The 55,926-nt window shown below is 38.5% G+C and carries 73 protein-coding genes (2 of these 73 running past the window's edge); 13 read left to right on the top strand and 60 right to left on the bottom strand.

Features of this window, described 5'->3' with window-relative positions; genetic code table 11:
• Nucleotides 1-173, bottom strand: partial view of an IS30 family transposase gene (locus tag H5S41_RS06405; protein ID WP_085720378.1) — the 5' portion only. Its footprint begins 796 nt before the window's first position; the window shows 173 of its 969 coding nt (coding positions 1-173); the start codon lies at nt 171-173; its stop codon lies off the left edge, out of view.
• A gap of 154 nt (nt 174-327) precedes the next feature.
• Complete coding sequence (gene aspS / locus H5S41_RS06400; protein ID WP_182602734.1) at nt 328-2,130, bottom strand: aspartate--tRNA ligase; 1,803 nt, start codon at nt 2,128-2,130, stop codon at nt 328-330.
• A 383-nt stretch (nt 2,131-2,513) separates the two neighbouring features.
• Here aspS and H5S41_RS06395 point away from each other — a divergent pair, with 383 nt between their 5' ends.
• Nucleotides 2,514-3,362, top strand: a complete 849-nt coding sequence (locus tag H5S41_RS06395) for a fructosamine kinase family protein (protein WP_182602733.1) — start codon at nt 2,514-2,516, stop codon at nt 3,360-3,362.
• 115 nt (nt 3,363-3,477) lie between these two features.
• On the opposite strand, the gene dtd is transcribed toward H5S41_RS06395, so the two are convergent.
• The 6 genes from dtd to H5S41_RS06365 all read right to left on the bottom strand — a co-directional run bounded on the left by dtd (nt 3,478) and on the right by H5S41_RS06365 (nt 8,733).
• Nucleotides 3,478-3,915: a D-aminoacyl-tRNA deacylase gene (dtd, locus tag H5S41_RS06390; RefSeq protein WP_182602732.1), complete on the bottom strand. Its 438-nt coding sequence runs from the start codon at nt 3,913-3,915 to the stop codon at nt 3,478-3,480.
• An 11-nt stretch (nt 3,916-3,926) separates the two neighbouring features.
• Nucleotides 3,927-6,164, bottom strand: coding sequence for a RelA/SpoT family protein (locus tag H5S41_RS06385; protein ID WP_182602731.1), 2,238 nt, complete (start codon nt 6,162-6,164; stop codon nt 3,927-3,929).
• Nucleotides 6,165-6,182: 18 nt separating this feature from the next.
• On the bottom strand, nt 6,183-6,518 hold the full coding sequence (locus H5S41_RS06380) for a hypothetical protein (RefSeq protein ID WP_182602730.1): 336 nt from the start codon (nt 6,516-6,518) through the stop codon (nt 6,183-6,185).
• 79 nt (nt 6,519-6,597) lie between these two features.
• Complete coding sequence (locus H5S41_RS06375; protein ID WP_182602729.1) at nt 6,598-7,338, bottom strand: 16S rRNA (uracil(1498)-N(3))-methyltransferase; 741 nt, start codon at nt 7,336-7,338, stop codon at nt 6,598-6,600.
• A complete protein-coding gene (gene prmA, locus H5S41_RS06370) occupies nt 7,339-8,298 on the bottom strand; it encodes a 50S ribosomal protein L11 methyltransferase (protein WP_182602728.1) in 960 nt (319 codons plus the stop codon).
• Nucleotides 8,299-8,427: 129 nt separating this feature from the next.
• Entirely contained in the window at nt 8,428-8,733 is a 306-nt protein-coding gene (locus H5S41_RS06365; protein WP_182599184.1) for a hypothetical protein, read from the bottom strand.
• 195 nt (nt 8,734-8,928) lie between these two features.
• On the opposite strand from H5S41_RS06365, the gene H5S41_RS06360 reads away from it, so the two are divergent.
• Entirely contained in the window at nt 8,929-9,108 is a 180-nt protein-coding gene (locus tag H5S41_RS06360; protein WP_182602727.1) for a hypothetical protein, read from the top strand.
• 116 nt (nt 9,109-9,224) lie between these two features.
• The gene (locus tag H5S41_RS06355; RefSeq protein WP_182602726.1) at nt 9,225-10,184 is read left to right on the top strand and encodes an L-lactate dehydrogenase; all 960 of its coding nucleotides are present in this window, start codon (nt 9,225-9,227) and stop codon (nt 10,182-10,184) included.
• A 76-nt stretch (nt 10,185-10,260) separates the two neighbouring features.
• On the opposite strand, the gene H5S41_RS06350 is transcribed toward H5S41_RS06355, so the two are convergent.
• The 46 genes from H5S41_RS06350 to H5S41_RS06130 form a co-directional block, all read right to left on the bottom strand.
• Nucleotides 10,261-10,434: a hypothetical protein gene (locus H5S41_RS06350; protein ID WP_182599158.1), complete on the bottom strand. Its 174-nt coding sequence runs from the start codon at nt 10,432-10,434 to the stop codon at nt 10,261-10,263.
• A gap of 52 nt (nt 10,435-10,486) precedes the next feature.
• Nucleotides 10,487-11,566, bottom strand: a complete 1,080-nt coding sequence (locus H5S41_RS06345; protein WP_182602725.1) for an Ldh family oxidoreductase — start codon at nt 11,564-11,566, stop codon at nt 10,487-10,489.
• Nucleotides 11,567-11,639: 73 nt separating this feature from the next.
• Nucleotides 11,640-13,055, bottom strand: coding sequence for a C69 family dipeptidase (locus H5S41_RS06340; protein ID WP_182602724.1), 1,416 nt, complete (start codon nt 13,053-13,055; stop codon nt 11,640-11,642).
• A gap of 524 nt (nt 13,056-13,579) precedes the next feature.
• Nucleotides 13,580-14,023 (bottom strand): hypothetical protein, encoded by a 444-nt coding sequence (locus tag H5S41_RS06335; RefSeq protein WP_035152729.1) that lies wholly within the window; start codon nt 14,021-14,023, stop codon nt 13,580-13,582.
• Between the two features lie 116 nt (nt 14,024-14,139).
• Complete coding sequence (locus tag H5S41_RS06330) at nt 14,140-15,246, bottom strand: LysM peptidoglycan-binding domain-containing protein (RefSeq protein ID WP_035152731.1); 1,107 nt, start codon at nt 15,244-15,246, stop codon at nt 14,140-14,142.
• 1 nt (nt 15,247) lies between these two features.
• On the bottom strand, nt 15,248-15,682 hold the full coding sequence (locus tag H5S41_RS06325; protein ID WP_182602723.1) for a phage holin, LLH family: 435 nt from the start codon (nt 15,680-15,682) through the stop codon (nt 15,248-15,250).
• Entirely contained in the window at nt 15,679-15,981 is a 303-nt protein-coding gene (locus H5S41_RS06320) for a hypothetical protein (protein ID WP_003663688.1), read from the bottom strand. The genes H5S41_RS06325 and H5S41_RS06320 overlap by 4 nt, the downstream gene beginning before the upstream one ends.
• Nucleotides 15,982-16,015: 34 nt before the next feature.
• Complete coding sequence (locus H5S41_RS06315) at nt 16,016-19,570, bottom strand: CotH kinase family protein (protein ID WP_182602722.1); 3,555 nt, start codon at nt 19,568-19,570, stop codon at nt 16,016-16,018.
• Nucleotides 19,571-19,580: 10 nt separating this feature from the next.
• A complete protein-coding gene (locus H5S41_RS06310; RefSeq protein ID WP_182602721.1) occupies nt 19,581-20,702 on the bottom strand; it encodes a BppU family phage baseplate upper protein in 1,122 nt (373 codons plus the stop codon).
• Nucleotides 20,702-20,902: a hypothetical protein gene (locus tag H5S41_RS06305; protein WP_182602720.1), complete on the bottom strand. Its 201-nt coding sequence runs from the start codon at nt 20,900-20,902 to the stop codon at nt 20,702-20,704. Before H5S41_RS06305 ends, H5S41_RS06310 begins: the two co-directional genes overlap by 1 nt.
• Nucleotides 20,903-20,932: 30 nt before the next feature.
• Nucleotides 20,933-23,452, bottom strand: coding sequence for a phage tail protein (locus H5S41_RS06300; RefSeq protein WP_182602736.1), 2,520 nt, complete (start codon nt 23,450-23,452; stop codon nt 20,933-20,935).
• Nucleotides 23,453-23,479: 27 nt separating this feature from the next.
• Nucleotides 23,480-24,268 (bottom strand): phage tail domain-containing protein, encoded by a 789-nt coding sequence (locus tag H5S41_RS06295; RefSeq protein WP_231833125.1) that lies wholly within the window; start codon nt 24,266-24,268, stop codon nt 23,480-23,482.
• Nucleotides 24,269-24,325: 57 nt separating this feature from the next.
• Nucleotides 24,326-28,825: a phage tail tape measure protein gene (locus H5S41_RS06290; protein WP_182602718.1), complete on the bottom strand. Its 4,500-nt coding sequence runs from the start codon at nt 28,823-28,825 to the stop codon at nt 24,326-24,328.
• Between the two features lie 195 nt (nt 28,826-29,020).
• Nucleotides 29,021-29,377: a phage tail assembly chaperone G gene (gene gpG / locus H5S41_RS06285; protein WP_182602717.1), complete on the bottom strand. Its 357-nt coding sequence runs from the start codon at nt 29,375-29,377 to the stop codon at nt 29,021-29,023.
• Nucleotides 29,378-29,429: 52 nt separating this feature from the next.
• On the bottom strand, nt 29,430-30,059 hold the full coding sequence (locus tag H5S41_RS06280; RefSeq protein ID WP_142499311.1) for a major tail protein: 630 nt from the start codon (nt 30,057-30,059) through the stop codon (nt 29,430-29,432).
• The gene (locus H5S41_RS06275) at nt 30,059-30,478 is read right to left on the bottom strand and encodes a hypothetical protein (RefSeq protein WP_094528911.1); all 420 of its coding nucleotides are present in this window, start codon (nt 30,476-30,478) and stop codon (nt 30,059-30,061) included. Before H5S41_RS06275 ends, H5S41_RS06280 begins: the two co-directional genes overlap by 1 nt.
• Nucleotides 30,475-30,849, bottom strand: coding sequence for an HK97-gp10 family putative phage morphogenesis protein (locus H5S41_RS06270; protein WP_102816552.1), 375 nt, complete (start codon nt 30,847-30,849; stop codon nt 30,475-30,477). Before H5S41_RS06270 ends, H5S41_RS06275 begins: the two co-directional genes overlap by 4 nt.
• Nucleotides 30,833-31,138, bottom strand: a complete 306-nt coding sequence (locus H5S41_RS06265) for a head-tail adaptor protein (RefSeq protein ID WP_310740913.1) — start codon at nt 31,136-31,138, stop codon at nt 30,833-30,835. Before H5S41_RS06265 ends, H5S41_RS06270 begins: the two co-directional genes overlap by 17 nt.
• Nucleotides 31,089-31,502: a head-tail connector protein gene (locus H5S41_RS06260; protein ID WP_085680628.1), complete on the bottom strand. Its 414-nt coding sequence runs from the start codon at nt 31,500-31,502 to the stop codon at nt 31,089-31,091. Before H5S41_RS06260 ends, H5S41_RS06265 begins: the two co-directional genes overlap by 50 nt.
• Nucleotides 31,503-31,643: 141 nt before the next feature.
• A complete protein-coding gene (locus H5S41_RS06255) occupies nt 31,644-32,786 on the bottom strand; it encodes a phage major capsid protein (protein ID WP_182602716.1) in 1,143 nt (380 codons plus the stop codon).
• Entirely contained in the window at nt 32,787-33,440 is a 654-nt protein-coding gene (locus H5S41_RS06250) for an HK97 family phage prohead protease (protein WP_063164139.1), read from the bottom strand. It abuts the gene before it with no gap.
• Complete coding sequence (locus tag H5S41_RS06245; RefSeq protein ID WP_182602715.1) at nt 33,379-34,638, bottom strand: phage portal protein; 1,260 nt, start codon at nt 34,636-34,638, stop codon at nt 33,379-33,381. The genes H5S41_RS06250 and H5S41_RS06245 overlap by 62 nt, the downstream gene beginning before the upstream one ends.
• 6 nt (nt 34,639-34,644) lie before the next feature.
• Nucleotides 34,645-34,800, bottom strand: coding sequence for a DUF1056 family protein (locus tag H5S41_RS12160; protein ID WP_152697323.1), 156 nt, complete (start codon nt 34,798-34,800; stop codon nt 34,645-34,647).
• A complete protein-coding gene (locus H5S41_RS06235) occupies nt 34,797-34,964 on the bottom strand; it encodes a hypothetical protein (protein ID WP_153703883.1) in 168 nt (55 codons plus the stop codon). The genes H5S41_RS12160 and H5S41_RS06235 overlap by 4 nt, the downstream gene beginning before the upstream one ends.
• A 2-nt stretch (nt 34,965-34,966) precedes the next feature.
• A complete protein-coding gene (locus H5S41_RS06230; protein ID WP_152697322.1) occupies nt 34,967-35,188 on the bottom strand; it encodes a hypothetical protein in 222 nt (73 codons plus the stop codon).
• Complete coding sequence (locus tag H5S41_RS06225) at nt 35,169-36,878, bottom strand: terminase large subunit (protein ID WP_375139020.1); 1,710 nt, start codon at nt 36,876-36,878, stop codon at nt 35,169-35,171. The genes H5S41_RS06230 and H5S41_RS06225 overlap by 20 nt, the downstream gene beginning before the upstream one ends.
• Nucleotides 36,875-37,342 carry a phage terminase small subunit P27 family gene (locus H5S41_RS06220; RefSeq protein ID WP_013924020.1) on the bottom strand — a complete coding sequence of 156 codons (468 nt, stop codon included), beginning with the start codon at nt 37,340-37,342 and terminating at the stop codon, nt 36,875-36,877. The genes H5S41_RS06225 and H5S41_RS06220 overlap by 4 nt, the downstream gene beginning before the upstream one ends.
• 183 nt (nt 37,343-37,525) lie before the next feature.
• Entirely contained in the window at nt 37,526-38,320 is a 795-nt protein-coding gene (locus tag H5S41_RS06215; RefSeq protein WP_035170397.1) for an HNH endonuclease, read from the bottom strand.
• A gap of 56 nt (nt 38,321-38,376) precedes the next feature.
• Nucleotides 38,377-38,547: a hypothetical protein gene (locus H5S41_RS06210; protein WP_172397134.1), complete on the bottom strand. Its 171-nt coding sequence runs from the start codon at nt 38,545-38,547 to the stop codon at nt 38,377-38,379.
• Between the two features lie 367 nt (nt 38,548-38,914).
• Complete coding sequence (locus tag H5S41_RS06205) at nt 38,915-39,532, bottom strand: hypothetical protein (RefSeq protein WP_152726965.1); 618 nt, start codon at nt 39,530-39,532, stop codon at nt 38,915-38,917.
• An 818-nt stretch (nt 39,533-40,350) separates the two neighbouring features.
• The gene (locus H5S41_RS06200; protein WP_003663724.1) at nt 40,351-40,824 is read right to left on the bottom strand and encodes an ArpU family phage packaging/lysis transcriptional regulator; all 474 of its coding nucleotides are present in this window, start codon (nt 40,822-40,824) and stop codon (nt 40,351-40,353) included.
• A gap of 80 nt (nt 40,825-40,904) precedes the next feature.
• Complete coding sequence (locus H5S41_RS06195) at nt 40,905-41,048, bottom strand: hypothetical protein (protein ID WP_182602713.1); 144 nt, start codon at nt 41,046-41,048, stop codon at nt 40,905-40,907.
• A gap of 68 nt (nt 41,049-41,116) precedes the next feature.
• The gene (locus tag H5S41_RS06190) at nt 41,117-41,422 is read right to left on the bottom strand and encodes a hypothetical protein (protein ID WP_231833126.1); all 306 of its coding nucleotides are present in this window, start codon (nt 41,420-41,422) and stop codon (nt 41,117-41,119) included.
• Nucleotides 41,415-41,633: a crAss001_48 related protein gene (locus H5S41_RS06185; RefSeq protein WP_182602711.1), complete on the bottom strand. Its 219-nt coding sequence runs from the start codon at nt 41,631-41,633 to the stop codon at nt 41,415-41,417. Before H5S41_RS06185 ends, H5S41_RS06190 begins: the two co-directional genes overlap by 8 nt.
• A complete protein-coding gene (locus H5S41_RS11960) occupies nt 41,623-41,757 on the bottom strand; it encodes a hypothetical protein (RefSeq protein WP_003663731.1) in 135 nt (44 codons plus the stop codon). Before H5S41_RS11960 ends, H5S41_RS06185 begins: the two co-directional genes overlap by 11 nt.
• A 5-nt stretch (nt 41,758-41,762) precedes the next feature.
• On the bottom strand, nt 41,763-41,999 hold the full coding sequence (locus H5S41_RS06180) for a hypothetical protein (RefSeq protein ID WP_182602710.1): 237 nt from the start codon (nt 41,997-41,999) through the stop codon (nt 41,763-41,765).
• A 14-nt stretch (nt 42,000-42,013) separates the two neighbouring features.
• Entirely contained in the window at nt 42,014-42,193 is a 180-nt protein-coding gene (locus H5S41_RS06175; RefSeq protein ID WP_182602709.1) for a hypothetical protein, read from the bottom strand.
• A 69-nt stretch (nt 42,194-42,262) separates the two neighbouring features.
• Nucleotides 42,263-42,523, bottom strand: a complete 261-nt coding sequence (locus H5S41_RS06170; protein WP_182602708.1) for a hypothetical protein — start codon at nt 42,521-42,523, stop codon at nt 42,263-42,265.
• A 15-nt stretch (nt 42,524-42,538) separates the two neighbouring features.
• Nucleotides 42,539-42,985, bottom strand: a complete 447-nt coding sequence (locus H5S41_RS06165) for a hypothetical protein (RefSeq protein ID WP_003663739.1) — start codon at nt 42,983-42,985, stop codon at nt 42,539-42,541.
• A gap of 176 nt (nt 42,986-43,161) precedes the next feature.
• Complete coding sequence (locus H5S41_RS06160; protein WP_182602707.1) at nt 43,162-43,824, bottom strand: DNA methyltransferase family protein; 663 nt, start codon at nt 43,822-43,824, stop codon at nt 43,162-43,164.
• 9 nt (nt 43,825-43,833) lie between these two features.
• A complete protein-coding gene (locus tag H5S41_RS06155; RefSeq protein WP_182602706.1) occupies nt 43,834-44,820 on the bottom strand; it encodes a site-specific integrase in 987 nt (328 codons plus the stop codon).
• 6 nt (nt 44,821-44,826) lie between these two features.
• Nucleotides 44,827-45,735, bottom strand: coding sequence for a DnaD domain protein (locus H5S41_RS06150; protein ID WP_182602705.1), 909 nt, complete (start codon nt 45,733-45,735; stop codon nt 44,827-44,829).
• Nucleotides 45,736-45,746: 11 nt separating this feature from the next.
• Nucleotides 45,747-45,962, bottom strand: coding sequence for a hypothetical protein (locus H5S41_RS06145; protein ID WP_063164149.1), 216 nt, complete (start codon nt 45,960-45,962; stop codon nt 45,747-45,749).
• A 43-nt stretch (nt 45,963-46,005) separates the two neighbouring features.
• Complete coding sequence (locus H5S41_RS06140; protein ID WP_063164150.1) at nt 46,006-46,185, bottom strand: hypothetical protein; 180 nt, start codon at nt 46,183-46,185, stop codon at nt 46,006-46,008.
• On the bottom strand, nt 46,182-46,385 hold the full coding sequence (locus tag H5S41_RS06135) for a DUF6877 family protein (protein ID WP_063164151.1): 204 nt from the start codon (nt 46,383-46,385) through the stop codon (nt 46,182-46,184). Before H5S41_RS06135 ends, H5S41_RS06140 begins: the two co-directional genes overlap by 4 nt.
• 137 nt (nt 46,386-46,522) lie before the next feature.
• Nucleotides 46,523-46,804, bottom strand: a complete 282-nt coding sequence (locus H5S41_RS06130; RefSeq protein WP_035152807.1) for a helix-turn-helix domain-containing protein — start codon at nt 46,802-46,804, stop codon at nt 46,523-46,525.
• A gap of 58 nt (nt 46,805-46,862) precedes the next feature.
• Here H5S41_RS06130 and H5S41_RS06125 point away from each other — a divergent pair, with 58 nt between their 5' ends.
• Complete coding sequence (locus H5S41_RS06125; protein ID WP_063164152.1) at nt 46,863-47,066, top strand: hypothetical protein; 204 nt, start codon at nt 46,863-46,865, stop codon at nt 47,064-47,066.
• On the opposite strand, the gene H5S41_RS06120 is transcribed toward H5S41_RS06125, so the two are convergent.
• Nucleotides 47,044-47,304: a hypothetical protein gene (locus H5S41_RS06120; RefSeq protein WP_086132036.1), complete on the bottom strand. Its 261-nt coding sequence runs from the start codon at nt 47,302-47,304 to the stop codon at nt 47,044-47,046. The genes H5S41_RS06125 and H5S41_RS06120 overlap by 23 nt on opposite strands.
• Before the next feature lie 62 nt (nt 47,305-47,366).
• Between H5S41_RS06120 and H5S41_RS06115 the strand changes: the two genes are divergently transcribed.
• Complete coding sequence (locus H5S41_RS06115; RefSeq protein WP_182602704.1) at nt 47,367-47,537, top strand: hypothetical protein; 171 nt, start codon at nt 47,367-47,369, stop codon at nt 47,535-47,537.
• A gap of 167 nt (nt 47,538-47,704) precedes the next feature.
• On the opposite strand, the gene H5S41_RS06110 is transcribed toward H5S41_RS06115, so the two are convergent.
• A complete protein-coding gene (locus H5S41_RS06110; RefSeq protein WP_063164154.1) occupies nt 47,705-47,920 on the bottom strand; it encodes a helix-turn-helix domain-containing protein in 216 nt (71 codons plus the stop codon).
• A 157-nt stretch (nt 47,921-48,077) separates the two neighbouring features.
• Between H5S41_RS06110 and H5S41_RS06105 the strand changes: the two genes are divergently transcribed.
• Entirely contained in the window at nt 48,078-48,734 is a 657-nt protein-coding gene (locus tag H5S41_RS06105; RefSeq protein WP_063164155.1) for a LexA family protein, read from the top strand.
• 62 nt (nt 48,735-48,796) lie between these two features.
• A complete protein-coding gene (locus tag H5S41_RS06100) occupies nt 48,797-49,438 on the top strand; it encodes a CvpA family protein (protein WP_086132037.1) in 642 nt (213 codons plus the stop codon).
• A gap of 79 nt (nt 49,439-49,517) precedes the next feature.
• Here H5S41_RS06100 and H5S41_RS06095 read toward each other — a convergent pair whose 3' ends face one another.
• Nucleotides 49,518-49,757: a hypothetical protein gene (locus H5S41_RS06095; RefSeq protein WP_086132038.1), complete on the bottom strand. Its 240-nt coding sequence runs from the start codon at nt 49,755-49,757 to the stop codon at nt 49,518-49,520.
• Between the two features lie 246 nt (nt 49,758-50,003).
• Here H5S41_RS06095 and H5S41_RS06090 point away from each other — a divergent pair, with 246 nt between their 5' ends.
• The 4 genes from H5S41_RS06090 to H5S41_RS06075 are packed head-to-tail and all read left to right on the top strand — an operon-like array spanning nt 50,004 to nt 50,893.
• Nucleotides 50,004-50,174, top strand: a complete 171-nt coding sequence (locus tag H5S41_RS06090; protein WP_182602703.1) for a hypothetical protein — start codon at nt 50,004-50,006, stop codon at nt 50,172-50,174.
• Complete coding sequence (locus tag H5S41_RS06085; protein ID WP_086132040.1) at nt 50,140-50,568, top strand: FlgT C-terminal domain-containing protein; 429 nt, start codon at nt 50,140-50,142, stop codon at nt 50,566-50,568. Before H5S41_RS06090 ends, H5S41_RS06085 begins: the two co-directional genes overlap by 35 nt.
• A complete protein-coding gene (locus H5S41_RS06080) occupies nt 50,565-50,738 on the top strand; it encodes a hypothetical protein (RefSeq protein ID WP_172397148.1) in 174 nt (57 codons plus the stop codon). The genes H5S41_RS06085 and H5S41_RS06080 overlap by 4 nt, the downstream gene beginning before the upstream one ends.
• A 17-nt stretch (nt 50,739-50,755) precedes the next feature.
• A complete protein-coding gene (locus tag H5S41_RS06075; RefSeq protein ID WP_172397149.1) occupies nt 50,756-50,893 on the top strand; it encodes a hypothetical protein in 138 nt (45 codons plus the stop codon).
• Between the two features lie 57 nt (nt 50,894-50,950).
• Here the strand turns inward: H5S41_RS06075 and H5S41_RS06070 are convergent, their stop codons facing one another.
• Nucleotides 50,951-51,187: a hypothetical protein gene (locus H5S41_RS06070; RefSeq protein WP_035152832.1), complete on the bottom strand. Its 237-nt coding sequence runs from the start codon at nt 51,185-51,187 to the stop codon at nt 50,951-50,953.
• 4 nt (nt 51,188-51,191) lie between these two features.
• On the opposite strand from H5S41_RS06070, the gene H5S41_RS06065 reads away from it, so the two are divergent.
• Nucleotides 51,192-51,926, top strand: a complete 735-nt coding sequence (locus H5S41_RS06065) for a response regulator (protein WP_086132041.1) — start codon at nt 51,192-51,194, stop codon at nt 51,924-51,926.
• Between the two features lie 123 nt (nt 51,927-52,049).
• Nucleotides 52,050-53,210: a site-specific integrase gene (locus tag H5S41_RS06060; RefSeq protein WP_035152837.1), complete on the top strand. Its 1,161-nt coding sequence runs from the start codon at nt 52,050-52,052 to the stop codon at nt 53,208-53,210.
• A gap of 151 nt (nt 53,211-53,361) precedes the next feature.
• Here the strand turns inward: H5S41_RS06060 and lepA are convergent, their stop codons facing one another.
• Both lepA and dnaJ read right to left on the bottom strand, forming a co-directional pair.
• Entirely contained in the window at nt 53,362-55,197 is a 1,836-nt protein-coding gene (gene lepA / locus H5S41_RS06055; RefSeq protein ID WP_153709753.1) for a translation elongation factor 4, read from the bottom strand.
• Nucleotides 55,198-55,341: 144 nt separating this feature from the next.
• A protein-coding gene (gene dnaJ / locus H5S41_RS06050) for a molecular chaperone DnaJ (protein WP_182602702.1) crosses the window boundary here: on the bottom strand, nt 55,342-55,926 show its 3' portion. The gene runs 564 nt beyond the window's last position; only the last 585 of its 1,149 coding nucleotides appear in the window; its start codon lies off the right edge, out of view; its stop codon occupies nt 55,342-55,344.

Genomic DNA, 55,926 nt, shown 5'->3' with positions numbered 1-55,926 from the left:
TAAGCCTTAAGATACTGTGCAATGGTCTTACCGCTATCAAGAAATCGATAGACTCGGTAAATAGTTTCTTGGCTTCGTTTAAGCAGTTTAGCAGCTTGATAAGCCTTCGTACCTTGGTGCCAAAAATTAGCTATGAGGGTTAGTTCACGTGTGGTAAGATGTTTATAAGTCATTTGTGATGTTCCTTTACTTTTGTTTGTGGTTATTCAAAAGTCTATCACAAATGGCTTTTTTATTTTTCTAACTTAATTTTACAAACGGCGAGTAAAAAAGCATCCTGCAAACAAGGAAGAATTATCCTTATTTGCGGGATGTTTTTTACTATATCTATTTTTCGTCAGGATCCTGGTCTTGCTTATAATCGACTTTTTCATCGAATTCGATCTTAAGGTCATCAAGCTGTTGCTCACTAACCTTACCAGGAGCGGCTGTTAATGGTTCCACTGCCTTTGAGTTCTTAGGGAATGGAATAACGTCTCGAATGTTATCAGCTTGAGCTAGTAACATTACCCAACGGTCTAACCCAAATGCTAGTCCTCCTTCTGGTGGCATTCCCATTGTTAAGGCCTTAAGCAAGAATCCAAAGCGGGCTTCTGCACGTTCTTTTGTATAGCCAAGCGCTTTTAGCACTTTTTCTTGCACTTTCGGATCATGAATACGGATAGAACCTCCACCAATTTCGTTACCATTTAAAATAATATCGTAACTTTGGGCATGTGCTTTATGAGGATCTTCGCCGTCTTCAAGATAATGCAAGTCCTCTTCGTTTAACATCGTAAATGGGTGGTGGGCAGCAATCCACTTACCAAATCCTTCATCATATTCAAACATTGGCCAGTTAACAACCCATAAATAGTTCCACTGGCCTGGTTTAATCATATCTAATTCTTCAGCAATTGCCCGACGAAGGTAACCAAGTGAATCTGATACAACATGGAAACTTCCAGCAACAAAGAGAATTAAGTCACCATCTTGAGCATCCATTTCTGCGTTAATTTGTTCAGCTTGGTCATTTAAGAACTTAGCTACCGGACCATTATATCCATCTGGTGTTACCTTGACCCAAGCAAGTCCCTTAGCACCAAAACGCTTGATATATTCTTCATACTTAGAAATATCCTTACGTGAATATTTATCGGCACCACCCGGAACACGAATGGCCCGTACGTAATTACCGTCCGCAACTGTATTAGCAAAAACCTTAAATGAACTATTCTTAACAATTTCAGAAAGGTCATGAATCAGCATTCCAAACCGGGTGTCTGGCTTATCAGAACCATATTTGTCCATCGCTTCTTGCCATTCCATCCGTGGAAATGGCGTCTTAACATCGACACCCACAATTTCTTTCATTACTCGTTTAATCAAGCCTTCTGTAACAGTTTGAATATCCTCAGGAGTAGCAAAACTCATTTCAGTATCAATTTGGGTAAATTCTGGTTGACGGTCACCACGCAAGTCTTCGTCCCGAAAACAACGTGCTAATTGGTAATACTTATCAACACCAGCAGCCATTAATAACTGTTTAAAGAGCTGTGGTGACTGCGGTAAGGCATAGAAATGTCCAGGATAAACCCGTGACGGTACAATGTAGTCACGAGCACCTTCAGGAGTTGAACGAGTCAAATCGGGCGTTTCCACGTCCATAAATCCTTCGTTATCATAGTAATTGTGGACAATAGAAGCAACCTTGCTCCGAAGTTTTAAGTTCCGCATCATTTCTGGCCGGCGTAAGTCAAGATAACGGTACTTCATCCGTAAGTCTTCAGATGCATCAACATTATCGGCAATATCAAATGGTGTAGTTTCCGACTTAGCTAATACTTTGATCTTATCAACCGCTACTTCAACTTTTCCAGTCTTCATATCTGGATTAATTTCTTTTTCAGCCCGTAGTTGAACTTTACCTTGAACTTCAAGAACATATTGGTTTCGAACAGCATTTGCTACTTTAAATGTTTCAGGATTTTCTTTTTCATTAAATACAAGCTGAACAATGCCCTCACGATCCCATAAATCAATAAAAATGAGTCCACCAAGGTTTCGGCGTTTTGCAACCCAACCTTTTAAGACAACTTTTTGACCAACTTGCTGTTCATTTGTATCTCCAGCATAATTTGTTCTTTTCATTCTCCGTTTCCCTCTTTCAATACTTTAATAACAATTTAAATAAAAAACACCCTTGAAATTACAAGGGTGCAAATGCACGGTACCACCTTGGTATCACTCATAAATAACGCCAAAACGGCGGAGCATAATGCTCAGCTTCAAAAGTGTCAATCGAGCTTGAAAGTTTTGGAGCTTACACCCTTCTCCAATCGCTGACAATTCCAAGTACTCGAGCATTCTTTATCAATAGCTATTAATATTCTTTAATTTACATTTTTACCTTACTCGATAGCTTAATAAATGTCAATACTAAGCTTATCCAGTGTCTTACCAATCAACTTCATTTAACAATTATCACACAAAAATGGTATAAATAGAGTAATTTAATAAAGGAGGGATTATCCTTGAAAAATCCTAATTCTGCATGGTTTAAACAACTTCCCTTAGAAAAAATTACAACAATTAAACCCGTTAGTGGCGGTGATATTAATTTAGCTTATCAAGCTACAACTGATGATGGTAAAAAATATTTTATCAAGGTTCAGCCCAATCATTCTCAAACTTACTTCAATCATGAAATTAATGGGCTTAAAGCTATTGGCAAAACCATTAATACACCCACACCAATTCATCACGGAGAAATTGATGGAAATGCATACTTAATCTTAAACTGGCTTGATGAAACATGGGGTAATCAAGAAGATCTCGGCCTTGCAGTAGCTAAGATGCATCAGCAGCATAATGATAAGTTTGGCTTTATGGATAACCACCAAACAAAAGCGCTCATTAAAGATAATTCTTGGAATTCAAGCTGGGTTGACTTTTACATTCATCAACGGTTAGAGCCGGAAGTGACAGTAGCAAGCCAGCGTGGTCGTTGGAACAAATGGCGTCAGGAGCATTATCAACGAATGGTTAATAAATTCGCTGATTATTATCAAAAACATGAGGTCATTCCTAGTTTACTCCATGGCGACTTATGGGCGGGAAATTTTCTATTTGCTGGTAATCATGAGCCTTTTTTAATTGATCCGGATGCCTTATTTGGTGATCGTGAGTTTGACTTAGCAATGACAACCGTTTTCGGTGGTTTTGATAATAGTTTTTATCAAGCTTATAGCAGTATTTTCCCATTTGATGACGGACTAGATGAGCGTCTATCGTGGTATCGTTTTTACTATTTGTGCATGCATTTAGTTTTATTTGGCGAAAGCTATGGTCGCGCGGTTGATCAAATTTTAAGGCAGTTCTAAAAGAATAATTAATTTTAAAACTGCAAATGAGGTTTCATTTACAATTAGTGTAAATCAAACCTCATTTTTTCGTTATCGCTTAATTTAATAACATCGAAAAACTTTTCACAGTCATTTAACGCTCATAGATAATCGTCGTTGGACCGTCATTTTCTAAATCAATTTTCATCATTGCCCCAAAATGACCAGTTTCAACCGGGATACCAGTAGCAGCCAGCTTTTGATTAAACAGATTATACAAAGGCTCTGCAATCTCTGGACGTGCTGCTTGTGAAAATCCAGGACGGTTACCATGTTTTGTATCCGCATAAAGAGTAAATTGTGAGACTGATAAAATTGCTCCATCAACATCACGAAGCCCTTTATTCATCTTACCGTTCTCATCTTCAAAGATACGCAAATTGGTAATTTTATGCACTAGATAGTCCAGTTTTTCTTCTGTATCGTCGGGGGCAAAACCAACTAACAGTAAATAACCCTGCTTTATTTTACCAACAACTTCATTATCAATCGAAACTGCTGCATGATTTACTTTTTGTAAGACAATGCGCACTTTAAATCCTCCTAGCGAATAATACGTTTAACAACATAAACATCAGGAATATTTTTCAGGCCATCCATGATAAGTTGTAACTGCCGTAAATTTCTAACCCCAATAGTTAAGCTGATTGTTACCATCTTATTGTGGTCAACTTTACCATTAACTGAATTTAAGAAACGTGTACTGTTATTAACTGATCTAAGGACATCATTCAACAGTCCATTCCGATTATAGCCCTGCACTTCAAGGTCAGCATTGTAGTTAGTCTTATCGCCATTTGGATTTGCCCAATATACACTAACAATCCGTTCGCCATTTTTACGAGCAGCCTTAATGTTAGGACAATCATCACGGTGGACAGATACTCCGCGGCCTTTAGTAATATAACCAGTAATAGCATCCCCTGGAATCGGGCTGCAACAATGACTTAAGCGAACGAGCAAGTTGTCTACGCCTTCAACAACAACGCCCTCGCTTGATGCTTTAGCCTGCTTTTGCCGCTCACGTTCATTAGGCTTTTCAAGTGTCTGATGGTCTTCCAGCACTGCTTTTTCGGCAGCTTGTTGACGGTCGCTCTCTGCTTGTTGACGAATATCAGCCGTAAAGCGATTCCTAATCCCAACTGGTGCTAAATCACCAAAGCCTAATGCAGCAAACATATCATCGCTACTATTGTAATGAGCTTCTTTAGCAACCTCTTCGCACTTCTCATCAGTCATTAACTCTGATGGTGAGTATCCGGCTTCACGCAGTTCATTTTCGAGTAATTGTTTCCCCTGCTCAATATTCTCTTCACGGTTATGTGCACGGAAGAACTGCCGAATCTTATTTCTTGCCCGTCGAGTAGAAACAAGATCGAACCAATCACGGCTTGGTCCTGCAGATGAAGAAGAGGTAAGAATGTCAACAATATCACCATTCTTAATCTCATAATCAAGAGGAACAATGCGGCCATTTACCTTTGCACCGGTTGTATGATTACCGACCTCAGTATGAATCTGGTAAGCCATGTCAAGCGGGCCAGATCCTTTAGGCATTTCAATTACGTCTCCTTTAGGCGTAAATGCATAAACCTTATCAGTAAAGATATCGCTTTGAATTCCTTGCATAAATTCATCGGTACCCTGACTCTCGCTCCGTAACTCAAGAATTTCTTTTACCACATTTAATTTTTGGCTATCTTGGTTTTGACGAATTCCGTTTGTTTTTCCTTCTTTATATGCCCAGTGTGCTGCAACCCCATATTCAGCGATTTCATGCATCTTATGAGTACGGATCTGCACTTCTAATGGTCGTCCTTCTGGGCCAATAATTGTCGTATGCAGCGACTGATAGCCATTTGCTTTGGGCATTGCAATGTAATCCTTAAAGCGGCCTGGCATTGGTTTCCAATTAGTGTGAATAGCCCCTAATGCAGCATAACAATCACGAATCGAATCAACGACAATCCGCACTGCAAGTAAATCATAAATCTGACTAAATTGCTTGTGCTGTGTCACCATCTTACGATATACAGAATAGATATGCTTTGGTCGTCCGTATATTTCAACATTAGGTCCTAAATTAAGGTCAGCAATTGCCTTTTTTATTAGCTTAATTGAATCATCAATATAATCGACCCGTTGATCCCGTCGTGAATTCATCAAGTGAACAATCCGGTAATATTGTTGCGGATTTAGATATCGTAAAGAAAGGTCCTCTAATTCCCATTTAATCGTACTAATCCCCAAACGGTCAGCAATCGGGGCATAAATCTCAAGCGTTTCATTTGAAATACGTCGTTGCTTGTCTGGACGCAGATGATTAAGGGTTCGCATATTGTGGAGACGGTCTGCAAGCTTAACAATCATTACCCGAATATCTTTTGACATCGCTAATAATAGTTTTCGGTGCGTCGCCGCCATTTGTTCTTTATTTGATTTATAGCGAATCTTACCAAGCTTTGTATCACCATCAACGATCATCGCAATTGTTGGTCCGAAAAGCTCCTTAATATCATCCAACGTGGCCCCGGTATCTTCAACAATATCATGGAGGTAGCCTGCACAAACCGTTTCAGGGTCCATATGTAAATTAGCTAAGATACCCGCAACCTGAATTGGGTGAATAATATACGGTTCGCCAGACTTGCGCCGCTGGTCGTGATGAGCCACCTCTGCAAAATGATATGCCTTTTCTACTAAGGCAACATGCTCTTCATTCATATATGATCCAACGATTTTTTGCACATCTTCATGTGTTAATTCCCTTTGTTGTGACATCAAAAAACCTCCTTTCAACTACTTTTGCTGATGCATTGCCCACGATAAATATGCAAGTGCTAGATATGCAAGTGCAAAATAATAAGTATAACGAGGCATAAAAAAGTATGCAGTTATAAAGTATAAAATTGGAAAAATAAATAATTCGCCCCAATTCTGTTGGCGTTTATAAATCCAATACCCTGTCCAAATGCTAAAAAGTCCGTTGATTAAAATTAAAACAAGTTCCACCATTGCTACGCGGGTAACAAACGGCAGCTTATCTACTACTAAAGTCAATACAATCCCAACTAGAATGCTTGATATCCATAATTTTTTATCTAAACGCGCCCACGCTTTTTTCATAAAATCCATTCTCTCTCAACACCTATATTCAGTTTTTAAATCACCGATTAAAGCTGTCCTTTATTTTACCATAAGTAGGGCTTGCTCATTATGACAATTCCATTGCATACGAAATTGCTGCCATAAAATATAAGGGAGCCGTTTCAGTACGGAGAATCCGCGGTCCAAGTCCTACCGCTTCAATACCAGCGTTATTCATTTTAGTAATTTCCGTTTCTGTTAAACCGCCTTCTGGGCCAAAAACGGCAAGCATTGAGTCACCAGCCTGTAGACCATTAAACTGATGAGCTAACGCACTTGTCTCACCTTGCTTAGCTGATTCTTCCCACGCTACAACACGCTTTGTAGCAGGGTAATCGTTTATTAAAGCATCAAGGCTTTTACAATATTCAACAAGCGGTACTTTATTTCGATGCGACTGTTCGGCAGCTGATTCTGCTATTTTTTGTAACCGTTCGATTTTTCTTTTTTGTTTGCTTCCCTGCCAATGACTAATTGACCGTGCTGCCTCAAAAAAGACTATTTTATCTGCACCTAATTCTGTCGACTTTTGCACAATTAATTCCGGCTTTTCCTTTGTCTTTGGGATCCCGCAGGCAAGAGTAACAGATACCGGTAATTCACTATTAGAAGGTAATTTTTGTATAATTTTTAATTTAGCAGCTGGCTCAGTCACACTAACCGTCGCCAAATATACACAATGATCAGCTAAAACCAATTCTACTTTAGCCCCGATACCAGCACGCATTACTTTTAATAAATGACGCGCTGCTTCTGATGGCAATGTAATTTCAGCACTAGGATTAGCATTTACAAAATATCGTTGCATTTATTTCACCTCAGCTGGTTTATGAGCAATCATTCCATGCCAATCTTTCATTTGCTGCTCATCATCAATGATAAAGCCCTGCTCCTGTAATTTTTGACGAATTAAAGGTGCCTTATCATCAATAATTCCTGAAACAAGGAATTTTCCGCCTGGCTTCAGATTTTCATATGCTTGCGGAATAAGCGGAATAATGACTTCAGCAAGGATATTTGCAACAATCAAATCAGCCTGTGTGTGAATACCGTCGAGCAAGCTGTTAACACCGACATTAACGTCTTTAGCAACTGGATTAAGCGCTAGGTTCTTTTTAGCAGAATTAACAGCGACTTCATCAATATCATAGGCGTCGACTTTCCCGGCACCAAGATGCTTAGCTGCAATGCTTAACACTCCCGATCCGGTCCCAACATCAATCACATATTCATTACCAGTAATAGTCTTTTCCAGTGCTTCAAGCATTAGGCGGGTTGTCGGATGAGTTCCGGTTCCAAAAGCCATCCCCGGATCAAGAAAAATTAATTTTTCCTGAGGATCTTCCGGATGGTAGTCTTCCCATTGCGGAACAATCGTTAACTGGTTCGTTACTCTTAACGGGTGGTAATATTTTTGCCAAACCGTTGCCCATTGCTCATTATCAACTGAGGCTGCCGATACCTTATTTTCGCCTGGGTTTAAGCCATAATCTTTAAGCTTTGCAACTCGCTGCCGAATTGTTGGCAATAATTCCGGTACAAAAACATTTTGCGGGAAATACCCCGACACTGCTGCGCCGCTTTGACGATGAGGAATTGAAGCTGGATCAATAAATTCGCCGTGATTCCCGTATTTTCCTTTATGGAGATTTTTAAAATCAGCGGCGTCTTCAATTTGTACCCCTTCAGCTCCCTCATCCGTTAAAATATAGCTTACTGCTTCAACGGCTTCACTAGAAGTGATCACCTTTATTGCTGTCCAATCCATTTAATGCCCTCCTTAAATACTAAAGAGGCTGGGAAAAAACACCTCTGTTTTTTCTCAGCCCCCTTGCTGATACGTACATTTAGATAATAGGCAATTTTTCCCATTTACTAAATTATATCTAATAAAGCCTTATTCTTTATCCTCGCCGGCTTTATTAATACGTGGACGTTCTTGTTCGCGTTTTTTTTCTTTTTCAAGATGATGGACTAAATAATCAATTAAGTCCGATTCAGTCAAGAAAATACGGGGATGATGCTGATGATGCAAGCGGACGTCAATCTCGTTAATTTTTAATCGTCCGGTCCAAGTATGGGAGTAACGAACAATTACCCGATTATTTAACCTGTGTTTGCCGAAACGGAACACATATACGTGTTGGGGTGTCATCATTGGCCGAATGTACTCTTTTTTATACATTAAATCATTATCGCGCATAAACTGCTTAGTTCGATTCAGAATGGTAGCCACCTCCTCTATTATTATTCCTGATCAATTGAATTAATCTTCCTAGATAGATATATTTTAGCACAGGTCACCATTGTTCCAAAGTTTAATCTATGTTTAAACTTTAATTTTCATGAAAAATGCTATACTTAATTCACAATTCTTTAATGAAAGGTGATTACTTAATTGAGTTTACTAATTGCTATTCTTATCTGTTGGCTGTTATGGAAAATCGGTGTTTTAACAGTTAAGTTTATCGGTTTAATTCTCCTGATTCTTTTGATTGGGACATTAATTCACGTCCTATTATGGCCAGCCATCATTCTGGCTATCCTAATATTAGGTGCCGGCTTGTTTACTAATTAATTTATCAAGAAGACTTTATTAAATTTTATAGTAATTTTCCCGCGGAATGTTATAATCATTAATGTGAGAGAAATCTCAAATAATGTATACATAGGATGAAAGGGAGACTGTTTATTATGTCTAAGAATCATCAAAAAGTTGTTCTTGTTGGTGACGGTGCTGTAGGTTCAAGTTATGCCTTCGCAATGGCTCAACAAGGAATTGCTGAAGAATTTGCTATTGTTGATATTATTAAGGAACGGACTGAAGGGGACGCAATGGACCTTGAAGATGCCACTGCCTTCACTGCTCCTAAGAACATCTACTCAGCAGATTACGACACTTGCAAGGATGCTGACTTAGTTGTTATCACTGCTGGTGCCCCACAAAAGCCAGGGGAAACTCGTCTTCAATTAGTTGACAAGAACTTGAAGATTATCAAGTCTGTTGTAGAACCAATTGTTAAGTCTGGTTTCGATGGTATCTTCTTGGTTGCCGCTAACCCGGTTGATATCCTTACTTACGCTGTTCAAAAGCTTTCTGGCTTCCCAAAGAACAAGGTTGTAGGTTCAGGTACTTCACTTGACTCCGCTCGTCTTCGTGTTGCTCTTAGTAAGAAGCTTCATGTTGACCCACGCGATGTTATTGCCAACATCATGGGTGAACACGGTGATTCAGAATTTGCTGCCTACTCAAGTGCTACTGTTGGTGGTAAGCCATTACTTGATATCGCTAAGGATGAAGGCATTTCTGAAGACGAATTACTTAAGATTGAAGATGACGTTCGTAACAAGGCTTACGAAATCATTAATCGTAAGGGTGCTACATTCTACGGTGTTGCTACTGCCTTAATGCGGATTTCAAAGGCTATTCTTCGTGATGAAAATTCTGTTCTCCCAATCGGTGCCCCAATGAACGGTGAATACGGACTTAACGACCTTTACATTGGTACTCCAGCTGTTGTTAACGGTTCTGGTGTTGCCAAGGTTATCGAAGTTCCGCTTAATGACCGTGAAAAGAAGGCCATGGCAGACTCTGCTAAGCAATTAGGAGAAGTTGCCAAGAACGGTATGGCAAAATTACAAGGTAATAACTAAGCCATATTATTGAATAAATATTGGGCTATTAAAAGGCTCTCAGCGTTTACTATTAAACGTTGAGAGCTTTTTTACTTTACTTATCATTCTCTAAATTGCGGGCAAAATCATTAAGAAATTCCTTTATTAAGTGATCCTTATACCCTTTTTTCTTAAGCTCATCTGCTAAGATTGCGGGGGTTAAGCCATTTTTGATTGCTAAATGGTGATCACCCGCAAGCCAAAACATTACTAATTCACGATTTTCCAATTTTTGCTCCTTTTTCTACAGGTTATCAGTATTAACGTTGCAAAAATGCATTCTATTCAGGAACATGAACATTCAATTCAGTACCAATTTCTTTCATTTCTTGGTAAGTCTTCTCATCAATTGAAACGCCTTTTTCTTGATTTTCCGCTAAGAAACGGTATTCACGATCTCCAGGTATCCATATTTCTTTACCAGGGATATGTTTAAGCTGGCGAATACGATTTAACATTGACGTTGCATCTTGCTTAAGCACTTCCGGATCGCCAAAGAATGCTGGGTCAAACACCATTACAAATTGACTAAAATCATGCTTGCCACTAACAGTATCTGCAGAAATCGACCCCTGGGCTAAAATACCGGTTAGTAATTCAATCACAATCGAATTACCCATTCCCTTATAGTTTGAATTTACCGCGCTATTTCCACCAAGAGTGAGCACACCGCCGCCCTTTTGCTCTCCTTCTGTAAATGCAGCTGTAGCAAGAATATCTTCAGCTTCTTGCGCGTCAGTTACTACTTTACGGTTTTTATCAACTGCCCATTCTCCCGGTAATGGCTCATTTTTCTTATCATGAACTTGAATCTTTCCGCCAGATACTACACACGTTGCCCCATCAAACATAAAGGGGTGCGGAGTTGCAGGAAAAGCAAATGCAAACGCATTAGAACCCAAAAAGGCCTGGGTTGCATTAGTTGGCACAACGAGCGGACGCGTATTAGTAAGGGCAATACCTACTAAGCCCGCTTTTAATGCTAATCTTGTATAGTAGCCAGCTGTTCCAAAATGATTTGAATTACGAATCACGGCAATTGCTACACCAGTTTTCTTTGCTTTTTCAATAATCTTATGGGTAGCTAAAATAGTTGCTAACTGTCCCATATTTTGATTTGCATCAACAAGAATGGTCCCTGGACGTTCTCGAATGACTTTAGCCTTATTTTGCGGAATAATTGTTCCATCTTTAATCATTCGACAATACCAAGCCAATCGCTGGATTCCGTGAGAGGATATTCCTCGTAAATCGGCATCTACTAGAGTATCAGCCAATAATTGGCTATCATGTTGATCAAAATCCAGCTTTGAAAAGACTTCTTCCAAATATTGTCGTTCAGCACTTTCCTTAATTCTCATTTTCATCCTTCTCTCATTTTATATTAATTATATTTTAATATTAGTGAGAGAAATGTCAATGAGTGGATAGCACTTAAAGGTTAGGATCCATTTTAAACGACATTCGAGAAAGTTCACAGCCCTCTGTTAGCAATTCATAGAATAGTTCTGTTGTCCGTTTATTATAATGAGTTGCCACTTCATGGTTTTGCTCTGTTAAGTAGTCAATTAGTGCTTGTCCTTCAAGATTCAGCGTTTCTTTATCAACTTGGGCAATTTTCCGACGTGCCCATTCATTTAATTCTTTTTGATAATCTTCATCTTTTTCGATAAATTCTTGATAATGGCTTTCAACAACTTCTGCTAGAGCTTCATTTAACCAAAATGCCGATTTCAAATCCATCTTTTCAGGAACATTCCGATAAGATTCATCTGTATCATCAGCATTAGCAAAAAACGGAACATATGGATTAAATGCTGGAACACCTAATTCAATCCAATGAATGCTTGTCTTATACTTATTCAGATCACGTACTTGTAAAATGTGAGATTGGGCTGTCCGCGATAATGAGATTGCCCGGTACGTCTTTCGTTCAGGAGCATCTCCCATCGGATCATAGGGTGTTTCGTTAAAATGAGACTTTAAAACATACTGAATATCTTCGTTGGCAATCTTAAATTCAGCTTTACGGATAAAGGGCATTTCAGAATCTTCAGGCATTTGACCTTGTGAAGCCTTAGGACTAAGGTATCGTTGCGCAAACCAGGTTCGTGGCGTATTATAGTGCCGGTCTTTTTGCGTGCTTGTACCAAAAATATGGCGGAAATTCCACCGATCATGATCCGGATTTAGTTGGTGTTCTTCAACAAATTTTTGAATGCCATCTGCCCACATATAATTATCAGGATCGGTAAAATTAATATCTTCAATCGCAACCTGGTTAGGTGTTACCGCATAACAGTCATCCGGAATTCGAACAGCAACCCATTGATGACCCGTTACTACTTCCATATACCAGATATTATCAGCGTCCGCAAACTGCATCCCATTTCCCTCAGCAGAACCAAACTTTTCAATTAGTTTTCCAGTATATTCAACACCCTCACGAGCAGAATGAATATATGGCAATACCAAGGTACATAAGGAATCTTCTGCTAGCCCATTCTTTACATAGGGGTCATAGGCTAAAACCCGGTCATTTGCATAGACACTCTCAGTGAATGAAGCAGCTACATTGGCCTCATTAATCCCATCTTCTTCATTAGGACCAGCAGTTTGGTCTAAACTCGGAGTTGAAGTATAACGCATTCCGCTTTCTGGCAACGTTACAGTAACCTTGTTATATGGAGATACATAGGTTTCATGACGGTCTTTTACAGCTGATTTAACTAAAAAGCGCTTGGGTTCAATTGCCTTAACACGATCTTCATTTCTTGCGATAAATACCGTCCCATCAAGCGATGCCCTTTTACCTACCATAATTGATGTGCAAGCATCTTTATTTTGCATAATGCATTCCTCCCAATTACATAATAGCGATTACATTATCTATAATACGCCATTTGATTTAGGGTTGCATGAAAATAAGTGATAAAGGCCCCTCATTATTTGGCTTAAAGAAAAAGCAGACTAATCTTTTGGTCTTTCCTTGAAATCCGCATAAGGGAAAAACGTTAAAAGATTGGTCTACTTTGTGATTTTTAAAGATTGAAAATTCTATTATATCAACGCTTACTTCTCGTCCAATTGCTCATCGGTCTTCAAAACGGCCATAAAGGCGGCTTATCTAATGGTTTTATTTTAACGTTTCTTACAACACTTAAAAACAGCTCATAAGCTTTGACATATATGGACTTATGAGCTGTTAATATTTTTATGATTGCTTATAATATTTTATGCTTTTTCAGCAACCTTTTGTTTATGTGGGCATTTCGTGGGCAAAAATGAAGCAATCTATTTCACCTTTTCTTTTAACGATGTACTAGTTTTCTCAACAGTTAATAAAGCAATCTTCTTACTGCTCCTTTGTAAAGTCATAAACTTTTAGTGCGTTTACAATTTATAGTATTCTTCAAATCAAAAAGTGGTCCTATATTCTTATTAGCCTCTAGTTTCCGCAGACAAGGAGCTAACTGATTAACATATTTTGCGACTTCATGCTCTTTTTGATTGGTGCTATTAATCTTAGAAATAAAACTATCAACATACGAAGCGTCTAAATAAAATTCGCGAGCGTCCAAACGCTTTTTCGCTATTTCAAATTCACTGACATGTAGTTTACACAGACCGTATTCATCAATTAACATCCTCCTTAATTCTTTCTTATTATCACATGTATTAATAATTTGTTCTAGCACTTTAGCTAAACGATAGTCTTTCTTGTATTGTCTGTACTCTTTAAATAATTCGCTAGAAATATTTGTAATAATTGTAGCGATTATAGATAAGATTATAGGAAGTATAAAAGTATTGACCATAAATAAATCACCTCGATTTTTCTATAATTATATAACCCTATTGCTTTTCCAAATTCCATTTTATAGAAAAAGCCCTAGCGACCATTGCATCACTGCAACGACCACTAGGGCTTATATTAAATCTGAATTGTCTGACCAACATAAATTACGTTAGGGTTTGCGATGTCATTCTTTTGAGCTAATGCTTGCCAGGTCTTGCCAAACTTAGCCGCGATTCCGCTTAATGTGTCCCCTGCTTGGACAGTGTAAGCATTGGATTGTCCGTTGCTGGCTAAGTAAAGTTTTTGACCAACGTAGATCACATTCGGGTTAGCAATGTGATTACGGCTTACGAGATCAGAGACAGTGGTACCGAATTTGGCGGCAATTCCGGATAAAGTATCGCCTGATTGAACAAAGTAAGTATTTTCGTTCGATGCTTTTCCGGTGACTTTAAGCACCTGGCCGACATTGATCTGGTTTGGATTTCCAATACTATTGATTGCTGCTAGGTTCTGATAAGTAGTCCCGTACTTTTCAGCAATTCCACTCAATGTATCGCCTGGTTGGACAATGTAGGTTCCGCTTGCTGGATGGCCAACGTGTTGCACCGGCTTAGGTTCTGGAATAACAACTTGCGGAACATTACCTGATACTGAACCGGTTGTAAAGGCACCATCAAAGTCATAACTGGTATCAATTCCCATGATGCCATGATCAGAATATTGCCAAGCATTAGCATTATCAATACCTAATGAAGTTACGCCATAACCAGCAACCCAAATCTTACGGGATCCGAAGCCATGCGAATTAAGAATACCACCAGTGAAAAAGGACTTCATGGAGTAAATACCGGTATTCTTGTAACCGAGAGCTTCTACTTCTTGGAGAAAGGCTAATGATGCTGATTGATAATCAGGTGCCGAATGAACTTCCGCATCATCAATCATCAAGGTATCGTCATACATACCGAATTGCTTAGCGATCTTAACGAAGAATCGAGCTTCATTTTGTGCATCAGCAATTGAAGTATACCGAGCAAAGTGGTAACAGGATACACGCAAGCCAACTGCTAATGCATTGCGGATTTGAGCAGCAGCACGGGGGTTAACGTAAGCTGAACCATCTTCGGACCCTTCCGTTAACTTAACAACGACCCCTAATGCACCCTGAGCTTTAGCAGCTTGGAAAAAGGCAACAGTATCTGGTTGGTAACTTGAAACATCAATAAATTGGTTACGCATGTTATTCTTCCCCTTTCATTGGATCGATTGCTGGTGCTTGGCCGGCTGGAATAGTGGCAGGTTTAGTTGGTTGTGCTTCTTCTTGCGATGTTGGATCAATGGTTGGTGTCAATGCAGACTTTTCATAAGCTGATTGGACAAGCGTCTCGATAGCGTTGAGGTCGATATTCTTGATACCTTGTTGTTTGAGAGCCTGTTGGACAATATCCGTTGCTTGGCGAAATTTCTCATGACCGGCCATGTCTTTGCCGACTAAGGAAGCAACCGCGTTATCCGCAAGCTGAACCGCACAAGACCAAGCAGCACGAGAGGCTTCGGTTTTGGCATGGATGACTTTAGCGTGAATAAAGTTTTGCATTAGTTTCAAGGCAATAAAAAAGGCTACCGAAGCGGTAACCGTAATTAAATATGATGGAATTTCGTTAATGACGTTCATTTGTTTTGTTCCTCCAAATTTGTAATTCGACGTTCATGATCTCTTAATTGTTCATCGTGGCGAATAAAGTGCTTATCGCCATTTTCAAATCGTTTATTGGCATGTTTGTGCCATTCATTCCAATCTTCAATATTCTTGTTGAGCTTTTGAAGATTCTGATTGATTGGATTAAGAACTTTATCAATTAGATTACCGATTAATTTATGCGCCCCGCCAAATACTGCGGTTCCAATTACTAGGATGGATCCCCATTCAGCCCAACTAAGACTAAGGAAGGAATGGATTGTAAAGATGTGCATTGCCTCACCTCCTTTTGAGGCGACTATGTTTTGATTACTTAAGCCAAAGACTATCTAGTAACTTAAATCGTTTATAAATGTGAGCCTTAAGGAAATTGAAGGTGTCCTTATCGTGATTTGGATTATTCCAAAGCTTAAACTCGTCTTCATAGTTGCTCTCACCAATTAGATTGATGTGATCACGATACATCTTAAGAACATAAACTGGTGTCAGCCAAGTTCGTAATTCTTTGTAACGCGCTTTAATTTCATCGGCAAATAGTGAATTCAGCCTCGTGAAAAGGTGACTATTTAGCCCTAATAAATCAGTTAACGGTTCACTAACCTTGCCATTTGAATCAACACCGTAAGTTGTATCAAGATCATAAGGATGGTAGTACCACTTCTTTAAGTCCCAGGTGATTAACGTTTGATTTTTGCCAGCTGCGTCCCCATTTTCAATAACATTAAGGAAAATGAAGTAGTCAATTAAAGACTCAAGGTCGATATGCTGGCTAAGTTGTGCCTTGAAGTCATCATCTGATGACGTTGAAACGAAAGTAATCAAGTCGTTAGTAGCCTTCTTGATTTCATCCGTTGGCTCATCTGGTGAGATCATCTCGAAGTCAGAACCATCGAGCTTTACGCCGCCATCTGGCAAGGCACTAAAAGCAGTTGGGGCAGTGTACGTCTCACCTGAGATAACAGCTTTAGCGTGCTTACCATAGTCACCCTTAGCCGTGTTAAAGGAGTAGATACCGACAAATTCATTATTGATAAAGACTTTGACCGGGAAACCATCGATAAAGCCAAAATCATCAGTTTCTACTAGATCGTCAGGCATGCCCTTCTGTGTTGACCAAATATCGGTACCGATGTTGGCATTAACGACATCACGGCAAAGTAGTGGGTCAGTGTAATAAGCTTTTAAGTTGTACTTATTATCTGGATTCCATAGTGGATTAGGTTTAAACTTCATTTTCTTAGTTAGGCTTTGATCCTCAAAGGTTTTAATTCGATATGCCTTCTTATCAAAAGCTAATGAACTATCACCTTGCCACTTGGTTGAGGCGAAGCCATCAACTTCTCGGCCGTTATCCTTAAACTTAAATTGCATCGTTACATAGTTAGTACCACTCATTCCAGATGTTGAACCGTTAAGGTATACCTCTGGCAACTGTTTATAGTCATGAGAAGAAGCACTATTTGACTTTTTGTTTGTGTTATATTCAAGAACTGCATTGTAATCGTTAATTAAAACAATACCTAGATCGTTAGTCCCTGAAGTATAAAGCATTAGTACTACTTTGGTTGCATCTTTTATATGATCATAATCAAGCATCAGTTCTTTCTGATAGTTTAATAGTTCCCACGCATTTAATGCGATTTGATCAACACTAATCGAATTACCTAGATCATTGCCATTTTTATCATAAAAGTGTACATCAAGTTTAAGCGTCTGAGCTACCGAAGATTGGATATTGAAGTTAAATTTAATTGGGTATGTTGCCGCCAAGAAAATCTTGTCCTTATTATCAATCGCCCACTGAATTCCTCTGAATTGCGTATTTGCTGTTGAAGTTACTTGTAGCCACTCTTGCTCAAGATACTTAACTGTCGAAATAACCGTATCACTATTATTGACGAATGGTTGTCCAGCTAATAAGCTTGGGCCCTTCAATTGATTAGTCTTAAACTTCAATAACGCTGATTCATTATTTAAGAGAACCGTCCCAACATCTTCTGCGTTAGTACTATAAAGCATAAGAGAAATTTTTGTTGCATTTTGTAAATGATTAAAGTCAAACGTAACTTGTTTCTCATAATGAATTAGTTCACCAGTATTAGCTTGAATGCTATCGATCGTGTATGAGTTGCCTAGATCGTTACCATTCTTATCATAGAAATGAACATCAATATTAAATAGTTGATTTACCGTCAACGAATTAAGATTAAAGCTAAGTTGAAGTGGATAATTAAGCAATAACGATACTTTATCAGCATCATCAATTACCCATTGATAACCTTGACCAGTTCCAGCAATTATCGTAGTTAATTTATGCCACACTTCTCCTAGATATGAAGTGTCAGTAATTTGAGAGTTATTATTTACTGTTAATGGCTTTGACGGCAGTAAATTAGCTCCGGGCAACTTATTATCATTATATTTAACATTAACCATTAATCCTGTGAGGAGAATAGTTCCTAAATCGCCCGTATTGTTTGAATAAATCATAATCACTACTTTAGCCACTCCCGCTAGAGCATTGATATTTAAATCAACAGTCTTTTGATAATTAAACAACTGCCAAGCATTCAATGTTAATTGATCGATATTAATTGAATTATTCATGTCTTTATTATCGTTATCAATAAAATGAATGTCGATATTGAATGTTTGTGCCACAGAAGACTGAATATCGAAGCTAAGTTGAAGTGGATAATTCTGAATCGCAGTGACTTTATCGGATCCTTCAACAATCCATTGCACACCACGCATGCTAGAATTACCGATTCCTGTAATCTGAAGCCATTTGTGTCCCAAATAATCTGTTACGGCTAACTGAGTATCATTATTCATAGTAATAGCAGGATCTGTCTTCCCAGTTGTGAAACTACCGTTACTAATGAAGTTATCACCGTCAATTAGTGACTGTTCAATGCCGGCTGCTTGAAAAAGAGGACCCTTAACCCATTGACCATCTCTATATAAAGCAAGATAACCATCATCAGTTGCGATTAATTTTGTTGCTCCGTTTGGATAAGCAGCCTTTACCGCTTCTAAATCAGCGTACATCTCGGGTTGTAAGTTCATTTTTGCTAACTTATCTTCCAACTCATATTTACCCGCCTTTTGAGCAAGCATACTATCTTGTTGAGCATTCTTCTGTTGCAATGCTGTATAGTTAGCATTTGCATTAGCAATGCTTTCTTTTTGATTAATTGCTGCATCTTGCGCATCTTCACGACCGGCCATATCAGTAAAGCGACCACGAGCGCCAGTAACTTCACCTTTCAGATCGCTAATGTCACCAGCATTGGCATCAGCTTGTTGCTTAGCTTGATTAGCAGTAGTAGCAGTATCACCAGAAACGTTTGACTTAGCTTGATTGTTTAAGTCCTTGATTTCATCAAGCATGGCCTGACCTTTATCATGAAAATCATGGAGCATAGTTTCCAAACGGCTATCATAGGAAGACTTATCCGGGTCAAAGTTGAACTCAATCCCATTCTTCATGACGGTAATCTTAACGTTAACCGATGAGATAACTTTTTGTGTCTCTTTATCGACAATGCGAAACATTGTCTTGTCGGGATCATAAGTGCCGTCTGCTCGGAACGTACCAGCAGGGAAACGGAAAGTTAAATCACCCATATACAAATTATCGCCGGGTGTGTTGGTATTACACGTCCCAGCGATATAGATATTCTTTTTGTTTGGATCATTGGAAAGAAATTCAACGTCTTTCCCCCGCATATCGAACAGATTATCACCATAACCGATATGCAGAGGTAGCAATAGATCATCATCGCCAACTCGTGGATTAATCACATTTGACAAGTCGATAATTTGCGTTGACTTCTTCATTAAATCAATTGTTACTCGCATTGTCTACCTCCTATTTGTTTACATTCCAGCTAGACCAGTCACCCCAACCACCATTAAAGTTACCGGCTTTTTGGCGCATATAAATTGAGCTGTCCGTTGAGCCGGACACATTAAAGTAAATCTGAAAAGCAACTGGGTACATACCTTTGCTGTTGCCGACTTGTAGCAACAAGCCATACATACTGATATTCGGGTTATCCTTACTGTTATCTAGCAGTGGAAAGTTATGACCTTTAGGAACTGTTTGCTGAGTGATATAAACCAAGCTAATCCCGTTATCTAGATTGTTAAAATCAGCATCAGCGCCAATCTGGTGACCATCGAAAGCATGATTAAGCTTATCTATTGCATCGTTAAGGTTCTTTAGCATTTGTGGTAGGTCAATATCAGTCCCATTAACCGTTAGCTTGTTAGAAAGGTTTAATCCACCCGCTAATGTTAGCAACTTCTGAAATGTGTTAGGCCCCGTAAAAACATTTGCTCCGCCGTTAGTAGGTGCTAGACCTGCTCGGATAGCATTTGCATTATCGTCAACGGCTTGGGCTAAGATATGGTTTGAGGTCTCAATACCTCGTGCGGTTGCATTAACATCTTCTAGCCGCTGGTTAACATCGCTGTTAAACTTCTTAATATTTTCCAACGCTTGCTTCTTAGCGGCTTCAATTTCAGTGTCATAATTGCCCGCATTGAAAACAGCACGAGCAAAACTGGCTTCCACCTCAAAATAACAGGTATTGCTTGAAAGTAACTGTTCTTCATTAGTAATAACTTGCAGATTAAAGTAGAGCATACCAGGTGCCGAAAAAGTAGCAGCTGGAATCGTGACATAGACTAACCCAGCAATCGGATTAAAGATTTTATATTCACCAATCGTTTGTACCCCCGTGCCATCGGGTTTAGCGGCAGTAAAACGAATATCTTTGATGTTGTTTAGATTAAGCGGTTTGTGACCATAAGCAAGCTGAACTTTTAGCGGCACGTCTTTATCAAGCTGACGACCGTTAAAAGTTGAACGCATGTTGTAGTACACCGTTCGGGGCTTATATAGGTCAAGGTAGATGATGTCGGGGTTATTCTCGTTGACCGGCACATCTTCGCTTGTATAGTCCTTTGGTAAGAAAAGTTCACTCACTACATCGCACCTCCATTCATTAATTCATCTAGTCGTTTGTTTACATTATTAATTTTCTTTGCCAGATCATCATGATCCTCTTGTAGGAGTCGACGAATATCGCTGTCATTTCGTTCAATAATTTTAAAATTCTCAACCATCTGCTCTCTAAATAATTTGCCACTATTCATTGAGAGATCATCTGTATGTAACTCTTTCAAAAAATCATCGCCTTTCAAGAATAACTATTCTCACCTCAAACTACCCCAATCCGTTACTCTATAACCTAGATTTACCTGGGCCCGTGATACGTATGCTTTACCAGATCCAGAAATATCGAAAACTAATCTTCCTTTAGTAGTGCCGGTTGGAACCTTAATGTTGACTGTGCCGGCGGATTGCCAAACGCCGTTATTGACGATGTGGACAACCTTCGACTCACCGGCAGAACTGCCATCGCTCTTTAAGAACTCGACATAAGTAGTAGCAGAAATTGAATTATCGGTCGCATTTAACTTAGCCATAAGACGACTTGAGATGGAGGAGACACCGTTGAGATTAAATTCATTGCTTCTGAGAGTGCCTTGTTCAACCTCAATTACCGGACTGTCATTATATTTTTCGCTGGAAGCAGTTCCACCGGCCATCGTAGTTATTAAATTATGCTGACCATTTTGCATCCAGTAAATATTCTGGTCCACAACCTCCATACTCTTATCCGTCTCTTTCTTATCATTCACGACTTGCGTTAACGACTTGGATTGCTGATCCATGCTATTTGCTAATCCACTAATCCGAAGTCGTTGTTCTTCAAGAGCTTCCTGCAGACGTTTAGCTTTCTGGTTTTGATAATCTAAAATAGTCGTTTTTGAATTATTTAACGTAATCTGGTTATCCTGTCCCTTGGCTTCCGGATAAATCGTATAGCCAACAGTTTTATAACTACCTGAATATTTATCACGCGCAAGCACCCTTAGAATTTCACCAGCAACAGGTATAAATGAATTTCCCTGGAGTGTAACTTCAATATTTAAATCCGGATCAGGTTTAAGAGTAGTTAAGGCATATTTACGCATTGCATCCGCATCTTGAAATCTTTCATCAACAAGATCAGGTCCAGGATGTTCTCCCCATTCGTCAATTGACTTTTGATCAACTACCATAAACGGTTGGAAGTAATACTCTTCTTGTGATTCTGTAGTTGTATCATTTCCGACAGTATCATTAGTTTCTTTACCACCGATACCATCACGAATAACTTGTAAGGGATCAAGCCACGTTCCATCATTTGACCAGGCACTTTTCAATGCAGTCATTAAATTCTTTTGCTTAGTAATTCCAATATGAAGATGGCTAGTATCACGGTGGCCAATAACATCCCCCGTCTTAACTTCTTGCCCAACTTGAACAGTAATATCTCCTCGATTCAAAAATGCTTCCTGGTAGCAAATTAAATAATCATTCGACACAATGGTTATATAGTTTTCCAGTCCAGCAATATATCCAATATCCTGGACTTTCCCACCATGAATCGCATGAACATCACGTCCAGGATGATCGACAGAACCAAAATCAAGACCATCATGAAAACCATTAGTTCGCCCTACTCCATCTTGAGGGTGCGTTCCAAAAGTTTGTCCCAATGAAAAATGACCTTCTCCAATATCTGGAAAAGGCCATCCCCACGGATTAGGTGGTGAAATGATCAATTTATCTTTCGTGATTGGGGCACCATGAGGACTCCAACCAGTAACACCATTAATTTGTCCTAGCGCATTAGGAATATTGAAGAACGCAATTAACTGGTCAAAACCCTTTAAGATATTTGTATAGGGCTCCCGACAATAAGTATTAAAAGTTCCTCGCTTAAATTGAAGTAACCCAAGCGCCGGACCAGAACCATCTCCATCTGGATCAGTTCCTGGTTGCGGAATCGTCTCGTTTCCACCCGATTCCAAATGAATTTGTGCCCGTAAAACATTAAGTTGCTGAGCATTCGGTTTTATTCCATAAAAACTAGCAGCATACTGAATAACTGGTGTCCAATCACCATTGACTGGCTCGGTTGGTCCGTTAGCATTAGTTCCACCTGTCCCGGTATAAACAGTGTGCTGAACTTCATGCTTACCACCCACACAACGAATCATATTAATAATTGATTGACTGTCCCGAGTAGTTTTAACTGACTTTGCGTCCCTAGGGAAATCAATTACTCGACCATTATCCTTATAGAACTCATCTTCTGAATAAACTCGTATCTTCTTGTTGTCTGGATATATAACTGCACTTGGCCATAACTCAGTAATCTTACTAAGCATCTCTTTACCACTGCCGCTATCGAACTTAGAAGTTGATTGTTTATCAAAATTACCATGAACTTCATAGCTAAAGCCTAGCTTATTTCCATCAATCCAAGCCTTTAGTAAGTCCTCAACTCCATAAGACTGATCATTACTAGCATTGTTATCCTGGTTATTATTTAAGGTAAGGTCACTTCGTTTATAAATTCGACTAATCTCATTGTAAACATGCCAGGCAGTGATATTTTTCGTGTTCGTATCAAAGTTTTCAACACAATTTTTTACGATATATTCCTGTCCCTCAAGCACAATCGAACTTTCAACATCTAATGGATCATACAATGCTGAATCATAGTCAAATACTGAGAAAGTCAATTGAAAGGTCGAATTCTTAGACCATTCGCTTTGCATTGTTGGCCAGAGAATAATGTCTCCAATCGGCTCCTTAGTTGTTTCTTTATGAGGTGTCATCAATACTAAACTAATTGTCCTCACCTCCTAACCAAGATACATAAATGGAAAACTGAATGTAATTTCCAAATCATCTGCACCAGTAACTTCAAAGTCATTCTTTCCAGGCGCTAAAGTAATATATCCATAATCGGTATTGGCACTATCTGGGTTGTTATTCTTAAATGTTCGGCGCCCTTTTAGCAAAAGAGTATCGTTTCCAGATAAGCTTTGATTGTACGTCCAAGAAGTATTTGTAGTTGTATTCTTTACCGTGAACTTTCCACCATTATGCTTAATCGTAATTTTTAAATCATGACGCTGTTCAACAGGATCGATTGTAATATCACTATCGTTAAGGATAGAAAACTTATTCTGGCCTTTGAAATGGTATGAAGGAGTTTCCTCATCCATGTTCATATTCAAGTCTAAGAAATCCTCATCTTTCATCTCATCCGTATGTAATTTACTAAATCGCATTCCGCTTGGATTTTCAAAAGGCACTTCAAACGTACAATAGTTAACTTCTTCTGGTTCGCTTTTAATCTCAAAGGAACTAGCCCGACAGTATCGGACAATATCCGGCTCGACTCCTGTTCTTAACCTAAAGATTCCTTTTTGTGCAAAGACACGATAAATTTCGTGTTTTGCCATCTTAAAGTCTTTTCGATCAAAGAACTGCAATAAGAACTTAGCGGTGATCGTCGTTTGGCCATAACGGGAATAACTCCAAATTTGGCCATCTTGTTGGGAATCGTCACGGTAATTATTAACAATACTAGGCGATTCAGTTAAGCCAAGAAAAGTTAAGTGGTCAGTAATATCTGTACTGGCCACTTCTTTTTGATCATCAATTTTAATGTAAAGAATATTTACAGCGATTACGACCACCTCCTAAAGATGCTGATTATCAAATAATGCTTGATCAGTTCCTTCAATCCCATAAAACTGGTTCTTATCAAAGGCACCGGCTTTAATTGCAGAAAGTTGAGCTGCATTTAAGCCCAGCATTGTCCCAAAGCGGTTGAGCATCTGGTCCATCCGGTCTAACATCTCTTTTTGCATTCCGTTATTACTTTGGCCACCGTTATTGTAATTATTTACAACTTGGGTGCTTTGCATATTGGGCTTAAAGTTAGTTAATACCGAAACAGCATCATCAGTACCATTAGCATATTGTGGTAAGTGCTTAAACATCTTAGCAGTATCGCTAGCTTTAACAACTTTTGTTCCACGAGGTGCATCTAAAAGAACATTTCTACCAAACGGAATAAATGGTTCTGCCCCTGGGAATTGAACAGCTTCCCGAAAGACTGGTCCTGGTTGATCATTAACAACCATTGGCCCACCTGGGTGATAGTTGGTACCTTTAGCGTGATGCTTAGTAACAAACTCATGAACAGTCTTTATAGTCTGAACAATCGGGCTCGTACTATTCCATTTGTTAATCCAGTCAATGGCTCCTTTAATAACACTACTAGCTTGGTCATTAGCCTTAGCTGTTTTAGTGCTTGCGCCAGTCCCATTCCAATTTCCGACTGAACCGGTAGCAGAACCAAACGGACCAGAAGCATTATCAAATCCGTTGGCTGACTTTGAGTTTGCACCAGTTCCGTTCCAGTTAAATACACTTCCAGTAGCATTCTGGAATGGTCCACTAGCATTATCAACGGCTAAAGCATTTTTAGGAGCGCCAGGGTTAGCACGTTGCCAAGCAAGAATTGCATCATTAGCAGCCTTTAAGTTTCCACTGGCTCTATCTTCTGCAACAATTTGCTTAACTGTACTTGCTGGCATTCCTTTCCAAAGATTGTACTTTGAAATTAATTCCCCTAATTGGCCGGAACCCTTGGCATTAACAATGGCTTCTTGTTGTTTAGGCGATAATTGATTCCATCGTCCGATCTTATTCAAAGCATCCATTACATCAGCAGTTCCTTTAGTTGTTACTAATGCTTGCTGTTGCTTAAATGTAAGATTATTCCATTGATTAGCCTGCACTAATGCATCAACTAATTGTGGAGTTCCTTTAGCGTCAATAATCGCTTCCTGTTGTTTTAAGGTTAAATTATTCCACTGTCCGGAACTTTGCAGGGCTTCATAAATTGGCTTAGTTGCCTTATTAGTAATTACCGCTTCCTGCTGCTTCAATGACAAGGAATTCCACGCACCGGATTCAAGCAGAATATCGGCCATTTCTTGCTTGCCTTTAGCTTTAACAATTGCCTCTTTGGTCTTAAGGTCAAGATTATTCCATTCACCTGACTTCTCTAAAGCTTGGACAATCGTTTCACTGAAGCCGTCTTTCAACCAGGCTTTCTGCTCTTTCCAACTCATGCTATCCCATTTACCATTTTCGATTAATGCAGCTGCCACCATTTGTTGAGCATTGGTACTCAACTTACCTTCCTTTTTCAGAAGTTTAATTTGGTTCCATTGATCTTTGGAATTAACAGCCTTGTTAACTTCCTCCTGGGCATTAGTCCGAACCTTACCAGTTTTGGGATCGAAAACTAAGTCATTCCACATTTTAGCGGCATCCTTAGTTTTGCCTTTGAGGCCATCAAGAGAAACAGCAATACTCTTAGAATTCTTTTCAGCATTTTTGGCCAGCTTATCCAGTTGTTTCATTCCGGCCGAATAACTTAATCCTTCTGCTTGCATATCTTCTTTAATGCGACTTGTAGATTGCCCGTTGGCACGTGCTAACCGAATGTATTCAGCAGAAGCCTTATCAACATAGTCTTGAAGAGTTTTCTTATTAGCTCGCATACCAGCAGCATACTCATTTTGATTAATAGTTCCAGCTTTTAATTGACGCTTAAGACTATTTTCCTGTTTTGCATATTCATTACGCATATTATCAGATTGAGTACGCAAATCGGCCAATGCTGTATTACGTTGGCGATGAGACATATTAGCAACATCGTTATTTAATGCCGCCATTGCTTTTTTACGCTGATTACCAGTTAAGCTCCACATTTTGAGTTCATCATCAACAATCTGTTGCTGATTATTTTGCAACATTACTCGTTGGGTATCGCTCAAACTAGCAATATTCTTATTAGAAGTCTGTAGGATTGTATTTGCTCTTGTCCTGGCTTGATCAGCATTACTAAGGATCTTATTCATCGTATCTTTTTCATGCTGTGCTTCCCGATCAACTGCTGCAGCAACTTCCGGAGACATATCTTTCTCAGCCTTTTTAACACCTTCTAAATGTTTCCGGGCATCTGATTCCATTTGACTAAATTCACGATCAAATGAATCCGCCATACTTTTAGTAGAAGTTTTTGTTGCAGTATCCATATCGGTTAAAGCCGCTTGAATACCAGTTGAAGTATTCTTAAATTTCCCAAGAGCTTTATCAGCAGCTGCACCAACGTCAGATCCCCAACGATCTGTTCGTTGTGACGATTCAACAGCTTTCTTACCCCAAAGCTCCCAAACAGTAATTCCACCGGCAATGGCCAAAGTAGCAACTCCAGCAACGGCTGCAATTGTTCCTAAAGATACTCCAGCCGCGGCAGTAGCGGCACCGGCTTCACCTGCAGCCACACCGGTACCTTGTAAAGCGACAGTCGCAGCACCAACACCATTAGCAGCTTGAACCGCTCGACCACCTGCACCAGTCATGGTTGTTCCAAACTTTGCAGCTTGAAACGTTGATTTTGAAAATGCTGAGCCAATAACGTCTAAGCCACTGGCTCCTAACTTCATCGCAGTCTGTGCTCGGCCTAAGCCAGCGGTAAGCTTACCAAAAGCGAGGACAGTTTTACCAGCACCGCTCGTCAACTTACCGAGAATTAAGAACAATGGGCCAGCTCCCGCTGTGAATAAGGTAGTTGCTACAATTGCCTTCTGAATAGCCGGTGATAATTCTCCGAAGCCATGAGCAAGCTTGGAAATATCTTGTACTAACGGAATCACTGCTGGCAGAACATACTTAGCCATATCCATTCCAGCATTCGTTAGTGATTCCTTAAAAATTGCTAGCTGTACTTTAGGAGATTTAAGGTTCTTTTGTGTAAGGTCACCAATATAATCACGCTTAGCAGAATTCTGAACTTCTTTGTTTAATTCCCGTAAACGGTTGGCATTTTCAGTTAAGATAGCACCGGCTTGTTGACCGGTAGTTCCGAATAATGCATGGAAGATGTCATTCTTTTGCTTACCGGTCATTCCCTTCATGTGATCGCCTAATGTCTTGAAGATGGATGACATTGATTTCAATTTACCATTTTTATCTAAGAAGTCCTTAGTAGTTAAATTGATACTTGCCAATGCCTTTTGACCATTTGCAGTAGGAGTAACTAAAGAATTAATTACTTTTCGTAATCCAGTACCAGCCTTGTCCGCTTCCAGACCATTGTTAGAAAGAATACCCATCGCACTAGCAGTTTCCGAGAGACTAAAGCCTGCTTGATGGGCCGTTGAGCCAACATATGACATCCCCACACCTAATGACTGGAAGTCGGTTGAAGTAGCATCGGCAGCATATGCTAATTCATTCAATGTCTTAGTAGATCGCTGTTGCATGACTGCAGCATTTTTAATTGGTCGGCCTGCTTTATCAGTAGCTAGTCCAAAAGATTCCATCGTCTGAGAAGCGACTTTAATCACATCATTAAAGTCATCCCCGGTGGCTACAGACGCTTTCAGTTCATTGCGCATAACACCAATTGCCGCTTTAGAAGTATACCCACGCTTAACTAAGTCTTGGTATCCCTCCGCAATTTTTTGCTGACTAACACCATATTGATCAGAATACTTCCGTGCATCTGCCGTCATTGTCCTATAAGCTGAATTAGCTGCTTTAGCGGATTCACCAGAAGTCCGTATAACATTCTTGGTCTTAATCATTTGATCTTGGAAATCAACTAGTTTCTTAGCTGAATATGTTAGTCCTGCCGCAATAGGTAATGTTAGATATTCTGACATTCCTCGGCCAAGTCCTGATACTTTAGAACCAACATTGGTGGCCACATTTCCAAAATGTTGAGTGCGATTAGCAAGTTGCGTCCACTTATTCGACTGCAATTCAATATCACGATTAAGAGCTTGCATTCGTCCACGTAATTGTTCAATTTGCGCAGACGTTTTATTATATTGGGTTGCTGCCTTAGCTCTTGACTGCTCGCTCCTGGTAGTATCATCCATTGCTTTCTTAGCATTCTGGAGTTGCGCATTATAATTGCGCATTTGTTGACTCATAGTTGCATAAGCAGCACGCATATTATTAATACTTCCGCCGGATGCTTTCAATGCTGCTTCCTGCGCACGTAAAGCATTAGCAGTAGATTTAATTTGTGCTTTTAAAACACCATTAGCCGCTTTAAATGGATTAATATCCAAACTAACAGTTGCTGCCAAATGTCCTAATGATTGGGCCACTATTCAACCTCCTTTCCTAGAATAAGAATGGAAATGCTTTATCAATGGTTGTCTGCTTTTCTTCAAAGACGTAATTCATTAATTTCAAATCTGAAAGTGTTAGCTTACTGACCTCATTCCATTTATATCCATCGCGCATTTTATTTTTAATGAAATCTGTGAGACTCTTGATTGAATCATCAATCATCTCAACAGTTATTTTTTTGGCTTTTCGTTATCCTTTTTCTCTTCTAAGTCATCTTCACTTAGAGGAGAACCGAGAGTTTCATTAATTGCATTAACAATGCTAGTTAACCCTTCTATAGCCGTAACTCCTGAAAGAACATCCTTTTTAGTCAATCCATTCTTCCAAAAATTAGCAGCAAACTCAGCCCGTAAACTTAATAATCGTTCATTATCTTTATCTGTTGGAAATTTTTTTGGATCAGAGTACATCACTATTTCTTGACGTTGAACCTTTAATGCATCTAATAGATTTTCAAGCATTGGGGCTTCTTTTCGTTCATAGATTGTTTCTTTGCCATCTGTTTTTACTTTTAATTTATATGGCATTTCCATATCCTCCTCATCGTCTCACTTGACTCGTCTCTGTCTGATTAATTAGTTACCCTTTATCAACAACAGTTTCTGGTTTAGTATCTTTTGTATTGGTTGGATCAGTTACTGGAGCTTCTTCCCCAAAGACCATTGCATGGAACTTAGCAAAATCAAATCCTTCATTATCTTCCCGACCGATTAAAAGGATGGTTCCAGTATCCGCATCCCCACGCGGAACAAAATTACCTTCAATTTCATCTGCTTCTGGGTCTGGAGCACCGTCCTGAGTCTTGATTGAAATACCTGGTAAGGAGAACATCCCCTTGGTTAAACCAACCCAACAATGCTTCCCGTTTGAAAGCTTTGTCCGGAACATAGTAGCAACATAATTTGGTACAAGATTCTTAGTATAAACTTCTGTACCGTTCTGAATATCAATTCCATACAAGTCTTTCTTCATGATGGAATCAATATCATAAAGGTTGATGGTTTCCTTAGCTTCGGTAATTCCACCAGAAAGAACCAAGTAAGGGCCGTCATCGGCTGCTAACGTCTTTAATTCGTTAGTTAGCTCCAACTTAACTTCACTTAACCCGCTCATCTTTCGGGTATCTTTAATCTTTTCGTTCTCGTCTAGCACCCCATATTCAAAATTAGAGGCCCCAAACTTAGCAACTTTTGCATTTGGTGTTCCCATTAAATATCATTCCTTTCTTCAAACCCTTCAAAGTTAGCTGTGACCATTATGCAATTATCCAAGTCCGGATCCGGATAAGAATTCTTGTAGTAACGTTCAAAGCCATGACTGTGGAGGGTTTCATATATTCGTTCTTGAATATCCATTAGCCGGTCATCGTTCTCTTCACGAATCCAAAAATCAACTTGTACACGTGGGTATTCAAAAAAGCGAGCATCGTCACTATAAATCGCATCATCCCCAGGTATGGGAGTAATCCGAATCCACGGTGCTGAACTCGCTTTAATAAATGGATCATCAGGCGTACTAGTAAAAATTGGAACATATGATAATTTATCTTGTCGCAACTCATCCATCATTGTGACTAAGCGTTCATCATTCGTCAGATAATCGGCTACTTGCATCTCCGGAGTTTTCATACTTTCAAGTCCTCAATATATTTAGCAAGTATCTCTTTTTTAGATTGTGCCCGTGCTTTTTCAATAAAGTGCTGTGGATGTTGTTTAGAAGTTCCTGCATTAGGAAAGTGAGCAATCCAACCTTTTTCTTTGTCATAACCAACATCCATTGAATAATCACCATCACTAGTTTTCAAATTACCGTGTTTGGTATGTTCAGCTAAAGGGGTCATATTAGAGTGATCGCCACTCTTTGCAACTGGAGTAACTTCTTTTAATTTCTCTTGAAAGACTTTAGCACCATCACGCGTTGCTTTTCGTGCCTTCTTTTCTTCCGTCTTTTCAAGTTTAGTTAAGTTAGCAATCAACTCTGCTTCACCGGTCACTGCCATTTTGAACAACCTCCTGAGCAGTAATTTTAGTTAGATCTCGCTTTGCATAATCAGGATCCATCCCCGTGATTTCATACCATTTTCCTCGCCAGTTAATTAACCAATTCGATTGAATTTCCTTACGAGTTTTGAAGGCAATTAAAAACGTGGGTGATTCTTTTCTGAACCCCACGTTTGAACTGTTTTGGATAAATTCACGGACTGACAGCTTAGGAACTTCTGCCCACACGGTAAATTCCTTAACTTTCTGATCCTTGATCGGTCGATGAGTTTCCGGATTGATCCCCATTTGGACTGAGTAAAATGTTATCCGTTCCGTCATGTTCCGTAGTTTCATCGGTATTCACCTCACTACTTATTTGATTAATAAGGCCATCAATTCCTGATGAAAGAACTGGTCGGTAACTATCTGCAGTAATTCCTCGCTCGTAGAAGTCTTCTTTCACCTGCTTCATAAGTGCAATTTTGAATCGCGGTTCGTCAGAGTAGTCAGCAGGCTTACTCTCCCATTTAATTGCCCTTGCAATCATCAATGCGGCAGCATCAACAATTATTTTAAGAATTTCATCATCAAAGTCCTGGTCAATTTTGCAGTAGTTTTTTAGATTGGCAAAGAATTGTTCATCACTCGAGAAAGTGTGGTCTGTTTCCATCCTACTCACCTAGCTTTGCTAACAGTTGATCCTTAGTATCGGTTGAAGTATAGGCAATTCCATGATCATCTAAGTATTTTTTGATTGTGTCTACCGTATCAGCACTAGTCGGTTTAACGTCCGCCCCGTTGTCGGACGGCGTTATTTTGACGCTGCTGATGGACCAGTAACAAAGTAACCAGCGTTTTCATCGGCCTTCTTCACATCTAAACGAAGAACCGCTTGGAGATATTGACCATAAATGTCATTATCAACCCACCGTACCTGGAGATCTTTTCGATTTGCTAAAATAATTGCACGGTATGGATCACCAACAAAGGCATGAGCTTCACCCTTTGCTCCAAATAAGTCATCTTCAATTACAGCAACGTTGATTCCAGAGACCGCTTTACCAGACGGACTAGAAATACTATCTTGAAGTAAGTAACGTCCATTTTTATCTTTCAATGTATCAAGCCAGTTGTAGAAGCTTTGGCTGGCAATAATCATCTTATTGTAAGCCACATCTAAATCGACATTCCAAATTTTCTTTAGGTCATCGATTGCATTAGAGCCATCAACGGTCTTAGCTGAAAATCCCTTAAAAATTGTAGCAATAGCCGCATTCTTTGTATTTAAGGATTGTTCTTTTGCGTTTCGAGCAACTAATCCAGTTAAATCAATTGCTGAATCATCAATCGATTCTTGTGAAATAGGAATTGCTCCACGATAGGTCTCAATTTGCCATGCTACCTTAAGAAATTCAGGTTTTTGAAGATCAGGATTCTTTGCAAGTTCTTCAACAGTATGCATTTGAGCAGTTGCCTTTTTAAGAATTGGATAACTACCAGAAGCAGTTGTGGCGTTAAATACTTGAACAAATTGGCTAAGATCAGTTACTGTTTTAATTTCATTTTCAGGATTGTAAATGATTGATTCAGGAATAGTAACGCTTGCGTCTGAAGAAGTAATTCCAGTAGTACCATCACGATGTTCTTGGTGAAGATATGCGTTGAAATTACGTTTTTCTTCATTTTCGTCCTCGCTATTTTGGGAACGCTTATGAGGATCTGGAGCTGGATTACCCTTAGCTGCTTTACGGTAAAGCTTAAGGTCATCTTCAATACTCCGAACTTCCTTTTCAGCAGCTTCAATTTCAGAACGTAATGACTTAGCTCGTGTTAAGTCTTCATCAGTTGCGTCTTCATTTGAGAGTAGTTGGCGCATTTCATTAGTTTTTTCGTTAATTAATGCTCGCTTACCTTCTTTTTGAGCAAGCAATTCTTTAATTTTTTCGCGAAACATTTAATTTCCTCCTTCGAGTGTCTTCAATAATTCTTGTCGTTCTAATTCACGTAACATCTTTTTACGTTTCTGATCAGTAGCATCTCTATTTTCTTGGCTCTGCATTTGCTTAACCATATTGATCGAACGCTGACCGACCTGAACTTCTGTATCCGGATAAGCAGGTGTTGTAACTACTGATACATCGAACAAACGATCAATTTGTCGAATGGTTCGTTCATAATCAACTCCATCCTGATTAGATTCTTCCCAGTCTTGGGCCTCATCTGTGTTGGCCACCGTAAAAGCAAAGCTGCATTGATTAATAACGCCTGCCTTGATATTGGCGATCAAATCACGCGCAAATGATGTATCAGTTGGCTTAACAGTGAATTTCAAGCCAATTGCATCAGAAGATAAAGTCATGTTCACCCCTGATCGTCCCAGTACCTGGTTAGGATCGTGATTGATCGTCGCTACTACATTTGACATATCAGCGTCATCGAACGCTCCTGGAGCAATTTGCTCAATAAAGCGAGTAAAGCCACCCAAAACTTCGGATGGCTTATTGTATTTGGCTGCATAACCTTCAATTACTGGTTCATCATCTTCATCAGTTGCCGTTCTCATCTGAATTGGCATCATTAACTGTCGAGTTTCCAAGTCGCTTGTCATCGATTCCACCTCCCTTCGCTGTTGATTGTTTCTGATACTCTTCTTTTTTATCAAGGAAGACAGTATTCAAGGTTGATTGGAAGCGATCTAAGTCTGGATTATCAGATTTAACTAACCCCATCCGAACTCGTCCTTCATTAGGAGTAATGACGTTATTTGTAACTCCCTTTTGTACATCGTCCATTGACATCCCTGTTTCTTTGCGTGTATCAAATTCGATGTGGCAGTTATGACGTTGCCGATCAGTCAGCATTGTCATTTCCAGGTTACTTGCAATCGGCTTGAAGTAATAAGGTAAATCAGAAGTAATGAAGTCTTCATTTAACTGTTTAATCGATTGGTTAGGACTATTAACTGCTAATTTATATGCTGGAATATGCAACGCTTTGGCAATTTGAGCAGTTGAATAGTTGTTGCTGTTAATTAGTTGCAAAACATTGGTATCAATCTCAATTGGTGAATAATCAAACGTATCATCCGTAACAATTGGACTACCAGCATTGCTATTAGCTTGCGCATATTCAAACGCCTGTCTAGTTTTAAGACGCGCTTCCGGACTTAACTTACCCTTAGCTTTTAGCAATCCACCTTTAAGACCTGATTTAAAGAACCGCCGTAATGTTTTAATTCCATCATCCTGTAACCCAATCTCATCAGCCAAAGACAACAATGGCGACCGGCCATGAATACCATCGTAGGTAAAGAACATAAAATGAATTACATCTTCAGCCGGCACGACGATTGTTTGACCACCACCTTTTTGATTGATGGGTGTAAATTCGTATTTAATATTCGTTACATCAGAATCATCAATATAGGTTTGCGATGGTGGAAAATATTGTATTTCTAACGGTGCTTTTGTATGAGGATCACGAATTATTCTTGAAAAACCATCCCCAGTTAAAATTGCGTTAACTGTCATTAGGAAACGCCAATGATAAGCAGATAACATATCGTTTGGGTGCTTATTCAGCAAATAATCAACACTTTTGATATTCTTTACCGCATTTTTATCATCGTCCAAAATGACAATCGGAAATCGAGCCACATTACTAGCAACATGAGAGACTGCAGTTAGCACATCAGAGTTTCTAAGAGCACCAATTCCACTATAAGATGGCATATTGCTAAACCCCGGAAGAATTCCCTGATCGATATAATCTTGTGCCCAGTCGCGTTTCTCGGTATGGAATAACACTCAGCTTCACCCCCTTTCATAAGAGATAAAAGCAATTACGAATAATTCAATCGAGATAATTAGTAAGCCAATCTTCGCGGAAAATAAAAAGCCTGTAACTGCTAAACAGATACAAGCTAATAAAAATAAAAGAATTGGTTCATTTAATTTCCAGAATTTCATGGCATCACCTGGAGAAGAAATTTCAAGTCTTCATCCGTAATCTCAAATTTCTCAATATACGGGGCAAGCTTTCTCAGTCGTTCCAATCGTCCCTTGATTTCATTAAGTGCGGGAGTTACATCAATCTTCATTCCTTCTTCACCGTCGTATAGATACTTAGCCATGTCTATTCCTCCTCGATTCCTTTGATAAAGTCAATTGCTTCCTTAGTTAAGGCCAATGGATGGAAATATTCTCCATCTGAACAGTCATTGATGATCTTGCCTTTTAATAGGTGTTTAACATTATTTTTAGTAATAAATGTGGTCCAGTTGCTATCATTACCATATTCATCTAGTTGCTTAATATCATGGCAAAATTCATCTTTTTCAGAAACCAAAGTCATCATTAAACACATCCTCATCTGTTAAATAATCATCAATATTTTCACGAAAACAAATTGCATAAGCGTCTAACAATGCATCAGCAGCATCAATCTTATTTGAATAACGGTTCTTATCAATCCGGACACCATTGTTATCTGATTTAAGGATCGCGTTAGCCATTGCACCGGTTAAAATCTCATTTTCAGAATGTCGAACTCGCTTATCTAAAATATCATCCCTAAATTGCTTAGTTGGCATTGAAAGAGTTAATGTCCCTTGGCGAACAGATATTTGTTGCCATTCCGGATGACCTTTTTCAATCTGGGTTAACAAGGTTCCATATTGCGCCGGGTCATAACAAATTGCTTGGACATCAAGATTGTGTTCCCGGACAAAACTATCTAACCATTCATACACCCGTTCAACGTCAATAACTCCAGATTCAAGTTTTGTAATTTCACACTGGCCCATCCCTTGTAACCGGACATAATCTAACCGATCTGCTTTAATCTTTGCTTCCAATCCATATTTAGTACCGACAAACGCATAAGAATCAGCATACCAATATCCCTCTTGAGGAATTAGCCAACTAATCGCATAAAGGTCAGATGATTTACCAACGTCAATTCCAAACCAAACCCGTTGACCATCAATGTCAATTGGATCAATTTGCGCTGCATTCCAAGTATCAATATCCATATAACTATCCTCTTCGGCTTGTCGCCACATATTAAAATTCTTAACTAGAACAGAATTCTTTGTTCCTTTCTGTTTAGCTTCTTTCCACCGCTTGGCTAAATATCCATACACTTGGTCTTGTAAAGCTGGGACACTCAGAATTGGATTGGATTTAATCCAGGTACTTTTATCATCAACTTCTGATACATTATCTTGTTCAGCAATGTAGGCAAAATAAGTATCATCAGTAATTTCACCTTTCAAAACCTTCGTTGCATAGGGATATTCAATTGTATGCATTGGAACATTCAAATCAAAGCCGGCTGTTGAAATAATCATGATAAGTGAGTTATGAAGTAAGGCCTGACCGGATTCTAGTAATTCCATCATTTCAGTGGTCTTACTTGCAGCATACTCGTCTAGGATTCCAACATGAGGTTCAAAACCATCAACCGTTCCCGTTTCCTTGGAAAGAGACCGAACATAAGAATAATCATCTAAGTTACTGATAAGGTCACGGTTAACCTTTGTTCCACGTTTTGTATCACCATCACTAGAACGTAGAGCATTGAGGCGTTTCTTAATCATATTAAAAACGATGTTCGCTTGCTTTTTATCGTTAGCGGTACAAAATATTTGCCGAGAGAATTCAGGTGAGTTACCCATCAAGAACTCATACAATGCAATTCCGGAAATAAGGATCGACTTACCATTCTTTCGTGCCATTGATAACATTCCTTTTCGGAAGCGCCGTTCAGATGGCTTGTCTTTTTTCCACCAGCCATACATATTAGCAATAATGAAACGCTGAAAATCTGCTAAAGGATACGCCCGCATCGTTTTTGGATCCGGAAGTATTTCCATGAATTGAATAACCTTATTAGCACGTTCATTATCATAAAAATATTCAAAGTCATCGTTATCCGCCTTTTTAAGATCATTTAAGTACCTTTTTGCAGCTAAAATCACCTTTTTACCAGCAACTATTTTGCCGGCCACGACTTTTTCAGCATAATCTTTAGCGTAATTCATCATGAAATCCTAAACTTATCACGCAAGGATTGATGCTCTTCCTTGTCAGTTTGTGGCATATTCATCTGCAGCCGCGAATTAACATTAAGCCCAAGATCAGATGCAAGACCCTTTATTGCCCTGGTTGCTTTATCAATTGTCTTAATTGCGTTATTGATTTTAGCAATGTTCTTTCTTTTCTTGGACTGTTCCTTATTTAATTGAACGGAAGCATCTTTATAAATGCTGTACCAGGTACAATACAATTCCAGTTCGCTCCGGTCCAAGTTACGCAATGGCAGTTTTCCGATAGAACCAATAATTCGCCGATATTCCGCTTTGGCCACTTTATCTAAATGTGCCGGCGGAGTCTTTTGCAACTCAGGCAAACCATCAGCTGCCATAAATTCTGCCTTATATTTTGCTTCTTGTTCAACCACTCTAAGGTGGCCCGTTGACTGTGATAATAATTTTTGCTTTCTTGCCAAAAAGCTCACCTCCGTGCTATGATAAAAGCATCAAGAAACGCATATCCTCAAGCTTTTAACAGCTTGGGGATTTTTTAGTATCTTGCCAAAAAATGAAAAATTGTTGGAATTTATCGTGCAAAAAAGTCGATGTGCGTTCCAGCGTTTTGAAAAATCTAACCCCCGTTCAAAATGAAGGGGGGCTTATCCATTCTTGACGACCCGGTAGCCGGTAAAATCAGCCGTTTTGAAGCCGTTCAAAATCTTCTGAAATGAAATTTGTTCTTTCCGTTCACATAATCGTTCCTCACAGACGTTTGGATCAGTCATGATAACTATGTGATTGATTCGATGATAGTTACTAAGCAATGTATCAATCCGCTTGTCTGGTAATGTCTTGATGATCCAAACGTTATTGAATGTTTGTTCTGCCTTTAGCTTTCGCAACATCTGATCAAAGAATAGTGTAATGTAATCGTGGATATCGTGATTGCTTTGTTGCATTGGTAAACCAGATAATGCATGCATTAACTCATCATAATCATAAATAAGATCATGCTCAGTCATGTGTCGCTTTACATATGTTGTCTTACCACTTGCAGGTAAACCACAAATAATATTGATATTCATATAACGTTCCAATCCTTTATGATGTTTCATCCATTCACGTTTCGTTTTAAGCTTATGACATCCCCGACAGAGTGATTGTAGATTGTCATTATTAAGTCGATCACTCCAATCGTCCTTGCTGGGGATGATATGGTCAACCAGTTCTGCATCCATTCCACAACGCTGACACAATCCATAATCACGTTCGAGTATCTCTTGTCGCTTATGTTTCCATTCCGTTGAGTGATAGAATCTAACGTAATCATTTTCCTCGACATTGCGATGGAAGTTATATGCTTTGTCGTTATCCTTACGAACTACCTCGTCATAGGATACTAGTGTTGGCTTCCCATTGATAAAGGCTAGCTTGGTTGGTTTCAATATACTCATCCCCTTTCTAATATGTATGAAGGCAAAATAAAAGACGGTAGCCATTTGCTATCGCCTTAATCATTTAATCTTTTATGTATTAATTCTTCTAGTTCTTTCAAGTCGTCATCAGTAGCTAAATCACGGATAAACTTACGAGCATATGAACGATAACGATATATCCGGTTCTTATCCTTATTCTTATCGTCCCATTTTTTCTTGGCTCTTTGCTGTGCTTCACTAACCATAATATCGACCTTCTAACATTAATATGGTATACTGTATATGCAAAAGGACAAGAGCTGCTACCTCTCGTCCCTTTGCGATCCGGAAAAACGAGTTTGCTGGCTAACCGCTATTTGCGATTAGCTTTTTTTATTATCGCATATGCAATTGCAAAGTTGATACTTGCAACTGATATTGCTACGAGAGCATTAACGATAACTGCATCCTCATGTTTCCAGATAAACTCTTTCATCCATTGAACTCGCCTCCATCCGGATAGAAAGGCTGTCGCCGGATCGCTGTAGTCACTTCAGGAGTAGCTAATTCCTTTCCTGACTACATTTATATTATACCTTATTAACATATAAAAGACAATGAATTATTAATTTTTCATTGCCCTTTTTTTATTTTCTCCCATTCATTCTTAAAATATTCGTTGCCGTCCATCGAAGCCTTATTGATTAACTTGGAAATATATTTATCTACTTCTGTATCATAACTCGTACCATTATATCTGTTAATTTTGGCGGCAAAGTAATTTCTTCTAATACCATAATCATAGTAATCACCAATATAGCTAAGTTCGCCCCATAGCAACTTTATATCGACCAGTATGCTTTTATTGGAATCATTATTTGGGATATATAAATTTAATTCATAATATAATCTTTTTATCTCATCCATTTTGTCATCCAATGACTCTTTAGCAAGCTTATCTCCATCTACCATAGCCTTGTTGTAAAGATACATATACTTGGGAACTGCTGCCAGATATTGAGCATACAATGGTCTAACTTGATTCATCCAATCTATCCTACCTTTTGACACCAAATCAGCTTTATACTTTTTATTGTTAAACCAAATTGTCCATATAAAAGTACCGATAGCTATTATGCTAGTTATAGCTATCCAATTAAAATATCCTTTATCAGTAAAAAAGAATTTTTCAATGTAGGTACCTATCATTTTTTTATTAAAGTTGCTGCCAATTAATAGTGCAATACTCATTTATTTTCACCTCAATAACAATAATACAAAAGGCTAGCCACAAAGACTAGCCTGAGGTAAAGGCAAAAAGTAAAATGATCGTAGTTTAATGTCATTTCGGACAATAGCTAAGAGACAGATTCGAACTGTACTTTTGCCACACAAGACTGAGTAATGTGTGCCCACCGTGGATCTTAGCTAGCAATACGACTCGTTAGCATTGCTATATACCATAATTATCAATGTACGGGTGAAGAAGGAGGCTGCCGAATAACCTCCTTTCTTCTGATAATCATGATATAAAAACTTAGTAGGGCTTTGCACCCATACAGCCTTGAAGCCTAAGTATAATCAGGACCATACAATCACCGCACCCGGTCGTAGTTTTCCGCCTACTCCTGTAACGATATTGTTGTCCATTCATACGGTAATCCTTTAGCCGCTGAGTTAGATTACGTACTCTTCTGCTGATTACAGCACGGTTGCTACGATACTATCAGAGTAGCATGTAAATTTAATGATCTAAAGGAGATCTTCCAAAACGCACAAACCAAATTTAATCGTTACCGTAAATTTATTTTGAAGTTAGTTAATGATAGTCTCAACGTGGATTATGGGGCTCAGACCCATCAGTCAGTCAAACATCTGATCCACACTCAAGCTTAACAAGAGATCCCGTGTGGTATTAAGCATAGAAATCTCTTTCCTTAAAGCCAGAATCCTAAATTTGAGTAGTTAAAGGCTTGCTCAGGCACAATTGGGGGTCACAAGGCTACATCGCTAACCTTCCGACAATATCATTTTCGCACTTAAAAACGAGCTTGAAGTTCACTAATAGTTCACTGTTTGTTCACTCGTTGTTCACTTTTTTCGTCCTTATATGCATGAAGATCTTCTAGTAAGTCAGCATCCCCGAGCAAACTAGTATATCTCTCCAGTGTATCCGCAAACTCACTACAAGCAATTTTTAAGTAATGATAGTAGCGCGTTTTTTCATAACCAATTTGATTAGCTACTTCCCAATCTTTTTTATTCTGAATAAACTTAGCAATTAATATTCGCCTACTTCTAAGACTACATGCGTTGAGTGCTTGAGCTATTGTCTCAACCAAGAGATGGTAATTAGCAACTTTAACCATTTGATTTTCCATTGAATTACCAGCAGCACTTGCTCTTGGCATTCCGTCAATTTGTGGGGATGTTAGCTTAATTCCTCCACCTGCTAAGCGACATAAGCGTGCATATTCGTCCTTAAAGAAATAGCGAACATTATCAGTAGTTCCGTCAACATCTAATTCTTTCAAAAGCCCCACTTTTAGCACTCTCCCCGTTTTGATATAATATTTATGTTTGATAATTTGAAGGAGCGTGCCACAGTGGTGCGCTTTTTTATTTACAGCATGCTAATTATCCAGTGCCATAAAAAGATATTGGCTGAAATCAAGCCGTCTAGTATTATTCCGCAAATACAGGCACAGAATAAAAGAACAACTACACTGATTAATCCACCAAATGCTTCTTTAACTTTATTTGTCATTATTTCCCTCACGTTTAACCTTATTATTCTCTCGCCGCTGTCGCTTTTTGCGCCGGCGGTTTTTACTTTTACTTTTTGATTTGGTCATGCTTTTGAACCTCTCTCGGTATGATTACAGCTCTGGGATGATCGGTTGCGTATCGTTGCGCATCATGTAGTTCTTCAAAGACATTAATTAATTCGAGCTTACCATAGTCATCCAACTTCATATCTTTAACAACATAGACAATCCCATAATCAGCTTGTTTGTTAAATTCATCCCTGGCAATTGATTTAATTGCTGTTACCTGTGCCTCGTTAAATAGTATTCTGCTAGTAGCTTTTATCCCACTCCCTGATTCGGAATAAACTACATCGCCATTGTATCTAATCATTAGTCGTACCCCGCATATAAATAATTCTTGCATCCAAGTTTTCCAAATAAGCTTGCATTGACCTTAGCTGAGCATTTAGTAGTGTTAATTCCAATGGGGATGAAAGCTTAGGCCCATCTTTAACAATAAATTGAGCTAACCGGTCTATTTTGCCTAACAGATCCTTTCGCTCCTTTGATAATTGCTGAAGTACTTTTCGTTTACTTGTCATTGTATTTTCTCACCTGATTAGTTCGCCGTTCCTCAAAGTTTGCCTGTTTTATCGATAGGACAGTTCCTAGGATAAAACCAACCGTAAAAATTAAGACAGCACCGATAATTAATAGTTCCGTCATTCACTTCATCCCCTCTTCTGTTTTTCCTCAATTTTTCTCAATTCCCAATAAAGTGAAGAATTAGCTAACCAGTGTTTTTTACCACGATACTTTGTTCCTTCGTAGAACGGTAGCTCAAATCTTCTTGCTAGGTCTTTCATCATTAAGCGATTAATCCAATATACTTTTCTTCTCTCATCGCTCTTCATTAATTTTTGATACTCAACAAGGATTTTATGTAAATTTCGTCGGTTAATCTTCATGACTTGCTTCCTCATTAACCAATAGCAACGAGTTTAGCCATATCATCGTAATTAATTCTGAAATGCTCTAAGTGGCCGAGATTAAACCGAGTAACAATAATCTCATCACCGTAAAGAGATTGATTAATGATCTCCCTGGTAGTTTCTCGTACTGATAATTTAAAACCGTTATGAAAAATTATTTGTGTTCGCATTATGCAATCACCGGATACTTAATCTCGCCAAACGTTTCTTGTTCTAGTTGCTGAATGTACCGTTTAATATCACGGCCTAAAAGCATCGTAGTTGGTACTCCCCACTTCTGGAGCAAGGGTGGTCTTAACTTCAACTGTGACATCTGAGGCATCCCGTTTTTCATTAGGGGCTAACGTGATATTAAGTTGGACCTTCCGCTTTTTAGTTGGGTCTGTATTGGGATCAAGGATATTGTCTGCAACTTGTTGCAACGCACGGTTAAGCTTAACTTGCACACCACCATCTGCAATTTCTGATAAATCAAAATTAATAGCTTTCTTCTTACTCATAACACTCGATCTCCTTTACAATGCGCGTCGTTGAAGCTTAATAAATGGCAATTTACCCATTACATCAATTGTCTCATCATAGGTGAATGCCTTAGCTTCTGAGCGTTCTTGTGTGACTGAAAAGTTAATATTTACGCCTTGATATTGAGTATTAACTCCAGGGACCTCTTTTAGGTAACGTGGGGATGTTGCATAGCTGCCACCTACTTCTAGGCAATACATTGGCTTATCCCGTTCATCTAATTCAGTTAAGGAATACTCCATCACAACCTTAGCAATCCTTTTTTGAACCGACTTAGATAATTTAGGACGGCCATACATCTGAAACCGGCCTACTCTTGTTTGACTTACTCTTGCTACTTCGTAATAGTCAATCATTACCATCAGCGCGTCTTCGATCTTACTTTGTTTCAAATTCAAGCCAAATTCAGCCATTTTATTTCTAAATTCTGATGTTTCCATTTTCTTATTTCTCCTCGCTTACCTTTTTTCTAAATTTAAGTATTTCTTGTAGCCGCCAATCATCAGCCGGCAAAAGCTCTTCTGCTCTCAGCCGACTGTATTTCCAAAATTTCCCGTCAAATGTGTGGTAATTTTCTAGTTCATCGAGGGCATCACTTAATTTGTCTGTTATGAAATCAGTCAAACTTATCAACCCATTCGGAAATGTTATAAAGTTCTTGTAGTTCAGCATTGTGGGGCATTTTGATAACTTCACTGAACGCTAAAAAGTCACTTGTATCATTACGAACGAAGTAAACATCCTTTGCTTTTCTGCTTAACGAGTCACATTGAATCGCTACTCCATTCATCCCTCTAATTGCCATATTGAATAACAAGAAAGGAATTGCTCTATCTGACATTTCTTCTACCTGATACCAATAAGCTCTAGGGTCATAAGTGAAGATTGACAAGAATTTTAAGTTGGGATCAGTATGTAATGGATTACCAACTCGATCATTTTTACAGTCATCCCACCAGCGCTTAATTAAAATTCCGCCGGTCCCTGCTGCTACCTCGAAATAGTGGCCGTTAGATTTATCACTATCAACCAGGCTATTGAGCAAGGTCGCAATGCTATCAGGGGTAAAATCTTGCTTCTTACTTTTCCTTTCAGCTTGTTCATCTTCAAAGTATTCATGGAACCAGTCAAACTTTAGGTCCGTTGAAACTTCTAGGAACTTCTTAAAGACTTCTGGACGCTTTTGATCATCAAGCATTAGCTGCAGCATTCTTTCCGGAGCTTTGTATGATTCGTCAATTTCTAACAGCTTATTAACAGTCTTTGTATCAAACTGCATTATTCCACCTCAAATCCCTGTCATTACAGACATAATCTTGTTGTTATCCTCGTTTGCTAGCTTGTCTAGCAGGTGGATATAGACACGTTGGGTTGTTTCTGTATCGCCGTGGCCTAACCGTTTAGCAACACTTTGAATTGAAACACGGTTAGCAATTAGCAGAGATGCATGAGTATGACGCAAACCATGAACTGAAATTGGTGGTACTCCGGCCTGGTCACACATTTTCTTTAACTCATTATTAAACACTGAATTATAAACGCGATTACCACCCCGGGTATTAGTGCGAGAGTCACTAGCATACCAATGAGCCCAGATTGACTCATCTTCATTTACCCCATCCAGGTGGCGTTGTAAGTCAGTTAATGCCTTAAAATCAATTGGGATTTGTCTAACCGAATATTTGTTTTTAGTTGGCATAAAGTCTCCAGGTTTAACTTGAGAGTAATCTATTTTCTTATAGTTCAGTGTCTTATTGACATAAATAGACATGTTATTCATGTCAACATCAGCTGGAGTAAGGCCAAGAACCTCAGCAAATCGTAAGCCAGTACGTAATGTAAAATCAAAGAAGTCACCATATCCGCTTTGATCAGCATTAAAGACTTGTTCAAGTTTATGAACCTCATCCATTTCTAGCCACTTTTTAGGCTTCTTTTTCTTCTTAACCTGAGAGGTAATACGAATCTTGTAGCATGGGTCACGAGAAATCCACCCCTCATAGACCGCATCTCTGATTGGTGCTTCTAGTAGACGGTAGAAATCACGAACAGTTGTTTTTTCATGCGTTTGTCCATAAGTATTGATAAGCTTTTGTATATCAGCTCGGGTTATTTTATCTAGCATTAAGTCTGGAGCGAGTTCCTTAATTTGTTTACCAGTCAAAATATATCTTTGGTAAGTGACATCACGGACATCCCCGTATTTGTAGGTTTCATACCATTCCTTGTAATACTTCCAGAACTTAATAGCTCTCTTTTTTCCAACTTGTACCATCGATGCTTATTCCCCCAGATGATAAACAGGAATCTTAGGCTTAGCACCAGTAACAACAACTGACTTACCGTTATAAACATCATTATCATGTTGAACAGCCGCAAGATTAGTTAATCCCTGTTGCTGATAACGATTTAAGATCGAACGTAAGTATGCAAATGTTGGACGATCAGCATTCTCAAACATGGAAGTGATGGCAAATGCTACCACGTCACCACCAAGTTCATTCACGAACGCTTTTAATTCGTTTTGTGATTCTGGAGATTCAAGCTTTTTATAATATGAATTAAGAGTAGTACTAGTAGTAGTATTTAAATTATCTTTACTCTTACTTAACTTAACTCTATCCTTACCTAACCTAACCTGAGGATCCATTTCGGTTCCATTCTGGTTCCAATTTGCTTCCATGGGGTTAAAGCCTTGTCCCTGTTGAGATTGAGAGTTTTCACTTGAAATTTGATTTTTATTTTTGGAACCACTTTGGATACAGTTTGGTTCCATTTTGTCTCCATCTTGGATACATTCTGGAGACATTTCGGTACCAATTTGTATCCGTTCTGGTTCCAGATCGGATACAAATTGGTACCGTTTATTCTTATCAAGACCAATTAATTTCATATCGTCGGTATAAATTGTCGGGGTGTATCGATCCTTTTTAACATAGTTGGAAACTAACCAATCCTTAATAACGACTACGCCATCATCAAAGACAATTAAATAGTCCTTCTCAACCAATGCCTTTAGATCATCTTCACTAGCGCCAATCATGCGTTTAATTGACTTGGGATTGCCAACAAAACCGTCATCATCAGCATTCATCCCCAAATGGAAGTAAAGTGATTGAGCGGTAAGTCCCATATCAAGAAACTTATCTGTCTCAGTAACCTTCTGACTAAACATTCTGCGCTGTGCCATTTTGTAACCCCCTAGTTGTCCTGGTAAATCTGCTTAACCAATTCATCGAAGTCTTGATATTTGCTTATGCGTTTGAGGTGGTAAGCAATATCCTTAGCTAACTTCAGATGATGGCTGTAAGTTTCAGCGTGCTTAAATTGATCACATAAGTTACTAGTAAAAATAGCTTGATCAATTACGTTATTAGCAAGTTTTTCAACTTCTACTGCAGTATCTTTTTCTGACATATGTTATAATCTCCTTGTAGATTTCTTATCCAGTAATGGATTTTTACTTGGCATCGGTGTCGTCAGCACCGGTGCTTTTTTCGTTTGACCACCAATCTTGAGGTGTATCAGCTAAGCAAGCCCATAAGAGAATTAAAGCTGAAAATAAAGCAAATGGAACATTCGCATTAAACAGACTAATCATCATCACAATTGTGCTTGCTACTGCAATTAAAGTAATCATTTAACTTTCTCCTTTCGTGCTACTTTGCCAAACTTAACTAAGTTCTCAAAGTAACGAACCTGCGTCCATACATAATCATCGGTAGGTTGCCCACCACTAAGAAAATGCCAGCCAAGGCGGTAAAGAATATCATCAATCGCTTCAAGAGGAAAGTCGTATTCCTCCATTAATTTGCGAAGACGCTTTGTTCCATCTTTCATCTGAACACCCGCTTTCTGTTATGCTTTCCGCAATACTTCTGCTTAAACACTGGTTCATGGCGGATGCCAATGCTGTAAATAGTAGCAAAGGCAAAACACCCGAGAATTACTAAATACGGCCACACATTATTCATCTCCTATAGATGGACGATCTTTTCGTCCTTAACTTCATGCTCTCGCTTAGCTTGTTCAAGCGCATCCTCAATTGATTCTTGACTATCAGTCCACTTACTAATGAACCGATCTAATTCCCACTTAGGATACTTTCTTGCACCCAAGTCTAAGGAATTAATGAAGCCATACTTTCGCAACTCAACTAACGTACTATTGTTAATTCGTAAATACTTAGCAGCTTCTCGCTCCATGAGCATTGGTGAATTAATTTCTTCCCTTGTCCTCATAGTTTCTCTTGTTTTCATAACCATTCCTCCCTTCTTTGCTATACTTGACTCATCTCTTACTAAGGAGGTGAATCTAATGTCACGATCTTCTAATGAACAAATTGCTCATGATATGGCAATGGCCTTTATTCAGGCTGATCTAAGTTCTATGAGTGGTAACGAGCGACTTGAAGAACTCAAAGCAATTAAAGATGATGCTGATCCATCAAAGCCAAACACATCGACAATCATCGATAACTTCAATCGCTATTACCGGATCATTCTTGATGATCTTCAGTAATTCTTTTAACTTTCTCAAGATATGCTTTCCTGTCAAATGATGGGAAACGTTCACGTAAATAACTTGTATCACTCGCAATTTGATGAAGCTGTTCTTTGCTATCGCTAATAGCATTGAGCAGCTTTTTAATAAGCTTTTCCTGTCGTTTTGTTAGCTTCTTATAGAAAGCCAACTCAGATTGAAGAATACTCAGCCTTTCTTTATCTGATTGGATTTTTTCTTCTTGATTTATTCTCATTGCTACCCTCCTTCATCCATTTGCTATACTTAACCCATCCCCAACGAAAGGAGTGAGTTACAGTGACAGATAAACAATTTGAACTAGCAAAATCCTTTGCAAATGCAGTAACTGTTGTTGAATATCAAAAGGAATTATCCAAGACTGATAAAACAACTAATCCACATTTAGCAGCAGAAATATATCAAAGTGCTTATGAATACGGATTAAAGACGTTCAAAGATACAGACTAATTAAGGTCCTTAGCAGCATCTTTCCAGATCTTTTTCCTCTCTTCAGATGAAAGAGGCCTACCAGACTGTTTAGTATTGCAACTGCTAAACAGTTTTTTTATTTCCTCTGGCTTGCCATCAATAATTATTCTCATTGCTACCCTTCTTTTATACTTTATTCGTTCTCATTAGCGAACGGATGGAGCAAAAAAAATCGATACTTTTGAAACATCATAACCAAGTGCATCCATTATACGCGATAAATCTTCAACACTAATATCAACAATTCCCGCTTCACGTTTTGCATAGGCTCCTCTAGACATCCCCAATTTCTTTGCGAATTCTTCTTGAGTATATCCTTCTGCCATACGTTCCGCTTTTAATCTTTGTAAATTAAATGACATATCGCCCCTCCTTTCGTTCTCTTTTGCGAACATATATATAATACAATCAATGTTCTTTATTGTCAACGAATAATTATTAAAATAATATATAGATGTTTCTTTTTGGGAACAAAAAGAATATAATAATACGTGTAAAATATTTTAGGATGTGAAAATTATGAGGAATAGCTCTGAAGTGGTTGACTACCTCAATAATTTACGTGAAGAGCAGAAAGTTTCTATAAGTGAACTTGCTAGACGCGTTAATATGTCAAAGTCAACTGTCTCACTATATTTTAAGAAAAAACGCGAATTCCCAGTAAATAGACTTGATGAATTTGCTACTGCTTTGCATACCACACCTGAAAATGTACTAGGTGTTATTGATAATAAAACAGAAAAAAGGCCAACTAATATAATTTATCCATTGGGAGATAACTTTCAACGCATCAGCATCCCCCTCATTGGTGAGATTGCCTGTGGAGACCCAATCACTGCCGAAGAAAACATTGAAGGCTACGTCGAAGAGATTTTTGAGAAGCCGGTTCCAAAAGGTAACCTCTTTGCTCTCCGTTGTAAAGGTAAGAGTATGGAGCCAACCATTCATGATGGATCGATTGTAACCATTAGAGAACAACCGACAGTGGAAGACGGTGAAATCGCCGCTGTCCTTGTTGATGGTGATAATGAAGCAACTCTGAAACGAGTTAAACATCAAGGAAATCTAATTATGCTAATGCCAGATAATAAAGAATTCGACCCAATTATCTTAGATAAAGATAATCCAGGCCGAATTGTTGGTAAGGCTGTTCACGTTTCATGGAGTATTAAATAATAATTTACGTCCAAATACTGATTGACGTTAAAAGCTGTTATTTATATTAGGGAGGAAAACTTATGACTGTTTTAGCTGCCATAAGCACACTTTTTTATATTGTTACATTTCTAGCCGTTTTAGTTTTAGTAGGTTTCTTAATAACTTTACTAGTCGGAAAGCTATCAAAAAATATTAAAACTAAGAAAGTTGGAAAAATCGGATCTTTAATCACTGTTTTAGTTGCAGTGTTAGCATTAATAATTGCTGGTATAACAGATGCGAGTTACCGACAAATAGCAACAAAGCACAATCAGAGATTCGATTACTACGCTCAAAAATATGAAGCACTTTATATAAAAACAGCTAAAAAAGCAGAGGAAATTGGTAACTCTGAAACTGAAAAGTGGTCAGATGCTATCGACAATAGTGATAGTGCAGATGATTTTGATGTAGATGAAACTATTACTGATGCAATGGTAGACAATGCAGGTGATATCGCTGATGTTGATGCGAATATGAAAAAGATTAAGGAATATACCGAAGGAATGAAGGCTAACGAGACCCAAGATAGAAGTTTCGACAAATATAATAAATCATATAAAGAACTCAAAAATTTAACTAATTTAGTTACTTCTCCTTCAGGTAGTTATAACAGCTTTTCTGATAGTTTTAATAAATATGATACTTCTGCAGCTAACGCTTATAAAGATTTGAATCAGTAATAAATTACCGTGACTGATGGGAATGATAAATATGCTGGAAAATAAAGTTGCTTTACTAGAATCAAAACAAAAAAGCCCCTTAAATTGGAAGCTTAGATTCTGGAAAATGATGTTTAGGATTAGGACTATTAATTGCTTCTTCTAGCATATATCTGAGCGCTTTAGTATCATCAACTTTTCCTAATGCTTCAGACTTTGCATCTTCAAAAGATATATCCATTCGGGCTTGTTTTAAGGTTATGTACAGGTTGACGGTTTGCCAATAACTTAGACTTTTAAGAAAGGAGTCTACTTTAGCACCTTGAATAAATTTAGACATATTTTGTGGCCTCCTAGAGTATCGGTTCCCATGCTGATTTGGAGCGTGGTCTGGTTAATATTAGATCGAATGCACGAATATACTAATTGGCTCAATAGTATTTCAAGTTATCTTTTTATTACGTACGTTCTTGGGATATTCCTTATATATATTATAGGAACAATTGCAAATGAAGTTAAGCTATTCTACCAGATTAAAAATTTAGAGCAGAGATACGATGGACTTCTTAATCAGCACAGAATTGATATGAACGATAAACAAAGATTGAAATCGCAAATTGAGCTTAAAGACTTTTTTATTAGAGTTCTATCCACAAAATTACCTGAAGACAAGTTATTAGAAGTCAAGCAGCAATTTGATTTATTAAAGGAGATGGCAGAAATTGAGCAAAAAAATGAAGGTAGCAAAAATAATTAGCACAAAACAAATTGTTGTTAATGCCGGAAGCAATGCTGGCTTAAAAGAAGGAGACACTCTAGAAATCATCGATAAGTTTGGCACTGATCCAGTAACCGATCCTGATACGGGAGAAAATTTAGGGACACTTGATATACCGAAGGGAACGGTTATCGTATCTAGAGTTTATCCTCGGATGGCAATTGCTGATGCGCCCATTGAGCACACTTCTTCCTATAACTCGATTCTACAAAGGACTCCAGCATTAACAGCTATTAATGCTTTAGGACTCAACGAAACAGTCCAAAGCGACCTAAACGTTGACCCAGATCAAATTACTGGTGGATTGCCTAACTCCACTGATCTAGAAATCCATGTCGGTGACGAGGTTATCAAAAGAGGAGAGCAAGAATGAAGGAAGAAACGGATTTTTACGTTTATTTATGTAACATTGCAGGTTCATTACTTCAAGGTGGTCCTCTTGAGCTAGAAGGAAATACTTACGTTGGTGATGAAGCCCGAAAAAAGGGAATGCAGATTGTTGATCTCATTCGTGTGTTAGATGTTTATTTTAAGGGCAAATAGTTGGAGGTAGTTACTTAATGAATAAAGAATCTACTGTAAATAGTAACAACCAATCTAAGATAGAAACTATCCACGCCTCAATTGATCCAAAAGCAACTGAGGAAGAACGTAAAGAGATTATTAAATGGATTAAGAATCTAAAGAAGCAAAATTAACTTTAAATGAAAAACATCCCCTGCTGTGACAGGGGATGAAAGTATTGTAATTACAAGTTATTTTTCTAGTATAGTCTTTGCAAATCTTAAAGCATGTTTATCTAGCTGTAACCAATGTATATACTCACCATCAGATACATCTATTAAGGCTTTTCCAGTCATCAGTGCCTTTAGCTCATCAATGCCTATATTACTATCAGTTGGAAATTCTGAATAAAAAGATTCCAATTCAGTAATATTATCAATATCTTTTTTATCATTAACAATAATAATATTTTTATTCAAAGGAGTCACCTCAATGGTTAACAGAAAAATAAGAAGATCACAAAGCGAATATTATGATGCTTTTATTGAACAGCTTAAATTCTTAAATTATGCAGCAAAATTATATGATAATGGAGAAAGGTCAGCCATAAAAATGGCTACTCCACAATTACGTACTTTATTTTATCAGCAAAGCTATGGAGACATACTTATAAACCTTATTCCTGAAGTTAATAAGAATAAATTCTTATCTACTTGTCAATTTGGGGAAAAGCCTGTTTTATACGGGGGAAGTGTTACTAATGCATTTGTTGCTGGCAAATATGTTTATCTTCCATCATGCTACGAAAAGGATTTAGAAATTGGTCACTATATTAATTTTGAGCATTGGTGGAACGGAAGAATTTTAATTGCTTCGGATACCTCATTTACAAGAAAAGAACTTGTTAAGTTTATTGTAAATAAAGACGGCGGAGCTCATATTGACCCTGAGCTTAACGAAAAATACTATAACTTAAAGAATGATATATATTCTTTACAAGCAACTAAAATGCCAAACATGCCTGGAATTCCCTTCAAAGAGTTACATCTAGCACTCCTAAGGCAAGTAGTTCATGAAACTTTAATGTCATTTAAGAAAATGAATTTTATCAAAGACTACGATCCTGGAAAGAATTGTTTTAATATGAAGAACAATATTTTTCCTTTACATGTTACTCAAATGACAATTAATGAAGGTAAAAGTGCTACACCTACAATATACTATTAAATTTTAAACATTAAAACCTCAATGATCCAACTTTGGCCGGCTGATCATTGAGGTAAGTGTTGAGATACCAGGGGTGGAGTACACCCTCAGCATGTTTTTATTATAACAGAAAGGAGTTTTACTATGAATGGTAATGTTAGAAAGCGTGGTAAAAAATGGTACTACCGCTTTGATATTGCTGACAAAGATGGAAAAAGGCGACAATATGAGCGAGTTGGAGGCGATTCCTATAAAGAAGCACTGCACCGTTTACGAGTAGCATTAGAACTTTATGAAAATACTGGTTCAATAACTAATACCGATAAAATCTCAACTCATGATTATTTTGAATTTTGGTATAACAATTATGTCTTAACTAATCTCTCTAAGAATACCCAGTTAAACTATCGGCATGTAATCGATAAATATATCCACCCTACCCTAGGGATATATCAGCTTCAAAAAGTCACTCCAGAATTAATTCAGAAGACTATTAACAAAATTGCTGATTCAACAGAGTATAAACCAGATCACACTCAATTGCATGGTCATACTGTTGAAATTATTCTTATGGTTATCAAGGAAGGTTTTCGACAAGCAGTCCATCCCTGGCATATTCTTACTCAATCACCTGCAGAATATGTCCGGCAGCCAAAATATAACCATCCTAAAACTACACGAGAAGATCTAAAAATTATTACCCTACAACAATTTAATCAACTTTTAGAGCAATTTCCTCTTGGCCACCCATTTCACCTTCCCCTTTTAATCAGCTTTTATACTGGAATGAGGCGTGGAGAAGTAGCCGGTCTTGAATGGGATAATGTTAGTTTACCAGATGCTGAAATTAATGTTACTCAGCAGATGAAACAGTATTCCAAAACGGATGTTCGACTTGGAAAACTAAAAACAGCCGCCAGTTATCGAACAATTGCAATCGGTGATCAACTTATCCATGCGCTTAAAGTTCAGCGGCGACTACAAAATGAAAATCGTTTACGATATGGTAAAAATTACCATGAATCTAACTTTGTATGTACAAAAGAAAATGGGAAACCTGTCACTCCCAATTCGATTAAGTACTATGCAAGTACCGTCACTAAAGAGCTAGGTTTCCCATTTAATTTCCATAGTTTGCGTCATACCCACGCAACCATGTTACTAGAAGCGGGTGCATCTGCTAAAGAGGTCCAAGTACGATTGGGCCATAACAAAATTGCCACCACTCTAGATACCTATGTCCATCTTAGCAATAAGAAGAAACATCAAACAGCAAATCTATTTGATCAAATAGCTAAAATGTAAAATCTTGCCCACCATTTGCCCACAAAGTATCTTACGTCTTGCCCACGAAGGTACTTCATGTGGGCAAATGGTGGGCAAAATACTTTAATTGGTCTATAAATTGGTCTACTTTGTGAAATTTAGCAAGTTAGAAACGCCTTTACATCAACGTTTACTTCTCATCCAATTGCTCATCGGTCTTCAAAACGGCCATAAAGGCGGCCTGAGGAATATCAACTTTTCCAACAGCCTTCATTCGTTTCTTTCCTCGCTTTTGCTTATCTAATAATTTAGCACGCCGATCTGGATCACCAGTATGGATTCGTGCAGTAACATCTTTTCGATAAGCCTTAATATTAGTTCGTGCAATAATCTTAGAACCAATTGCAGCTTGAATTGGAATTTCAAAGTTTTGCCGTGGGATAATCTTCTTTAATTTAGCTGTAATTTCACGACCCCGTTCAGCCGCAAAATCACGGTGGGCAATGAAGCTTAATGCATCAACCTTATCTCCATTAAGCAAAATGTCGATCTTAACTAGGCTACTTGGTCGATAACCATCAATTTCATAGTCCAAAGAAGCATATCCACGAGTAGAACTCTTTAGTTTATCAAAAAAGTCAAAAATAATTTCTGATAAAGGAATATGATAAATAACGTTTACCCGCGTGTCACTTAGATATTCCATCGTATCAAAGTCCCCGCGTTTACGTTGGCATAATTCCATCACTGGCCCAACATAATCATTTGGTACCATGATTGATGCACGGACATACGGTTCTTTTATTGCCTTAATTGAGGAAGCATCAGGCATCTCAGCTGGATTTTCAACTTCCTTGGTCGTTCCATCCGCTAATTCAACATGGTAGGTAACAGATGGCGCGGTTGTAATTAAATCAAGATTAAATTCCCGTTCCAAACGTTCTTGAATGACATCCATGTGAAGCAATCCCAAGAAACCACAACGGAAACCAAAACCAAGTGCCTGTGATGATTCTGGTTCAAATGTTAACGCCGCATCATTAAGCTGAAGTTTTTCTAACGCATCACGCAAATCATTAAATTTAGCATTATCTGTTGGGTAAAGCCCTGCATATACCATTGGTGTCATTTGACGATAACCTTCTAAGGGTTTTTCAGTCGGATTATCTGCACTAGTAACGGTATCACCAACTCGGGTATCCTTAATGTCCTTTATTGCGGCAGTAATATAACCAACATCTCCCGCCATTAAGACATCACGGGCCAATGGTTTAGGCGAATTAATACCAACTTCAGCAACTTCATATTCAGTGCCCCCGTTCATTAACTTAATCCGATCGCCTTTCTTAACGGTTCCTTCTACTACCCGTACACTAAGTACCACCCCGCGGTAATCATCATATTTAGAGTCAAAAATAAGGGCTTTTAGTGGTGCAGTTAAGTCACCAGTTGGAGCTGGAACATCCTTTACAATTTTTTCAAGGACCTCATCAACGCCCATTCCCGTTTTTGCACTAATATCAACTGCCTCATCTGTATCGAGACCAATCTCATCTTCAATTTGTTTCTTAGTCCCCTCAGGATCTGCAGATGGTAAATCAATTTTGTTGATAACTGGCAGGATTTCAAGGTCATTATCAAGAGCTAAATAAACATTTGCGAGTGTTTGTGCCTCCACTCCCTGGGTAGCATCAACTACTAAGACCGCTCCTTCACAGGCAGCAAGCGAGCGTGACACCTCATAAGAGAAATCTACATGTCCTGGCGTATCGATTAAATGGAAAATATAGTCCTCACCATCTTTAGCATGGTACGTTAATGCCACCGCATTTAATTTAATTGTGATTCCTCGCTCTCGCTCTAATGGCATATCATCAAGAATCTGGTTTTTCATCTCACGTTTGCTAATTGAATCAGTCATTTCCAAAATTCGATCAGCAAGAGTTGATTTTCCATGATCGATATGGGCAACAATCGAGAAATTTCGAATGTGTTTTTGACGTTCTTTCATTTCTTCTAGGTTCATTTAAAAAGACTCACTTTCAACGAATATTCTTTATCTAGTATACCAAATCCCCGTTTACAATGGAAAAACTTCTACTAGATAACATAAGTAGGAAATACAAGAAGCAGAGAAAAAACTTAATCCTTCCCTGCTTCATAAAAGTATTTATTTATCCTCAAATGCATCACGTAGCTTATCAAGAACTGTCTTCTTAACACCCTTAACATTTTCACCACTAGCAGCTGCAAAAGCTAACATGGCTTCACGTTGGCGCTTGTTGAGGCTCTTAGGGGTTTTAACATGGACGGTAACATGTTCATCACCATTGCCATTACCGTTAAGATGAGGAACCCCTTTGCCACGTAATCGGAAATTAGTTTCTGACTGTGTACCAGCTGGAATCTTAAGATCTACATCCCCGTGAACAGTTTTAACTTTTACCTCGTCCCCCAATGCAGCCTGAGCAAACGAAATATCACGATCAACATAAATTGTGGAACCGTCACGACGGAATTCTCGACTTGGTGTTACACGGAAAACAATGTATAAGTCTCCAGCAGGACCACCATTTTCACCTGCATCGCCCTGGTGTTGAAGGCGCATTTGTTGCCCATCATCAACTCCAGCAGGAACTTTTACTTCGAGTTCATGCCGTTCATGAACATGGCCAGCACCATGACAAGTCTCACAACGATCTTCTGGTTTGATAATCTTCCCAGATCCGTTACACTCTGGACAAGTCGTTTGAGT

The organism is Limosilactobacillus albertensis, assembly GCF_014145555.1.
In the GTDB taxonomy this organism is placed as follows: domain Bacteria; phylum Bacillota; class Bacilli; order Lactobacillales; family Lactobacillaceae; genus Limosilactobacillus; species Limosilactobacillus albertensis.
Note: the sequence above shows the minus strand (reverse complement) of the source record. Positions and strands in the feature narration are given on the sequence as shown.

What these genes read in the sequence shown, in the direction of transcription:
- aspS (WP_182602734.1), bottom strand. Translation starts at nt 2,130, where the DNA reads ATGAAAAGAACAAATTATGCTGGAGATACAAATGAACAGCAAGTTGGT.
- H5S41_RS06385 (WP_182602731.1), bottom strand. Translation starts at nt 6,164, where the DNA reads ATGTCACAACAAAGGGAATTAACACATGAAGATGTGCAAAAAATCGTT.
- H5S41_RS06380 (WP_182602730.1), bottom strand. Translation starts at nt 6,518, where the DNA reads ATGGATTTTATGAAAAAAGCGTGGGCGCGTTTAGATAAAAAATTATGG.
- H5S41_RS06375 (WP_182602729.1), bottom strand. Translation starts at nt 7,338, where the DNA reads ATGCAACGATATTTTGTAAATGCTAATCCTAGTGCTGAAATTACATTG.
- prmA (WP_182602728.1), bottom strand. Translation starts at nt 8,298, where the DNA reads ATGGATTGGACAGCAATAAAGGTGATCACTTCTAGTGAAGCCGTTGAA.
- H5S41_RS06365 (WP_182599184.1), bottom strand. Translation starts at nt 8,733, where the DNA reads ATGCGCGATAATGATTTAATGTATAAAAAAGAGTACATTCGGCCAATG.
- H5S41_RS06355 (WP_182602726.1), top strand. Translation starts at nt 9,225, where the DNA reads ATGTCTAAGAATCATCAAAAAGTTGTTCTTGTTGGTGACGGTGCTGTA.
- H5S41_RS06345 (WP_182602725.1), bottom strand. Translation starts at nt 11,566, where the DNA reads ATGAGAATTAAGGAAAGTGCTGAACGACAATATTTGGAAGAAGTCTTT.
- H5S41_RS06340 (WP_182602724.1), bottom strand. Translation starts at nt 13,055, where the DNA reads ATGCAAAATAAAGATGCTTGCACATCAATTATGGTAGGTAAAAGGGCA.
- H5S41_RS06335 (WP_035152729.1), bottom strand. Translation starts at nt 14,023, where the DNA reads ATGGTCAATACTTTTATACTTCCTATAATCTTATCTATAATCGCTACA.
- H5S41_RS06330 (WP_035152731.1), bottom strand. Translation starts at nt 15,246, where the DNA reads ATGCGTAACCAATTTATTGATGTTTCAAGTTACCAACCAGATACTGTT.
- H5S41_RS06325 (WP_182602723.1), bottom strand. Translation starts at nt 15,682, where the DNA reads ATGAACGTCATTAACGAAATTCCATCATATTTAATTACGGTTACCGCT.
- H5S41_RS06320 (WP_003663688.1), bottom strand. Translation starts at nt 15,981, where the DNA reads ATGCACATCTTTACAATCCATTCCTTCCTTAGTCTTAGTTGGGCTGAA.
- H5S41_RS06315 (WP_182602722.1), bottom strand. Translation starts at nt 19,570, where the DNA reads ATGCGAGTAACAATTGATTTAATGAAGAAGTCAACGCAAATTATCGAC.
- H5S41_RS06300 (WP_182602736.1), bottom strand. Translation starts at nt 23,452, where the DNA reads ATGACACCTCATAAAGAAACAACTAAGGAGCCGATTGGAGACATTATT.
- gpG (WP_182602717.1), bottom strand. Translation starts at nt 29,377, where the DNA reads ATGCCATATAAATTAAAAGTAAAAACAGATGGCAAAGAAACAATCTAT.
- H5S41_RS06280 (WP_142499311.1), bottom strand. Translation starts at nt 30,059, where the DNA reads ATGGGAACACCAAATGCAAAAGTTGCTAAGTTTGGGGCCTCTAATTTT.
- H5S41_RS06275 (WP_094528911.1), bottom strand. Translation starts at nt 30,478, where the DNA reads ATGAAAACTCCGGAGATGCAAGTAGCCGATTATCTGACGAATGATGAA.
- H5S41_RS06270 (WP_102816552.1), bottom strand. Translation starts at nt 30,849, where the DNA reads ATGGCAGTGACCGGTGAAGCAGAGTTGATTGCTAACTTAACTAAACTT.
- H5S41_RS06265 (WP_310740913.1), bottom strand. Translation starts at nt 31,138, where the DNA reads ATGGGGATCAATCCGGAAACTCATCGACCGATCAAGGATCAGAAAGTT.
- H5S41_RS06260 (WP_085680628.1), bottom strand. Translation starts at nt 31,502, where the DNA reads ATGGAAACAGACCACACTTTCTCGAGTGATGAACAATTCTTTGCCAAT.
- H5S41_RS06255 (WP_182602716.1), bottom strand. Translation starts at nt 32,786, where the DNA reads ATGTTTCGCGAAAAAATTAAAGAATTGCTTGCTCAAAAAGAAGGTAAG.
- H5S41_RS06250 (WP_063164139.1), bottom strand. Translation starts at nt 33,440, where the DNA reads ATGACAAGCGACTTGGAAACTCGACAGTTAATGATGCCAATTCAGATG.
- H5S41_RS12160 (WP_152697323.1), bottom strand. Translation starts at nt 34,800, where the DNA reads ATGAAATTCTGGAAATTAAATGAACCAATTCTTTTATTTTTATTAGCT.
- H5S41_RS06235 (WP_153703883.1), bottom strand. Translation starts at nt 34,964, where the DNA reads ATGGCTAAGTATCTATACGACGGTGAAGAAGGAATGAAGATTGATGTA.
- H5S41_RS06230 (WP_152697322.1), bottom strand. Translation starts at nt 35,188, where the DNA reads ATGATGACTTTGGTTTCTGAAAAAGATGAATTTTGCCATGATATTAAG.
- H5S41_RS06225 (WP_375139020.1), bottom strand. Translation starts at nt 36,878, where the DNA reads ATGATGAATTACGCTAAAGATTATGCTGAAAAAGTCGTGGCCGGCAAA.
- H5S41_RS06215 (WP_035170397.1), bottom strand. Translation starts at nt 38,320, where the DNA reads ATGAGTATATTGAAACCAACCAAGCTAGCCTTTATCAATGGGAAGCCA.
- H5S41_RS06210 (WP_172397134.1), bottom strand. Translation starts at nt 38,547, where the DNA reads ATGGTTAGTGAAGCACAGCAAAGAGCCAAGAAAAAATGGGACGATAAG.
- H5S41_RS06205 (WP_152726965.1), bottom strand. Translation starts at nt 39,532, where the DNA reads ATGAGTATTGCACTATTAATTGGCAGCAACTTTAATAAAAAAATGATA.
- H5S41_RS06195 (WP_182602713.1), bottom strand. Translation starts at nt 41,048, where the DNA reads ATGACAAATAAAGTTAAAGAAGCATTTGGTGGATTAATCAGTGTAGTT.
- H5S41_RS06190 (WP_231833126.1), bottom strand. Translation starts at nt 41,422, where the DNA reads ATGATTAGATACAATGGCGATGTAGTTTATTCCGAATCAGGGAGTGGG.
- H5S41_RS06185 (WP_182602711.1), bottom strand. Translation starts at nt 41,633, where the DNA reads ATGACAAGTAAACGAAAAGTACTTCAGCAATTATCAAAGGAGCGAAAG.
- H5S41_RS11960 (WP_003663731.1), bottom strand. Translation starts at nt 41,757, where the DNA reads ATGACGGAACTATTAATTATCGGTGCTGTCTTAATTTTTACGGTTGGT.
- H5S41_RS06180 (WP_182602710.1), bottom strand. Translation starts at nt 41,999, where the DNA reads ATGAAGATTAACCGACGAAATTTACATAAAATCCTTGTTGAGTATCAA.
- H5S41_RS06175 (WP_182602709.1), bottom strand. Translation starts at nt 42,193, where the DNA reads ATGCGAACACAAATAATTTTTCATAACGGTTTTAAATTATCAGTACGA.
- H5S41_RS06170 (WP_182602708.1), bottom strand. Translation starts at nt 42,523, where the DNA reads ATGAGTAAGAAGAAAGCTATTAATTTTGATTTATCAGAAATTGCAGAT.
- H5S41_RS06165 (WP_003663739.1), bottom strand. Translation starts at nt 42,985, where the DNA reads ATGGAAACATCAGAATTTAGAAATAAAATGGCTGAATTTGGCTTGAAT.
- H5S41_RS06160 (WP_182602707.1), bottom strand. Translation starts at nt 43,824, where the DNA reads ATGCAGTTTGATACAAAGACTGTTAATAAGCTGTTAGAAATTGACGAA.
- H5S41_RS06155 (WP_182602706.1), bottom strand. Translation starts at nt 44,820, where the DNA reads ATGGTACAAGTTGGAAAAAAGAGAGCTATTAAGTTCTGGAAGTATTAC.
- H5S41_RS06150 (WP_182602705.1), bottom strand. Translation starts at nt 45,735, where the DNA reads ATGGCACAGCGCAGAATGTTTAGTCAGAAGGTTACTGAGACAGATAAG.
- H5S41_RS06145 (WP_063164149.1), bottom strand. Translation starts at nt 45,962, where the DNA reads ATGTCAGAAAAAGATACTGCAGTAGAAGTTGAAAAACTTGCTAATAAC.
- H5S41_RS06140 (WP_063164150.1), bottom strand. Translation starts at nt 46,185, where the DNA reads ATGATTACTTTAATTGCAGTAGCAAGCACAATTGTGATGATGATTAGT.
- H5S41_RS06135 (WP_063164151.1), bottom strand. Translation starts at nt 46,385, where the DNA reads ATGAAAGATGGAACAAAGCGTCTTCGCAAATTAATGGAGGAATACGAC.
- H5S41_RS06130 (WP_035152807.1), bottom strand. Translation starts at nt 46,804, where the DNA reads ATGAAAACAAGAGAAACTATGAGGACAAGGGAAGAAATTAATTCACCA.
- H5S41_RS06125 (WP_063164152.1), top strand. Translation starts at nt 46,863, where the DNA reads ATGTCACGATCTTCTAATGAACAAATTGCTCATGATATGGCAATGGCC.
- H5S41_RS06120 (WP_086132036.1), bottom strand. Translation starts at nt 47,304, where the DNA reads ATGAGAATAAATCAAGAAGAAAAAATCCAATCAGATAAAGAAAGGCTG.
- H5S41_RS06110 (WP_063164154.1), bottom strand. Translation starts at nt 47,920, where the DNA reads ATGTCATTTAATTTACAAAGATTAAAAGCGGAACGTATGGCAGAAGGA.
- H5S41_RS06105 (WP_063164155.1), top strand. Translation starts at nt 48,078, where the DNA reads ATGAGGAATAGCTCTGAAGTGGTTGACTACCTCAATAATTTACGTGAA.
- H5S41_RS06100 (WP_086132037.1), top strand. Translation starts at nt 48,797, where the DNA reads ATGACTGTTTTAGCTGCCATAAGCACACTTTTTTATATTGTTACATTT.
- H5S41_RS06095 (WP_086132038.1), bottom strand. Translation starts at nt 49,757, where the DNA reads ATGTCTAAATTTATTCAAGGTGCTAAAGTAGACTCCTTTCTTAAAAGT.
- H5S41_RS06090 (WP_182602703.1), top strand. Translation starts at nt 50,004, where the DNA reads ATGAACGATAAACAAAGATTGAAATCGCAAATTGAGCTTAAAGACTTT.
- H5S41_RS06080 (WP_172397148.1), top strand. Translation starts at nt 50,565, where the DNA reads ATGAAGGAAGAAACGGATTTTTACGTTTATTTATGTAACATTGCAGGT.
- H5S41_RS06075 (WP_172397149.1), top strand. Translation starts at nt 50,756, where the DNA reads ATGAATAAAGAATCTACTGTAAATAGTAACAACCAATCTAAGATAGAA.
- H5S41_RS06065 (WP_086132041.1), top strand. Translation starts at nt 51,192, where the DNA reads ATGGTTAACAGAAAAATAAGAAGATCACAAAGCGAATATTATGATGCT.
- H5S41_RS06060 (WP_035152837.1), top strand. Translation starts at nt 52,050, where the DNA reads ATGAATGGTAATGTTAGAAAGCGTGGTAAAAAATGGTACTACCGCTTT.
- lepA (WP_153709753.1), bottom strand. Translation starts at nt 55,197, where the DNA reads ATGAACCTAGAAGAAATGAAAGAACGTCAAAAACACATTCGAAATTTC.